Source organism: Streptomyces sp. NPDC001480, assembly GCF_042894725.1.
In the GTDB taxonomy this organism is placed as follows: Bacteria; Actinomycetota; Actinomycetes; order Streptomycetales; family Streptomycetaceae; genus Streptomyces.
On record NZ_JBIAVX010000023.1, the window covers coordinates 56,547 to 108,111 of the forward strand.

Here is a 51,565-nt window from a genome sequence, read left to right on the forward strand (position 1 = left end):
GGCTGTGCAGCCGAGGTGGTGAGTGTCGTGGGCGTCGCGCTGCCGGTGTCGAAGCTCCAGTTGCGCAGCAGGTTGCCCTGCGCGGCGGCGTCGAAGCCGGCCGGGACCGGGACCGGCGGCGTCAGCGGGTCGAGCAGCGTCAGTGTGGCGGGTGTCGGCGGGGGCGGCGTTGCGGCGGTCAGAGTGTCGGTCTGCACGACCCGGCCGAAGCCGCGGAACTCGCGGTCGGCCGGGTCCCAGTACCCGTCCGAGTAGTGGAACCCGCTGGTGAGGACCGTCTGCGCGAACCGGTCCTCGGTCCGGACGCCTGCGACCACGTGTACGGGGAAAGGGAGTGCGGTGCGCCATGGCCGGCCGTCGAGCCGGGCGGCGGTGGCGTAGGCGGTGGACGTGGACCAGGTGAGGGTCGTCACGGCTCCGCAGTGGTTGTCGACGTCGGTGAGCAGGTGCGGTTTGGCGCCGCCGGTGAGGTCGAGGAAGGCCCACTCTCCTGCCCCACCGAGACCGGTCCAGAGCACGCCGCCGACGCCAATGCCGTCGAGGTCGGCGATCCGAACCGAGGTGCGGGAGTCGACCCGGGGCGTACCCCGGACGACGACGGGGGGTGCGAAGCCGTTGCCGGACTGGTTGACCCAGATGGTCAGCGTTCCGTCACCGACGCACACGACGTCAGCGGCGCCGTCGCCGGTGACGTCACCGAGCAGGATCCGCCGAGGATCGAAGGCTGTGACCCCGCTGCCCGAGGCATCGGTGAACCGAGGCGCGTCCGTCATACGGACCGGCGGCCCGAACCTGCCACGCCCCAGGCTCGGCCAGTACCGGACCGCCCCGTCGTACACCTCGACGACGTCGGTGAGCCCGTCACCGGTGACGTCGGCCAGGTGGACGTGCGGGTCGGTCAGGTCGGCCAGCGGTGGTGCTCCCTCGATCCGCCGGAAGCGGGCGAACCCGCCGCGACCGTCCCCGCGCGCCATGAGTGGGCGTTCCCCGGCCAGCAGCAGGTCGGGGATGTGGTCGCCGTCCATGTCGACCAGTCGCACCTGCGGGCCGTGGGTGCCGGTGTCCGGCATGGCGGTGCTGGTCCGCGCGGTGGGCTCGAAACCCGCCTGGTCGGAACCCGGTGGCGGGGTGGCGAGCGGCCACACAACCGTCCGGCTGCCCACGGTCATGGTCAGCTCCGGTCGTCCGTCTGCGTCGATGTCGCTGAGGTGGACGCCGGGTGCGCCGAGTTCGGCGCCCGCGGGCGCGAACCGCAGCGGCCGCCCGGCATCGAACCGGCCGTCACCCCGGTTGCGCCAGTACCGGGCGGTGCCGTCGAGTTGCAGGACCGAGGGCAGGCCGTCGCCGAACAGGTCGGCGAGTTCGAGCCCAGGGCCCAACGCCGTGGGTGGCAGCGTGGCGGGCAGGCGACGGAACCGGCGTGCGGTCGGGTTCCACGGGCGGTAGCCGAGAGTCAGCGGGGGCAGGAGCTGCGTCCCGCCGGTGGTGGCGTCCTGGCCGGTGATCTGGATGGCGGTCAGCAGAGAGACGCCGACGGCGCGTCCGGGTGCCGGTGTCTCGTCGGCGTAGCGCAGGTCGACCACGGTCGGCGGAGTGCCGCCGTCACCGACGGTCGAGACGCTGATCCGCCGGGCACGCAGCGTGGTGCGCAGATCGAAGCCGGGTCGGCGGTCGCTGAACGGGTCCGGGCGTGGTTTCGTCTCGTCGTTGTAGTGGACGGTCACGGTGACCGCGTAGGACGGCGCGTTCGGATCCCCGAAGTCGGCATAACGGATGGTGTCGAGGTAGCGCTGGGCGCCGCCGTCGCCGCGGTAGCGATAGCAGATGGTGTTGCCGAGCGGGTCGATGCTGGTCGTGAGCAGCCAGCTGAACACTCCCCCGCGCGGGTCTCGGACAGCGGCCGGGTCCGTCCAGTCCGCGGCCGCCCCGGCGGGACGGGCCGTCCCGTACCGGTTGCGAAGCCCGCTGCGGGTCCAGACGTCCCAGTAGTCGTCAAACGGGCCGACGACGTGTACGACCCGGGCGAAGCCGGACTCGGTGCGGGGCCGGTAGCGGGTGGCGACCGCTTTTGCCGGGAGGTCGGCCGCAATCGCGTCGCCCGTGGGCACGGGGACCAGTTCCTCGGCGCCCGAGAGAACGAAGACGTCGGTGCGGTCGTCGTAGTCGGGTACGCCGCGTTCGGTGCGGCGGCTGATTCTCGGCACGGGCAGTGACCAGCCGAGGCCGTAGGGCCCGTTGCCGACGCCGGAGGAGTAGCTCAGGGCGAGCGCGGGCGCCCCTCGCACCGGTGGCAGCGGGATCGGCACGGTGAGATTGCCCGTCCCGGTGTGCAGGTCGGGGGTGAAGGTCTCACCGATGCCGGTGAGGGCGCCGCCCCCCTTGGGGACGCTGATCTCGGCCATGCCGGTCACCGTGGCCAGGCCGGGCCGGCACCGGACCAGCCGATCGAGAACAGCACGTCGGTCACGGCCCCTGTGTCCAGGAGCGTGCCAGCGGCACAGTCGAGCGTCAGCGTCCAGTCACCGACCGGGGAGCCGGTTATCGCCGTCCACGCACTGCCGTTCCCCCGCCGGGTACTCACGATGCCGTCGATGGTCTGCGCGTGGCCGCCCCGCGTTTCGTGCCGGAGGCCGAGCGTCACCGTCGGGATGGGGCGGTCGCCGTCGGGTAGCAGGCAGACGACTACCTGTTCGACTCGGAGGTCGTCGATCGCGGACGGGAAGGCCGACGCGTCCACTGAGAGAGTCACCTCGCGGTCCGCGGTCGGGTCGGCCGGGTTCGACAACTCGTAGAACTCGTTGGGGAACTCGCCGCTCAGGCTGAACACGCGGTCGCCGCCAGTGCGCCCGGCGTCGGCGAACCGGCGGAGCACCTGCTCGCGGTAGTCGTAGTCCTCGGTCGCCGTGTACTCGACGGTGATGACGACGTCGGCGAGTGACCGGAAATCGAACGGGTTCGCCGGGCGCGGCAGGTCGAGCGTCCAGTGCGTGTCGACGCCTGAACCCTCGAACGGCAGCAGCAGTTCCTGCTGGGCGTCGAGGTCGAAGACTCCCGTGGCTGACACCGGGGAGGTCAGGGCCACGCTCTCCGGCAGCCGTACCAGCGTTGTGGTCGGGAAGCCGGCCGAAGGCAGGACAACACGGGAGATACCGCTGCTGGTCAGGGTCGCGCGGACGCCGGTCGTCGGCGGGATGAGCCCGACGACGGAGACGCGGATCCGCCGCACGAGCCGCAGCAGGTGCCCGGGGAAGGATTCGTCGAACCATGACATGGGGGTGGCGAAGGACAGCCGACCGGTTTGCCGGAAGTCGGCGAAGTCGCGCGGCATCCGGTCGGCCAGCGAGAATGACTGTGCCAGATTCAGCCGCCGCTTGTCCGTCTCGAAGGCGTACTGGTCGAGCCTGGCGACGTCCTGCAACAACCGTTCGGCGCCGGTCAGCCCATGCCGGTCGGGGGTCGTCGTGGCCGACGCCGACGCCGCGGCGCTGGGGGCCGGCAGACCCTGCCAGTAGTCGCCCTGCACGATCGACGGGACGACGTCTTGCCGCTCGAAGGCCAGCTGCTGCTGGGCGAGAGCGGCGGTGGTGGTGGCCAGTTGCAGGAAGTACCGGTAGACCCCGCCGAGGATGCCTGCCATCCAGGCGTAGAGCTCGGCGTTGGTGAACTGCCGGTCCAGGAACGTCACTGTCGCGTTGGCCTGGGTCAGCTGGAGTTCGGCGACGGTCTTCTCCTGGGCGACGACACTCTGGTGATCCTTGGCGGACTGCCAGGCGTGCTCGGCCGCGCGGGAGTCCTTCTCCGCCAACCCCTTCTGCAGCTTCCACTCGTCGACCTGGCGCTCGTGGCTGGCCATGAAGGAGTTCGCCGACAACCGGGCCTCTGCGCCGTTCAGGAAACCGGTCGCAACGCCCTTGGCGATCTGCGCGACGGAGATCCCGGCCGCGATCCCGATCTTGGCTCCGCCGCTGAAGACGACGTCGAGGAGGCTACCGGTTGTCGATGCGGCCTGGGCCACCCCGATGGCGGCATCGATCCCCGTGACGACGTTCTTCAGGTCGCGGATCTCAGTGTAGTTCTGCAGGACTTCCCGCTCGTGGCCGTTGAGGCCGGCCGAGATCCGGGCCGTGTAGGTCTCGCCCAGGAAATCTGCACGGGCCTTCTGGTCCTCGGCCGCCCGGACGCCGTCGTCGGCCTCGGTCACCCGCAGGCCCTGCAGTTTCGCGTTCTGCTCGGCGACCTCGACTCCCTTCCGGGCGTCGAAGCGGCGGAACTCTGCCGCGTCGTACTTCTCCAGTGCGAAGAGGTACTCCTGCTCGACCTGTTGGGCCAGGCTCACCAGCTGTCGCGCCCGGTCCTGCAGCACCCGGTACCGATAGGGGGTGGGGCGCAGGGCGACCGCCGTCGACGCCACGGCCCCTGGGCCCGCAGCCAGGGTGGTCGCGCTGTCCGGTGCGGTGGACACTCGCGGGACACCTGCAAGGTCGCAGCCCTGCCGGAGCTTGGCCAGCCGGGTGGCGACGGTGGTGCGCTGTGCAGCCAGCGCCGGGTTCAGGAAGGCCACTTCGGCGGCGCCCGGTGGCGTGCCGAGGAAGTCCAGATCGCGGCTGTCCAGCACGGCGCCTGCGGTCTCGTACAGTGCCCGCGCGGTTGCCACTGTGGTGTCCAGGCCGCGGGCGAACTCACTGTCGCCGTAGTCCATCAGGCACTGGGCGATCGCGGCGAGAGTGAAGCGTGTGTAGGGGTTGGGCCGGCTACCAGCGACGGTGTGCGGGTTGAGCCGCGAGGCCCAGTCGCCAATGGGAGACAGGTCGACCGCCCGGTTGGTCTCGGCGGCAAGCACCGGGTACACCGCGCGGCTCCCCGCTGGGAGGTTCAGCGACCACACGGTCTGGTACCAGTCCAGCGCGGCGGCGTACTGCCCCGACCGGGCGAGCGCCTGCGCCATCAGCATGGGGGCTGACCAAAAGACCTCGCGCAACGCCGTCGCCGCTGGGTCGGTGCGTGGCGCGCTCACGGGCGCGAACAGCGCTGCGGCTAGCATCTGCACCCTCTCGATGTCGGAGCTCGAGCGTTGCTCCGTGAGCCAGAAGGAGACCTGCCCGATCTCGGTAGTGCTCAGTACGAACGGGAAGATCCGGACGTCGCACAGCAATCCCTGATAGGCACCGTAGGAGATCCGTTGCCCGCCGCCGAGGTCGCCGGAGCGGGTGTTGCCCAGCTGGTCGGGCACCGCGTAGACCGTGGCCTTGGAGCTCGGGTTCTCGGCAGAGGCGACGAGTACCCCATCGACGTACAGGCGTGGCCGGCGGCCCTCGTACACGACCGTCACGTGGGTCCAGCCCGTCATGGGGGCGGCGTACACGAGGACAGCGGGCAGATGACCGTCGCCGTGCTCGTAGACGGACACCCCGTTGGTGCCCACCGATACCCCGGCGCCGGCCGCAGTGGGGTCCGCGAAACGGCTGCCGGCCTGGGTGGGGCCGAGGGCGTAGCGCTGCCCGGCGGTGCCGCTGGCGCCGCTCGTGGCCTGGGAGTCAATCTTGTGAGGGGCGGTGGGCCATGCCCAGAACGACAACGTGAAGTCGTTGACGACCGGCGCGAGGACTCCGAACACGGGATCCGGTACGTTCACGACCGCGTCGCCGCCGTCGAAGGCGAGCGCCGACCCGAACAGGCCCGGCACGGAGACCGCGCCCATGACATCGAGGTCTTGGCCGCCGCCGGACGTATCACGAGCCTTGGCGCCGCCGTCCTCGTCGAGAGGCCAGCGCGTTCGCGGCGCGCGCAGACCGGCCTCGACGGACCCTCGCAGCGGCGCCAGGAAGAGGTTGGCACGCGAGCGCGCCTCGTCCACGCCGATCTGCTGGGCGCGCAGGTCGTTGACCAGGGCCGTGAACGCCGTGGTGGCCAGAGGTGCCAGGTCCGGGCTCAGGAGGTTCTCCGGATACAGCCACGTCAGCATCGCCGAAAGCCAGCCGTCCGGGTCGGAGTGCCATCTCCAGCTGGCGTCGAACCGGTTTTCGTCTTCGATCTGCCAGGAGCGCGCGGGGTGCCAGGCAGGCAGACGCGCGCCTCGGAGCGCCTCGAGCAGCCCGGTCACGACCTCACCGGCGGCGCGCAGTCTTGTCGTGGCGGGGCTGCCAGGGCCGACCAGGACATCGGTGCCCAGCCGAACGTCGAGCCATCGGGCCACCTCGGCGGTCGCCGTCCGGCCCTCGATGCTCACCAGAAGGCTGTCGCGCAGCAGCGGCAGCGCCGCCGCCTGGGCGGAGGAGATCGCCACGCCCAACTCCTCCCGACATGCCTTGAGTTCGGCAGCGCGGGACCGGAGCCGACGCAGCCAGGCGCCGCGTGCCGCGAGGTCGGTGTGCCAGGGGATCGGGGTGGGCGCGGGCCCGTCGTCGGTGAAGAACGCCGGGGTAAGGCTCACGCCTGTCTCCTCGGTGCGCCAGCGGTCCCGGAGGCCGAGTGTGGTCACGCGGGTGAGCAGCGCCTCGACGTCGAACCACTCGTCGGCTTGCACCGTGCCGAGGGCGGCCAGCCCCGCGACCGTGCGCAGCATCGTGAACGCGGGCTCGCTGAGATTGGCTGCCGCCAGCGCCGGGCCGATGTCCATGCCCTGGTCCCGGCGAGTAGCCAGGTCGTCGAGGTCGACGCCGGGCAGGGCGCGGCCGAGCAGGGCGGCCAGGGCGGCCGGCTGCGTCGGCTGCGCGGTGCGCACGGCGTGCAGGTCCGCGGCGATGACCCCGATCTCTGCGGTCCGGTCGGCAAGCAGGCTGCCGGCCAGGCCGGTGCGCCCGGCCGGGGTCAGGTCGTCGGGGGTGATGACGTCCGGGTCGACCAGTGTCTGGAAGCCGGCCGCCGCCGGGTCCAGCGCTGTGTCCTCCTCGCTCCAGCGCTGCGTCATGGTGGCCTCCCGCCAGCTGGAGAGCTGCGACGGAGGAAGCAGACGGGCTGGTGGGAGAGTGGGCTCGGTCGACGGCAGGCCGAAGAGCCGCTCCAGGTCGTTCTCGGTCCGCGCGCCCGCAGCCAGGGCCAGGTCGTCGAGTGCGGTGGGCGCGACCGCGAGGCGGACTCCCAGCCGGGCGGCGACCTCGTCGCGGCGGCCGGGCTCGGCGCCGCGGGCGAGGCGCAGCTCCGCCGAGGACAGGCCAAAGGCCCGCAGGAGGCTCTCGTAGACGGCGTCGCCGTAGGCAGCCAGCCCTTCGGCCACGGTGTCGGCGGCCGGCCAGGTGACCTCGGCGAGCGCCGGGACGAGCGAGTCCGGCACCGCTTCGGTGAGCACCTCCAGGGCAGCGATCGAGCCGGCAAATCCATCGAAGAACGGGTCTTTGCCGATCCGCAGCGGACCGGCGTTGCCCACGCTCGGCGCGCTCAATGCGGCCGTGCTGTCCAACTGCCCGTCGAGGTAGACGTCGAGTCGGTTCCCGGCCTTGGTGACGACGACGTGCGTCCACGCCCCGACCGTGAGCGGCGAGGTGCCGTCGATGCCCTCGTTCCCGTTCGCCGTCGTGCTGACCCGCACGTGCAGCCCGTTGTCGCCCGGGCGCAGCCAGATCGCGAAAGTGCGCTCGGCGTCCACCGCGCCCCGGTGCATGACGGCCCGCCAAGCGCCGCTGCCGTCGGCTGCGACGTTGATCCAGAATGCCACCGTGAAGTCGGTACCGTCATCACCGATGGATGGGCCGGCGTTGGCGGGGGCGACGGCACCGGAGTCCGCGCCCAGGACAAGGGCGCGGCGCCCGCCCGGCCCCGCCCCGAGGACAGCGCCGGCGGCGAGGGTCAGGTCCAGGCCGTGACCGGAGAGATCGAGAACGGTGCCAGCGCCCACCGGCGCGGCGAAGTCCCAGCGGCCCGCGACCAGATGGGGGGTGAGCGCGAGGTAGCGGCGCAGGGTCTCCACGGCCAACTGAAGTCGGCTCACCGGCAGGCTGCCTGCCGCGGCGACGCCGGACAGCGGCTGGGTGAGATCACCCAGTCCCAGGTAGGTCACCCGCTCCAGATCGGTGACCGTGACGCGCGGCGGAGCAGGCGCGTCGCTCCGCAGCAGCACTTGGGTGCGGGCGAGGTCCAGCAGTGCGCTGAGGTAGGCCCGGTCGTCGAGGCGTTCCTCCAGGGTGGCCGGCCTGTAGTCCGAGCGCAGCGTGATCGGGACGGCCACCACCGTGGTGCCCGAGGTGTCCCCGGCGGCCCGCGGAGCCGCGTCGACCGCGGTGAAGGTGAGCACATGCCCCCCGTAGCCGCTGACCCGCACGATGCCCGAGAAGGGACCATCGGCGGTGAGCAGGGTGGTCGGGGCGCCGCCGTCGACCGAGCAGGCCACCTTCTGGACGTGACTCTGGCTGTCGCTGGCGGACAGGGCCACGGGCACGTCGTAGGCAGGTGCGCCACCGGGTACTGCGGTGATCACGTATGACTGGTCGGGGGCAGGGAGTCGCACGTCGAGGCGTGGCGGGGCAGCATCGACGGTATCGAGGGAGAGGCTTGAAGCCTGTGCCAGTGCGGGGTCGACCTCGAGACCGGAGGGGCCGATCGCGGTCGCCGACAGCGTGAGCGTGAAGCGCCCCAGCGGGGTGGCCGGCAGCCGCACGCTCGAGGAGAACACCCGGCCATCGGGGGACGGCGTCGTTCCACCCGACGCCGACCAGCCGCCCGGTCCGCCGACCGTCCAGGTCACCCGGCGCTGGCCGAAGCCCGGGGTGGTGGTGGCCTGCAGCGCGATGTCCGTGCCGCCTTCGCCCACCCTGACCACACCCGCTGCGGGCTGGGTGACAGCGACGTCGACGGTCGGCGAGTCGAGCGTCACCGCGACGTTCTGGGTGATCGTGCTCCTGACCACCCCCGACGGGACGTCCTTGATGCTCGCGATGACAGGGACGGAGCCGCCCCGGTAGAAGCGGACCGTCACGGACCAACGGAGATCGCCGACCGTGGCCGGGAAGGCCAGCCCGCCAACCGTAACCTCGACCGTGAACGGCCCCTCGAAGTCGACGCTTCGCCAAGTGCCCCCAACCGTCACCGGGACGCCGGGTTGTGTGCCGTGAACGGCGCCGATCGCGCCCATCGTGATGGTGAGGACCGGGAACGGGTCCCGGCCCTTCCCGCCGCCGGTCAGCGGCCTGGCACCCCCGGCCAGGGCTTGCGGCCGTAATTCCGGGCTCACGCGTCACCTCCCTGGCAGGGCTGAAGGAGGGCGGGCGGAGCTGCCGCAGGGGCGACAGACAAACGGTGGTCGTGGTCAAGCACGGCGTCTGAGAGCCGGCGGGCCCCATGGACGGCGCCCTGTGTCGCAGATACGACGGTGCACACCAAATTCGCGGCCCGTTGGGCGGTGACGAGCTGCAGTGTGGCCCCAATCGGAGTCTCCCCGCAGTCCGGTCCCGGTAACGCCTCGTACCGACTGATCGAACGGTAGTTCACTGCGTTGCTCCCCCCTCCGGCATCGCGCGACGTCCGTGTGGGGAAGTCTCCCGCCCTGCCTGTTTCGGCCGCAACGCGTCGAATGACGTAGTCGGGAGCACTCACTCAAACGCACTCCCCTGCGGGCAGAGCGCACAAGTGCCGCTGCAGGACGCGGAATTGGGTGCGCGTTGCCGTTATGACGTCCGTGTCGACGCATGCCCGAGACGGTGGCTCGCCGCACTCTGTCGGCAAGCACCTGGCCGCGTCCGTGTCCGGGGCGATGTTCGCGACCACCACATCAACGCCCCCTCAAGGCCTACCGAACGCGCGCAAGCATCGGCACCGCGCATGCGCCGTTGCGTCGGGGAGGACTGGTTCTCTTTCCCGTCCCTGCTGGCGCTGAACTCTTCCGCAGACGCGTTGCTCCGCGCCGGAGTCAAGGCCAGTCTTGACGGCAGCGGAGCACCGAGCAACAGGGCTCACCATCTCCCGCAGGACAACGTAGGGAGCTCTTTCAGCGCTGCCGCTCCAGAGTGAGGACGGCCGCGGCGATTGACGACATTCGACTCGGGCTGCACCGGGACCTGCGGAAGATCCGCCACGACTTCAGTCGCGCGACGCCGCGTTCGACCGGCGCCCGTGCTGTCGACAGTGCTCGGTTGACGGTTTGCTGGGTCGGCGGGAGGTCACGGCCCGGTGGGCGTCTGAGGGGTGTCGTCATCCAGGGGCCGGCTCCCATGTAGGCGCGGTCGGCGAGGATGGGAATGCCCTGGCGTTCGCGGATCCGGATGATCCGGTGGGCGCGGGCCGCGGTGAGGTCGTGCGCACGGCCGGGCAGCGTCGGCGAGATCCACAGCAGCCGTCCGACGGGGTCGGTCACCACCTGCACGTTCACCCCGTGTCGGCGGTGCTTGTGGGAGAAGTCGGCTCGGCTGTCGCCGACGGGGTCGCACTCTGCCAGGGTGCCGTCGAGCAGGACGTAATCCGGGTCCGTCTCGCGCAGGGCACGCGGCATCATCGGCAGTACCGGCTGTGAGCGGTCCAGCGCCCGAGTCTGGCTCTTCTCATCAACGGACCTACGGTCGGCCAAAGTCTGAACTCGAGTGTCTGCTCCGCGCCCGGTCCCAACGGCATGCCGGACCGGCTCGTCGCGAACTCCTCTATGGGCTGTGGGCTCGCACGCAGGACAGCTCAAAGCCCGGCCCGGGTGCCTGCGTCCGCCATCAGTCCATGACCAGTCCGCCGGCACCCGCCCCTCACCTCCGCCGCGCCCGATCCGAAGGACGCCTTTTTGCCCATCAGGTTTTTTTGGGGGTGGATCGGATCCAGTGTCAGCGGTGGGCCAGGACCGCGATGTCCGAGCCGAAGCCGACCACCAGCCGCCCGTCCGGTGCCACTGCCAGGCCCCTGATGCGGGCGGGAAAGGGGTACGACCCGGTTGGCCGCCCCGTGGTCGCGTCCCACACCTGTACCGTTCCGTCGTCGTCTCCGACGGCGACAACGAGGCGGCCGTCGAGTATCCCCGCCGCCCCTGCCCGAACCCGGCTGATGTGCCCGGTCAAAGGCGGCCCCAGCCGTTCGCCCGTGGCCATGTCCCACAGGTGAACCGCTTCCGCTCCGAGCCCGGTAAGGATCACGTTGCGGCCTTCGAACATTTCCAGGGCCAGGGCACCGTCGTGCTGCGGCTGCACTCCGATCCATTCGCTCCCGGCCAGGTCCCATACACGTCCGCCCGAGGTCACGCCTACGAAACGGCCCTCCAGTGCCGCGAAAAACGAGATGTACGGGCTGGTGTACTGCGACGTCGACCGTCCGTGCAGCTGTTCCCGGGTGGTCAGGTCCCAGATCCGCACAGTTTTGTGCATGTCGCGCGTGATGAGGGTGGGCCGTCCCTCCACCATACCTACCGTCAGCAGGTCCACGGCGGCGGTGTGGTCGGTCAGGGGCTCACCGAGCTGTCCCCCACCCTCGAGGTCCCAGATCCGCACCGTCCCGTCCCAGCCCCCCGTGACGATGACGGGACGGCCGTCCACGACGGCCGTGGTGACCTCTCGCACGGGGCCCGCGTGACCAGTCAGCCAGCTGCCCGTCTCCCTTTCACCGTCGAGGTCCCAGATCCGAACCGACCTGTCGTCGCCACCGGTGACGGCGAGGTGACGCCCGTTCACCACGGCCGTCGCCGCTCCCCGCACGGTCCCTGCGTGCCCGACCAGCGGCAGGCGCAGATGCCTGAGGGTGGACAGATCCCACACCTCGACCGGCCCATGGCCGGCGTATGCGACAAGGGCCGCGGGGCGGCCGTGGAGCACCCTCAAGGCCGCCGTCTCCACGAATCCGACGGGAACCGGCTCACCGACCTGCTCACCGGTGGCCAGGTTCCAGAGGCGCATCTCGTAGGCGTTGGCGCTGATGGCCATCGGGCACTTGGACGTCGGGTCCGTTACCAGGAGATGCGGCATGGCCTGGAGGCGCAAGGTGGCGCAGAGCCTCACCTCCCCATCGCCGTCACTGCCGGCGGTCATCGGCCGGTCGGACAACGGGTGTGTGACCACGTGAGGTTCCTCGGCACGGTCGCTCAGGGTGTCGAACTCCCGTCCCGTGATCAGGTCCCACGCTCGGACAGTTCCGTCGGAGTGGCTGGTGACAGCGGCGGGGCGGCCGTCCAGCACCGCCGTCGCCAAAGCGCACACGGTGCCGGTGTGAATAGTCAGGGGATCACCACGCTGGGCGCGGGCGGTGAGATCCCACACCCGCACCACGCCGTCCGTGCTGCCACCGACCACGACGGGCCGGCCCTCGACCAGTCCGGTGGCGAGCGAGTTGACGCAGGCCTCGTCGCCGGCGGGGAACCCGTCGACCAGATCCCCCTTGGTGAGGTCCCACAGCCGTACGACCCCGTCGCAGCTGCCAGTCGCAGCAACCGGACGGCCGTCGAGTACCGCCGTCGCCAGTGCCCGCACGGCGCCGGGGTGACCCGTCACGGCCTTGCCGAACCGCCTGCCCGTGGCCAGATCCCACCCGTGCAGTGTGCCGTCCTCACAGCCGACGAAAGCCAGTCCACGGCCGTCCACGTCCACGGTCGCCACCACACGCACCTCGGCCGACGCCGGCAGCGCGTACAGCAGCCGGGCGTCCAGGTCGGTGCCGGTCGCCCACCGCACCACCCACGGGGTGTCGGCTTCCTGACCAACCCCCACTTCACGGATTTCTGCTGCCAGTTGCCGCTGCGCGTAGCGGAGGGCGTCCAGCGCCAGCAACTGCCGCCGCACTCCCGCCGCTGCCCGCCGGTGCACATGCGCCGACGTCTCGTACACCGCCACCAACAGACCGGAGCCGTCCAGCAACTCCCTGACCCGGTCCGGGTCGTCCTTCACCAGGACCTCGGGCCGTATCCCCCAGGCGTCGGCCCGGCCCGCACCGCTCTCACACGCATCATCAGCCACAAAGGGCACCGTAATGACCGTGGTCGCCCCCCGGGCCACCCCTACAGCCGAGGCGGGCCGGGCGCGGCGGGGGGCCGGAGAGAGCAAGACGGGTGTGGGTCCCGTCATCAGACGAAAGGCCTTGGCTGGTGATCCGGGGTTTCCCAAATGCCTGCTGACGCCAGCCCGACCCATGTCCGTAGAGCAGCACTACGGCGACGGCCTCGATTGATCGCAGCGGGCTGATCAGCGAGGGCCTGCCCAGAAGTGTCGGACGAAGTGGCGGCCGCTGCGCCACGGCAGGCCGGGGCCTCGGACGCCGTCTTCATGCCACCAATGGAGGACGGTGTAGACGACACACAGCAGACCGAGGACGAAACCGGCTGTACTGCCGATGAGCGCGCCGCCCCCATCGGGTCCGGCACTGACTATCCCGACGACGCAGGCGGCGGTGAGCGCGAGGCTCAGGAGGACTCCGAGCAGCCAGCCGAGGCGCCAGATCTTGGTGGAGCCGATGCTCATGACGGTGATTTCGACCGGGTCACCGCAGGTGGCGCAGGCCAGGGTGGTCTCGAGGGCGCCACTGCTGGGTCGTTCGATACCGATGGGATGTGGTTGAGAGACCCGGATTCGAGAGGATCCGTAAGGCGAATCCGACGTCAGATGTTCGTACGGTGTAGACGGCACTGGCCCCAGTTGGCGTGACATCAATCCCCCCTTTGATCAGGCCACTTGGATACCATTGATTCCACGGCACTTCCAGTGATCCAACGCATCCTCAGGCACTGAGAGGGCGGAATGGGAGTGCATAGGAGTTCTCACGTCACCTGAACGTGTGGCGGTGCGGCATCCCGGCCGGCCGGCGGCCATGGGCGTACTGGGCTGGTCGCTGTGAGCGAGCGCAAGCCCTACAAGACCGACGTGAGCGACGAGCAGTGGGCGCTGATGGAGCCTTTGATCGCCGCATGGAAGGCCGCGCATCCCTCGGTCAGCGGCCATCAGGGTCGGTACGAGACACGGGAGATCGTCAGCGCGCTGCTCCACCAGGGCCGCACCGGCTGCCAGCGGGACCTGCTCCCGCACGACTTCCCGCCGCCCGGCGCGGTGAAGGACTACTTCTACACCTGGCTTGACGACGGCATCGATCAGACAATTCACGACCTGCTGCGCTGGCAGGTGCGGGAAATGGCGCGGCGGAAGGCTGACCCAAGCCTGGTGGTGCTTGATACCCAGAGCGTGCACGCGGCGGCCGGAGTGCCCGCGCGGTCGACGGGGCGTGATGCGGCGAAAAGAGTACCGGGCCGCAAGCGCGGCCTGGCCGTTGACGTTCTGGGGCTGGTGATCGCGGTGGTCGTGGCGGTCGCGTCGGCGCACGAGAACGCCGTCGGGATCGCGCTGCTGGACAAGGTCGCCGCCGACACCGACACCGTTCAGAAGGCCCTGGTCGACCAGGGCTTCAAGAACGCCGTCGTCGCGCACGGGGAGAAGGTGGGCATCGAGGTGGAGGTAGTGGAGCGCAATCCCGCGCGGACCGGGTTCGTTCCCCAGGCCAAGCGGTGGGTCGTGGAACGCGCCTATGGGATCTTGATGTTGCACCGCAGGCTGGTGCGGGACTACGAGCATCCGCCCCGCAGTTCGGAGTCTCGGGTGTACAGGGCCATGACCGCAGTGATACTACGCCGGTTGGCCTCGGCGACCCTGCCCGCCTGGCGCACCGCATGACCGACGGGGAACGGACGCTCGGCGCGGTGCTGGCACGGCTGGAGGAGCGAGAACGCGAGATCACCGCGCAGGCCGAGACCACGCGGGAACAGATCACGCAGCTGACCGCCCAGCTCGACGAACTCCGCCGGGCCGCTGAAGAAGTCCGGATCACCCGCAAGACACTGCTGGAGCTGCCCGACCCGCAACCGCCCGCGCCGCCGGCTCCGAAACTACCGGACCATCCGGCCTACCAGCAGATCATGGCGGTGTTCACCGCCGCCGACCACCCGCTGCGGGCCCCGCAGCTGTGCGAGGCAATGGTCCTGGAGATCGCGCCCAACAACATCAACAACGTCCGACTCAAGCTCAAGCGGCTGGTGGTCAAGAATCGTTGACCATTGCTCGCATGCCTACCGATGATCTTCCTGAGACGCTTCACGTCACCACTGACGAACAGCTGCGCGCCGTTTCCAATCTCACGCGTCACCGGATCATGGCCGTGCTCCGCTTCGAGCCGGCGACGATTACGCAGATCGCCGAGCGGGTTGGCCTCGCGAAGGGGAGTTCCAGTTATCACGTGCGGCTGCTGGAGCGGGCCGGCCTGGTGAAGGTGGTACGAACGCGGAAGGTCCGGGGAGTTACCGAGCGGTACTACGCGATGGCCGCACGGGCGATCGTGCTGCCGGATCCGGGCGAGGGAGGGCCGGATGTGCTGATGCGGCACGCGGTGGCGGACCTGGAGGCAGCGCCCGCGGATGGCGAGCGGCACGTGCGGATGGCGCATCTGCGGCTCACCGATGAGCAGTTCGCGGAGCTGGGGGCGCGGCTGCAGGCACTTGCGGACGAGTACCAGGAGCTGTCCGATCCCTCGCTACCGGACGCGTCACTCGTCTTCGCACTGTTCCACCCGGCACCGCGTGAGCAGGCCGAAGGGGGCGCCAAGTGACCTCAGACATCCGGAGGTTGCCGACCGGGTTCGGACGGCTGTGGACCGCGCAGACGATCTCCTCACTCGGTGACGGGGTAACGCATGCCGCGCTGCCGCTGCTCGCGTTGACGTTGACGCGGGATCCGATGGCGCTCGCCGTCGTCACGGCCGCGGGGACGCTGCCGTGGCTGCTCTTCGGGGTGCTCGGCGGTGCGCTGGTGGACCGTTGGGACCGCCGGCGCACGATGTGGGTCGCGGACACAGCACGTGCGGTGCTGCTCGGGATACCCGCGGCGGCGGCCATGGTCGACGTGCTGAGCATTCCGCTGCTCGCGGCCGTCGCTTTCCTGCTCGGCCTCGGCGGACTCTTCTTCGATACGGCCGCCACGGCCTATCTGCCGGATCTGCTCCGCCGCGACCCCGCACTCCTGGAGCGCGCCAACTCCCGCCTGCGCGGAGCCCAGACCGCCATGTCCGGCTTCGCGGGGCCGCCTGCGGGCAGTGCGCTGCTCGCGCTCGGGCGGGCGGTTCCGCTGCTCACCGACGCGGTGTCTTTCATGCTCTCCGCACTGCTCGTACGTACGCTGCCCGCCATGCCCCGGCCCATGCCGGAGGTCCACGAGTCGCTGCTCCGGCAAGCGCGGGCCGGGGCCTCGTACGTCTTCCGGGACCGGGTGCTGCTCGGCCTCGCACTCCGCCCAGCGGTCGGGAACGTCGCCTTCCTCGCCGTGGAGACCGTCCTCGCCCTCTTCGCGCACGACCGCCTCGGTATCGACACCTACGGCTTCGGCCTGCTCCTCACAGCGGAGGCCACCGGTGGCCTGCTCGGTGCAGGCATCGCCTCCTACCTCGGCCGACGACTCGGCACCGGCACTGCACTGACCTGCACAGCCGCCGTCGAAGGGCTTGCCATCCTGGGCCTGGCCGCTGCCCCGAACCCGTACGTGGCCGGGCTGGCGCTCGCCGTCTGTGGGGCCGGCATGGGCGCCACGATGGTGCTCGGGCCTTCCCTCCGGCAGGCGATCGTCCCAGCCCGCCTCATGGGCCGGGTCGCCTCCACCTCCCGCATGCTGGCCATGTGCGCTGCCCCCACCGGGGCCTTCCTCGGCGGCTGGCTGGCCACCACCTACGACATCCGCACCCCGCTCTACGCCGCTGCCGGCCTCCTCCTGGCGATGACGGCCGTCACGGCATCCATGACCAGCAACCGCCGAGTCGAAGCGGCGCTGCGTGCCGCCGCCCCGGCTGGCGGTCCGGATCACCCGGCAGGCAAGGATCCCGCCCAGGTGAGCGCCCCCGATACGTTGTGACGCCTGCCCCGGGCAACGAAGCAGAACGACTGCAGCTCCTCGACGCCCATCAGCAGCGCGTCGGGGCACAGATCCAAGGGCCTGTCCGGGCCCGCCTCCCGCGCGGTGCCCGGCCGCACACTGAGTCCTGAGGAGCCGGCGCTGCACCGCCACATCGAGCAGCCGCTCGCCGCCAGCAGCCGGGAGGCCCCGTACGCGTCGGTCGGCGGACGGTCGGTGAGTAGAGGACGAGGCCCGGCCGGGGTGAGGCGGCTGGCCTCACCGACCCGGACGGAGTCGTGCTGCTCCTGGTCCTTGTGGGCCCGGTCCTCGTCGTGGGCCTGGGCCACGTGGTCCACCGCCGCCCTGCGCTCGCCGTTCGTTGACGGTTGTCCTGATGGGTGCCGACGCCATGGCCGCCGTCGTGCTCGGGGTCGTTCAGGCGCATCCAGCTTCGGGCTGGATCTGTGTGATCACGACGACTCGTTCGGCTCCATCGGGTCACTCGCCGCAGCCTCCGGCGTGTCCCGCTGCGCGCGATGACGGTGGGAGAGCGGCCCTAATCGGGGTCGAGCACGGCCTGGATGGCCGGGGCCAGCCCTCTTTCGATTTCGTCCGGTGTCAGGGTGGTCACTGCTGGGAGGCGCAGCAGATAGCGGGTGAGCCCGAGGCCGAGGAGTTGCGCGGAGACCAGGCCCGCGCGCTGTGCGGCGAATTCTGGGCCCAGGGCGGCGGCAAGCGTTGGGGCGACCTGCGCCGCGAAGATCTCGTGCATTCGCGCCGCGGCCTGTTCGTTGGTGACCGCCGAACGCATCAGAACGAGCAGCGCGTCGTCGGCAGGGTCGCCCTCCCAGCGTTCGAGGAAGTGCCGCACCAGGGCTTGGGCGAGCTTGTCCGCCGGGATGCCCGTGAGGTCCGGCAGGCGCAGGTCGATGGCGAGTGTCGCGTCGAAGAGCTGGGCCTTGTTTCCGAAGTAGCGCATGACCATCGACGGGTCGATGCCGGCGTCGGAGGCCACGGCTCGGATGGTGGTGCGCTCGTAGCCCTGGGCTGCGAATCGTTCTCGTGCGGCGCGCAGGATCGCGGCCTTGGTGCGATCCGAACGCTTATCGGTACTGGTGATCTTGGTGGTTTGCATCATGTCAACGACTATAGGCCAACGAGTGTTGACTTTCCAGTCCGAAGTCGCGCATCATGTCAACGAATGTTCGCCAACAAGCGTTGGCAAACAACCGTTGACTAGCGTCCTGGAGGAAATGCGACATGAACACCACCGCACTCCCTGACCGTACGGAGGTCGCCATCGTGGGCGCCGGCCCGAGCGGGCTCGCGCTCGCCGTCACGCTCGCTTCGGCCGGCATCGATTTCGTCGTCCTGGACCGGCTGGCCGAGGGTGCGAACACATCGCGTGCCGCCGTCGTCCATGCCCGCACCCTGGAGGTCCTGGACGAGCTGGGAGCCTCCGAGGAGCTGATCGCGCGAGGCGTTCAGGTCACCCGGTTCGCTGTGCGCGACGGCGCCCGTCGGCTGCTGACCGTGCCGTTCGACAGGCTGCCCACGCCCCACCCGTACACGCTGATGGTCCCTCAGTACGAGACCGAGAGCGTGCTGCTGGACCGGCTGCGCGCGCTCGGCGGCGATGTCCACCGCCCCTGCGAGGTCGCCTCCGTCGTCCAGGACGAGGACGGCGTGACGCTCACCATGACCACCGGCGAGACGCTGCGCGCCGCGTACGCCGTCGGCGCCGACGGCATGCACAGCACCGTGCGCGAGGCCGCGGGCATCGGCTTCACCGGCAACGCCTACGCCGAGTCCTTCGTGCTCGCCGACCTCCTGATGGACTGGTCCCCGGGCCCCGCCGAGGTCTCGCTCACCTTCGGCACCGCGGGCCTCACCGTGGTCGCCCCGCTCCCCGGCGGTCACTACCGGGTCGTCGCCACCGTGGACGACGCGCCCGCCACACCGGACCTCGCCTTCGTTCGGCAGCTGCTCGACGAGCGCGCCCCCGGCCAGGCCACGGTCACCGGCCTGGCCTGGTCGTCACGGTTCCGGGTGCACCACCGGGTCGCCGACCACTACCGGGCGGGGCGCCTGCTGCTGGCCGGCGACGCCGCCCATGTGCACAGCCCGGCCGGCGGCCAGGGGATGAACACCGGCATCCAGGACGGCCACGCCCTCGGCCGGGCGTTGGCGTCCGGACAGCTCGACGGCTACGAGGCGCAGCGCCGCCCCGTCGCCCAGCGGGTGGTCGCCTTCACCCACCGGATGACCCGCGTCGCCACCACGCGCAACCCGATGGCCCGCGGGGCACGCAACACCGTGCTTCCCCTGCTCGGCCACACGGCCCTGCCGAAGAAGCTCGCCACCGAGCTCGCCGAGCTCAACTACCGGTAGTGCAAGGAAAGCGAAGGAGAGGCCAGCAATGGCTACCGAGAACACAACTGACGGCGTACGTGACCGCAAGGACGGCGTGGGGGCCGGCGACGGCCTCGCGGCCAACCGGGCCCTTTGGGACGACCTCGCCGAATTCCACGGAACCGACCCCGAAGACCGCTCGTACGACGTGCGGGCATTCCTCGCCGGCGGGCAGACGCTGCGCGGGATAGAGCGGGAACTCGCGGGCGACGTGGCAGGCAAGGATCTCCTCCACCTGCAGTGCCACTTCGGTATGGACACCTTGAACTGGGCCCGCCTGGGCGCACGCGTCACCGGCGTGGACTTCTCCTCCAAGGCGATCACACGGGCACGGACCTTGGCGGAACAGGCCGGCCTGGCCGCGGAGTTCGTGGAAGCGGACACCCAGCGTCTCCCCGACGCTCTGGCGGGCAGGTTCGACCTGGTCGTCGCCACCTACGGGGTTCTGTCCTGGATCGGGGACCTCGGTGCCTGGATGGGCGGTGCGGTGACAGCGCTGCGGCCGGGCGGCCGACTGGTTCTGGTGGACCTTCACCCCGTCTTCCAGACGGTGCTCACGTTCGACCCCTTCGTGGCCGACTGGCCCTACGGTGGCGGCGCACCGCAGCACGACGCGATGACGAGCACGTACGCCCACGCCGATGCTCCCGTCGAGCCGAAGAAGTCCACCCAGTATCCGTATTCGGTCGGCGAGATTGTGACGGCGGCCGCTTCGGCGGGTCTGGTCGTGGAGCGCCTCGGCGAGCACACGGAAACCGAGACCGACGGGCGTCACATCCTGCCGCAAGGCCCGGACGGCCTGTACCGGTTCCCCTTCAGTGGCACCTACCTGCCCATCCTGTACTCGCTCAGCGCAGCTCTCCCGGCGCCAGTGGTCTGACGTCGCGCCCGTTCTGTGCAGACTTCCCGCTCTCGGCTCCTTCAGCGAGAGCCGCTGTCGCGGTCCGCAGTGGGACAGAGAAGGTTCGTGTCGTCGTTGTCGCCGCTGACAAAGGCAGGCGTGCTGCTTGCCCGGAGGTAGTTCGTCCTTGTGGTGGAGGGGTGCCGCAGTCGTGACGGTGCCCGAGGGTAAGCCGTCCAGGCATCACTTTTATCGTGCCTGGCCCTCGTGCGTTGTGTCAGATCAGGCTCTTCAGAGTTCCTCGACCGCGTCGACAAGGGGATCACCCTCGGTTCCCGAGCGTCGGACCATTTCGAGTTCCACGTCGGGCAGTTCGAGCAAACCGCGCGCCGGAGAAGAACCGCCCGGCGGACCTGATCAACATCGCTTTGGAGAAGGTGGTGGAGGCCGGGCCGGCCTCGGGCGTCCGGGAACAGGTGCGGGTACGTAGTCGTGGAGGCGGGCGTAGGAGGTGGGTTTCGCGGCCAGCCGCTCGGGCCCCATGGTGGCTCGGTCGACTTCCAGGAAGGCCCGCAGCATCGACCCGCCGTCCTCGCAGGTGCGGTAGTACAACACGGCGTCAGGAATGACGGCCTCACCGCTGCCGAGGGAATGGTGGACCTCCGCAATCCAGTCCAGCGGCCGGCACTCGTCATCACGACGGCGGGCATCCTGCAGGAAGGCCAGCCCGGTCTCGGTCACCGTCAGCGCATGCCCTGCCCGCAGCCGGGCCGTGGTGCGGTCCGCGACCAGCCTCGGCGGCCGCCGCCCCCGAAGCTCGGGCCACTCGGAGGCCAGGTACACGCCGTACTGCGTGGCGAACCACACCCGCGTGCGGCCGGCCTGCGGCAGCGTGACGCGGTCGACGAGCCCCTCGCCGCGCAGCTTGGCCAGGCGACGCCGCGTCTGCTCCATCCGCACCCCGGGCGCGATCACCAGCTGCATCTGCTCCGTCGTCGCCATCCGGTACTGCGCCAGCCGGTCTGCGCCGGTGGCATCCACGTTCAGCATCGCCACCGCTGTCCTTCGAGTCCGGTGCGGCGCCGGTCTTGTCCGGCGCCGCGCGTAAGGCAAGGCGTCCAAGTTGTCGTTCGCCACACAACGATCTTGGACACTCTCTTCTGGCTCCTGGACGTCAGCTGAGGTTGGGTTCCCGGGCGGGAAAGAAGTCGGCGCTTTGGACGTACTCCATGGCCTTGGTGAACTCCGGGTCGCCGAGGCGGCGTTCCATTTCCTGCGGGCCCAGGTCCTCCACACGGGTCTGGATCCAGTACAGGTTGCCCAGCGGATCGCGTACCCGGCCGACCCGGTCTCCGAAGAACAGGTGGGTGACCTCGGTGACCGAGATGCCGCCGGCCGCAACGGCGCGACGGTGCACGGCGTCGGCGTCCTCGACGTAAAGACGGAGGAAGCCGGGAGTCGGGGGCCACTCCGGCCGCGCGTCGAACATCATCACCACTGAATCGCCGATCCGTACCTCCGCATGCTCGATGGCACCGTCCTTGCCCGCAAGGCGTGCGAGCTCCTCCGCACCGAAGGCCCTCTTCATGTAGTCGATGAGCTGCACCGTGTCGCGCGAGATGATCCACGGCGTCACGGTGCTGTAGCCCTGGGGCACCGGCCTGACGGACATCTGACTGCCTCCTGGGGTGCGAGTGCCTCAACGCGGTGATGACGCTAGACGCCTTCTAGGTCACTCTCTGTCCTAGAAGCTCCCGATGGATCGGGATCGCGCGAGACGGGGCCAGGCAGACATAGGACTTGATCGTCTAGTCGGCGGAGGGTTCGAGTATCGGCTCGAAGGCGGAGTCTTCGTCGTCGGGAACGTGGGGGAGGAATCCGTCGCGTACGGTGCGGGCGGCGGTGGTGAGAAGGCGCTCCAGGACTACGCGGTCGGTGGCCGGGGGAAGCCGGAGTGCGGCGAGGAGGCGGTCGCGGACGGCGGGGTGGTCCGGGTGGTCGTCGAGGTAGTCGGAGTTAAGGGCTGGGGGGCGGAAGCCGGCCAGGGCGTCGTGCCAGGACGGCAGGACGACGGCCAGGGTCAGGGCCTCGGCGAGAGACTCGGCGATGAGGGAAGCCCGGCCCTCGGAGTCGGTGTAGAGGACGGGGCGCGGGCCGTCGGGGACGGCCGGGCCGCAGAGGTAGTGGGTGCCGCCCGCGTTGCAGCTGGCGATGGGCTGCACCGGGAGAGCGTTGGGCAGGGCGATCGATTCGATCGGGTCGGTATGGGCAAGGTCGAACTCGCCGTCGCAGGAGAGGTAGGCGGCGGCCTCGGGGTGCGCGGCGATCCTTTGGAGCAGTGCGTGGTCCGAGAGGGCGGCCGGGTTGAGGGCCGAGGCGACCGCAGGGGTGAGGGGGTGTCCGGTGAGGACGTGGCGGATGGCGTCGAGAGGGACGGGACGTTCGTAGTAGTCCTCGAACCATGCCTGGACGGCCTCGGGGGAGCGGTTCGTGAGGAGGTGGAAGAGGAAGCCGGAGCCGTCCGGGTCTTCGCTGCCTGCGGGGAAGGCGATGGCAGGGCCGGTGCGCCAGGCGGTGTCGCCGGTTGCTTGCCACAGACAGGCGGTGACCCGAGGGGCGTCGATGCCCTCGTCGTGGAAGGCGGGCTCGTCCAGGAGCGGGCGCAACGCCGCGGGCACGTCGTCGATGACACCGGCCCAGACTTGCTCGTCGTCCGTGCCGTACGGACTCATCTCCGACTCGTGGTCGAATCCGAGTATGAGCACGCCGGCCGGAGTGAAAAGGACGGCGAAGTCGTCTCCAGAGCCGTTCGCCATCAGGGCCGCCTCGACACCGGGGCTCCAGGTGGCGTCGAAGGTGTACTGGCAGAACCGCGGATCGTCGCTGATCGCCATGTCGAGGGCGGCCAGTGCACGCAGATGGGCCCGGAGTCGGGCGGGGTCGGGCAGGAGGACGGCGGTCTCGTACACAGTGCTCATGGCGCCATGGAAGCAGCCGCCACTGACAATCCGGGGCGGGCAGCGACCAGGCCACGGCCGGACACTCAGCGTGCTGATCCTCACCCCGCAGCAGCCGGCGGCCCCACACACGGTCCCCTGGTGCGTGGGGACGGCTGTCCCTGCGCATCTCCGACCCCGAGCAGTACGCCGTTGTACGCGGCCTGTCGCATTGGGGCGAGGTGGTCCTACTGGCGGAACCGTCACCCGAGCACCGTCTGCTGGCCAGCTACGCGGCCGTCTGCACCGCTCCCGCATCCGCGCACGGGACCTCATCGACTGCGGCACCAACCCCGACTGCCGGTGGTGCTCCCCACGACAGCAGTTCGCGCTCGGAGATCGACCGACTGACAACGTGACATCCTGCTGACGGAGCAGTTCTTTCAACAGGAAGCGACTCCTCCAACGCCGCCTCCCGAAGTTGCAGAGCAGCGGGGTTCGGAGGGGGAATCGGGAAGCATGAATCAGCGTTGTCCCAGCATGGGCCATGTATCCCAGCAGGGCCATGATGAGTCCGGCCCGTCCCCCTTCTCGACCGCCCGCGCCCGCCTCGCGGCCGACCGCGCGGACACCCTCGCTCGGGCGGCAGCACTGAGCCGCGACTTCGACGGGATTGTCGCGTCGAACGCCTTGGTCGCGGTAGACGACGAGCACGACCCCGAAGGGGGCACCACCGCCTTCGAGCGAGCTCACGTTGTCGCCCTGATGGCGCAGGCGCGCCAGCACCTGGAAGAACTGGACCGGGCACTGGAACGACTCGAACGGGGCGAGTACGGGCAGTGCGAAGTCTGCGGCGGAACGATTCCGCCCGAACGCCTGGAGGTCCGTCCGGCAGCGACCACCTGTGTCCACTGCGCGCGGCCCGACCCGCGCCGCGCTTGAGGCCAGCCAGTGAGCCCTTTCCAACCTGGCTGCGGCAGGGACCCGGCAAGGCTGTCTTGCTGCGCGGTTGACGGGCCTGCAGGTGACGGAATTTACGGCGTGCTGGGCGAGTCTGTGAGCTGCAGGCGTGGTGCTGGCGGCAGCGGCGTAGGCGCTCCCGTCTCTGGTGCGGCGCGGAACGCCTCGATCACGTAGGCGGCGAAGCGGCGGGAGGCCGTGGTCCGGACGGCACTCGGCGTGCCTTGGAGGCCCCGGTGGGCCATGAGCATGAGGATCAGGTCGTCGACGACGAAGCCGGGGCGCAGCTGGCCGGTCTCCTGGGCGCGGCGGGCCAGTTCTCCGACCGCGCGCAGAGTCTGCTCTTGGTCGGCGGCGAAGTCCATGGCCTCGGGGAAGGCCGTCATGAAGGCGTCGGCGAATCCCCGGCTGTGCGCGTGGAGTGCGCAGATCCGCTCGATCAGGCTCCGGAATCCGTGCCACGGGTCCGGGTCCGTAAGGGCGTCGCGGACGGCGGCGTGGCAGGCTCGCCGCTGCTCGGCGAAGGTCTCCGCGATCAGTGCCTGTTTGGTCGGGAAGTGCCGGTACAGCGTGGCGGGGCCGACGCCTGCGTGCCGGGCGACCTCGCGCATGGGCGCACTCAGGCCCTCTTCGCCGAACACCGCTCGGGCGGCGTCCAGGATGCGGGCCCGGTTGTCGCGGGCGTCGGAGCGCACGGTCTGAGGCAAACGGCTGGTCATGGTTTCTCACTTTAGCCAAACGGACGGGGGCGTCCGTTACGGTCCGATGGCGGTGCTGCCGCCCCGTCCCGGCACTTCGCCGGTCATGCCCCGGCCGTAGGGCCGGCTCGACGCCCGCGGCCGCAGCTGCGATCCGTCTTTCCACCGACCCGAGGAGCCGAGATGAAAGCCGTCGTGATCAGGACGTTCGGAGACCCCGATGGCCTGGAGATCGTCGATGTGCCCGTGCCCGTTCCTGCCCCGGGGCAGGTGCGGATCGCCACGGAGGCGATCGGGGTAGGCGGCGTGGACGCCGTGATCCGCCGGGGGACGCTTGCCGCCTACGGTTTCCGGGAGGGCCATATCCTCGGCAGCGAGGTCGCGGGAAAGGTCACCGCGGTGGGAGGGGGCGTGGACGCCTCGTGGATCGGGCGGCGGGTGTGGGCGTTCACCGGGCTGTCCGGTGGGTACGCCGAGCAGGCCGTCGCCTTGATCGAGGACGTCCTTCCGCTGCCCGACGGCCTGACCGGCGCTGACTCGGTGACCCTCGGCGGCTCCGGCGTGGTCGCCCACTTCGCCCTGGACCGGGCCCGTTTCACGTCCGGCGAGACGGTGCTCGTGCGCGGTGCTGCGGGCAGCATCGGGATTACGGCGGTCCAGCTCGCAGCCAGGGGCGGTGCGAGCGCGGTAGCGGTCACCACCTCGTCGGTGGAGCGTGGCGCCCGCCTGCGGGACCTGGGCGCGACCCATGTCCTTGACCGCTCCGGTGAGGGCGCCCCGGACGCACCGGCGGGCTTCGACGTGGTGATCGATGTCGTCGGGGGTCCCCAGCTTCCCCTTTTCCTGGACAAGTTGACCTCCAACGGGCGGTACGTGGCTGTCGGTGTGGTCGGTGGGCAGCCGCCGGCGGACTTCGGCATGCGGCTGATGGACGCCTTCCGCAGGTCGTTGTCGTTCGCCACTTTCAGCTCTGACACCGTGCCCGGCCCCGACCGGCAGGCCGTGCGGTCGTCCCACTTCGCCGATGCTGCGCACGGTGACCTGCGCACAGTCGTGCATGCAGTGTTGCCGCTGGACCAGGCGGTGCTGGCCCACCGTGAGATGGACGCGGGGAAGGTGTTCGGCAGGGTTGTGCTGGCGCCTTGAGCCGGACCGGGACGGTGTTCGCGGCCCCGGTCAACGAAATGGGACCCGTTCAGATCGTGGCTGACGCCGGCGGCGACGATGGTGATCGTCCCGCCGGGCACGTGCGTGGCGTGCCCGGTGACCGCTGTCTCGTCCGGCATCAGGGTGCGCCGCCGTGCGGGCGCCGGGTGATGATGCCCTGGATGGCCGTGAGCCACTTTTCGACTCAGCGTGATGTCACCCGAGGGAGGGCGAGGATGGCTTTGACCAGGTCGGTGATGCGCGTGGTGCTGCAGCGGAGCTTGCGCAGCAGCCGCCAGGTCTTCAGGGCTGTGATGGCCTGCTCGCCGAGGGCGCGGATCTTGGCGTGGGAGACGTTCACGGCCCGCTGGCCTGCGGAGAGCCTGTCCCAGCAGCCGTGGTAGGGGATGCAGACGGTACCGCCGGCTCCCTGGTAGCCCTTGTCGGCCCAGCAGCGCACACCGGCGTCGGTCAGGGCGGCGACGATGCCGTGCGTGCGGGCGGCTTTGACGTCGTGGACTGCGCCGGGCAACGCGCGCGAGGCCCACAGCAGCCGACCGAGGGGATCGGCGATGACCTGCACATTCATACCGTGCTTCTTGTGCTTGCCAGAGTGGAAGGGGCGGTCGGCAGCGATCCGATCGATCGGCAGCAGGGTGCCGTCTCCTGATCGGCAGGGGCGTTGGTGTTCAAGAGATAGCGGCCGGCACGCTGTTGTGTCGGCGTGCTGGGGCGGTGTCACCTGAACAGTGGCGGGAATTCACGGGAGAAACGAATCACCACCCCCGTAGGGCAGCCGGGCGTGACCTGCCATGGTCGGGGGGCCGGCGTCTTGGCCGCCGTCGTGTCGGGATCATCCAGGCCGCAGGGGCGGTGAGTGCCGGGCACAGAGGCGGCCCCTGGTGACGTGAGAGGCGCGGTGGTGACCTGCACGCGGAGACAGGCTCAAGACCGCCACGCTGCACCAGTGTCACCGCCCAACGAGCACAGCCCGGCAAACGACACGGCTGCGTCAGCGCACGCCGGTCGAGCGGGCCGTCCGCACTTGGCTACGTAGGTCAGAACCGAAAGCAGATGTTCATGGCTCTCGGGAACGATCCCAAGCGCAGAGACTCGGAAATGTTGATGAGAAGTAGCAATGCTTCGACAGCCTGTATGTCTGAAACGTCGGGAGGATCACTCTGCAAGGCGGCGCTTCCACCAGGGATTTGTGGGCGGTGAGAAGGGATCTGGCAGGGTCCGGGTCAAGAAGCGGTCGTCCAGGGGAACAACCGCTCCGAGAAGTTCACGGCGTGCCTTGCGAGTCATAGTCGAGGCCGCGTCCTGTAGCAGTGTTCGCGCGTGCATGTCCCGCCAGAGGGTGGTTCCCCGCCCGTGGTTGGGACCGTGGTCGGGCCATGGATGAAGCGCCAGAGCCCATGCCTGGAAGGCGTGGGCGACGTGACCGGGAGGCAATCGGTACTGAACTTCGAACTGTGCGATCTGCCGGTTCGCCGCACTGGATAGACCAGGGATGACCTGTCGACTTCTAGCGTTCCTGCGACGGGGTTGTGCGGTTCTGATCTCGCCCGGTGACCGGCGAGGCATGGGCACTTCCAGCTGGGAAGACGAGTGACCGTCCGACGGTAGGTGGCGTCGGTCCGAAGAGCAAGCGGTCATCTGGCTGCTTGCTGTTCGGCTCAGGCGCGGGTGGTAGCGAGGCGGTAGGAGTCTGTGCCGGTTTCGATGATGTTGCCGCCGAAGGTGAGGCGGTCGACGATGGCCGCGCAGAGGCGGGGGTCGGTGAAGGTCGTGGTCCAGCCGGAGAGGGATTCGTTGGAGGTGATGGCGACGCTGAGGACAGGCCGCCGCCTCGACGACAGTGAGGCATACGTCTTCACGGCCGGCCCCGCGGCGAGTGAGGCCATGCGGGATCGTTACAGGCACCGAGGGCGGCCAATGGGCGGCGGCCCCAGTCAGCAGGCATGATCTGCGCGGCATCGTCAGCCGGCGGCTGGTACGCAGGCGATGGCCTGTAGGTGTTCGAGGCAGCGGTGATGCGGCCCGCGATTGCTTCTGCCGACCCGCAGCGCCGACGTCGCGGTCTCCGGCCCCGGCCGCTCCGGGTCCGGAGACCGCGACGTCGGCGTTGGGGGTGAACAGGTCCTCCTGCCAGGTGGACGGCGGTTCACGGAGGTAACCGGCCAGGGCGGCCGCGATCGGCTGATAGTGCTCGAACAGTGACGCCCAGAGCCTGCGGGCCTCGGGGTCCGGTCGAAGTGCGGGGGCAGCTCATGGGCCTCACAGGCGTAGGCGCGTGCCTTCTCGCGGTGATCTCCAGTGGCTGGTGTCGATGCCGGCCTCCACAGCCGCCCCCAGGATCACGGTGTCGTGAGGAACCCCGCAGTGATTCACCCCTGCGCGGCCGCGGGCTGCTGCCGCTGGGCGGTCTGCCTGCCGCCTCGGCTGCGTGCACGAGGGCTCCCCGCCAGGCCGGTGGGGGGTACCGGCCTGGCGGGGAGGGCTTGCGGTCAGGCGAGGTTCTTGGTGAAGAACTCGTCCGGGGTGTCGAAGGGGATGAGGTCCTTGCGGTCGTACAGTTCGACATGGTCCGCGCCCCGGACGACCACGAGGTCGACGGTGTCAGGGGCCGCCCTGCGGACGTCCTCGGAGACATCAGCTCGCTGTCTGGGCCACTTCAAAATTGGCGCATGATCGGCAAGCAGCTCAACATCGCCGAGGCCCGACCACCGCCCGGCCCGGCGGATCCTCTTCGGCCAGCAGCGGCGAACTGCGCCAGCCTTACCGCAAGGGCATGGAGGACCAGCCCTTTTCCCGCCCCGCGCAGGCCGGCCGCCGACCGCTGTGCCAACCGTCGGCCGATGAGAACGCCAGCGAGGCGAAGCGGAGCGTTGCCCAGGGCAGAACAGTTCACGTTTCGTAGCGGCCATGGCGCGCGCGTGAGAGGGCGGCGGCGCCCTGGCAGGCGAGGGTGGCGGCATCGTCTGCGTACTGGGGGATGTCGTCGGGCCATTTCGAGGTCGGCTGGAGGATCAGCAGCGAGACGGCACCGTGCAGGCACGCGCAGATGGCCCGGGTCAGCGCCGTCACATCGCCGTGGAGCACACCGGCGTCGGCGCATCGCTGCACCGTTTCCCGCAGGAATCGGAAGCAGGCGTCGGCGACCTGCTCAGTGGCGGCTGTCGCGGGTCCGGTCGCGACCAGGCGGTAGCGCAGGGGATGGTCGAGCCCGAACCTGATGTAGGCGACACTGCGCTGGTGGAGTTCGGCGAACGGGTCGGTGGTCTGGGCGCTGATGCTCAGCATCCGTCGGCCGAGCTCGTCCCAGACCCCGAGGCACACGGTGTGCAGCAGTTCCAGTCGGTTGTCGAAGTGCAGATATACCGAGGGGGTGCTGACCCCGACAGCCTGTGCCACCGCACGGATGGTCACGCCGTCCTCGCCGGCGTCGTCGAGCAGCGTGCCGGCCGCTTCGACGAGCTCGTCCCTCAGCCGGCCGCCGTGGCCTCGCTTGGCGCGACTGCGTCGACGGCCTTCGGTTGTGCCGGCGCGGCCGTCGGCCGTGGTCTGGCCGGGTCCCTCAGTCATGGCGCCTGCGGAGGGCGACGAGTTGAGTGACGCGGACGCAGAGCCGGTCCTTGTCATCCCTGATGTCGATTTCCACGGCGACCGTCGACTTGCCGACGTGCAGCGGGCGGGAGGTCGCGAAGGCGCCTGTGCCTTGTACGGGCCGCAGGAAGTGGGTGGTGGATTCCATGGTCGCGGGGACGGTGTCGGCGGTCCCGTTCAGCGTGGCGCACACGGCGCCGGCTACATCGGCCAGCCCCATCAGTGCCCCGCCGTGCATCGCGGCGCCGACAGTGGACTGCTCGGGAGTGTAAGCGAGTTGCGCGGTGACAGCGTCGGCCTTGAGGGATCCGAAGCGTATCCCGAGCGTCCTGGCGAACGGCGCCAAGGTGTAGACGTCTTGCGCGGTGATGGTCATCGCGGCCCCTCAAGTTGTCGACGTTAAGTTAACGGTGACATGTTATGTGGACGTCACGGTGCGTGTCCACGCCTGTGGCGCGAGGCTGCAGGGCTGTGCGGTCTTCCGGTGCCGATCGGAGGCGTGCTGAGAGACGCAGAGCTGTCACTCGGATGAGACAACTTCAAGTGCCTGGAGAGCCGTCCCACTGCGGCTCAGCTGCCCACCCCGGCGGCAGGTCAGGGCTGTCCGCGGCCGCGGTCAGCCTCGGCTCGGGCAAGGACCATGTCATGCGGCGATTCCTTCCCACCGACACCCGGGAGCCCGGCGGCGAGTGTCCGGTCGCCCGGCAGCCGGCCCATAATTGGTCGAGGATGCCCAGGGCTGTGTCCGGTCGGCAGTGGACGCAGGCCGGCACCCGCTGGCGCAGTGCCTTCAGGGCTTGCTGCCGGGTTACCGGGCGGCACCTTCCGCTCTTGGCCGCGGCCCAGCACTCGCCGGTGTGCACGGCGTCGACGTTCGTGCGCTTCAGCCCGTAGGGGATCAGCCACTCAGGCGGAGGCGGCCGCCTCTCCTCGCTCCGGCGCCGCCGCTCGGCTTCGTGTCGTTCCTCCTCGGCTATCCACCGGTCGATGACCCGCAGAGTCGTCCACCTGCGCCACCGCGTGGTGCGCCGGCCGACTCGAGCCGAAGGCATGGAGCCGGGCCGCGGTGATGTTCGGGGCGGAGGTCGGCCCGGCGATCCTCGAATTGGTCCGCGCGACAGGGCATTTAATCCTCCCCTTCGGACCTTGCAGCCGCTCTCCTCATGGTTCTAGCGTCTGGCAAAGACTCACGGCAGGGCGAACGAGTGCCGAGTGGATCGAACCGGTAACCGCAATTCCGGATCGAGCGGCGGGACGCCGGCCGTGTCACACCATCCGCACGTAGCGCTTGGCCCGGACGAACCCAGCAAAGGAAGCTCCCATTCCCGCTAAGACAAGATCGGCATCCTGGGTGAGGACCAGGCCGTTGCGGAGCAACACCCGGTGGGCCGTGGACCGCGTCGGCGCTGTCTCCGGTCCGCGGCCCCGCGAGTTCGGGGAGATACAGCGGGCGCCCGCCCCACCGGGCAGACCGGCGTCGCAACCGGCAGATCCCAGCATCGACCTCGGCGGACAAGCGCGCGGATTGCTCCGCGGGCGGCTGGAGCGCTCCGGCGGACACCGCTCCCAAAGGAAACGTGAGAGCGCGTGATATCCGGAGATGGTGACCAGGTGACCACGCGTTCGGAACGGGTGATCGCCGGACGGTATTTGCTTCACGACGTCCTCGGCAGAGGCGGCATGGGCACGGTCTGGCGCGCCCACGACCAACTGCTGGACCGGCCGGTCGCCGCCAAGGAACTGCACGTCCTCACCGACGGCGACGAGGACCACCGCGTACGGGTACGGCGTGCCATCCGCGAGGCCCGCGCGGTCGCCCGGGTGCCGCATCCCCATGTGGTGGGAGTCCACGACCTGGTCGAGTCCGACGACCGGCTGTGGATCGTCATGGAACTCGTCGAAGGGTCCTCACTGGCGAATCGGACGGCCGAGACTGGACCGTTCACACCGCAGCAGACCGCCGCCGTCGGCCTGCAACTGATCGACGCGCTGGACGCCGTCCACGCGGTCGGGACTCTGCACCGGGACATCAAGCCCGCCAACGTGCTGCTGCGCCGTGACGGCAGCGCCGTCCTCACCGACTTCGGCATCGCGGCCCTGGACGACGGCGAGTTCCTGACGAGCACCGGTCACGTGGTCGGATCCGTAGAGTTCATGGCGCCGGAGCGCGTGATGGAAGCAGAGGTCGGACCGGCCTCCGACCTGTGGTCACTGGGCGCCACGCTCGCCACGGTGTGCTGCGGCGAGTCCCCCTTCCGCAGGCCGGGAGCACCCGCGACGATGCACGCCGTGGCGTACGAGGAGCCCAGCCTGTCGGAGCGGCTCGGTCCGCTGCGCCCGGTCGTCGCAGCGCTGCTGCGCAAGTCACCGGCCGAGCGTCCTTCGACGGCAGCCGTGCGTTCCGCGCTGCGAGGCGTCGTGGCCGGCGAGCCGGACGTCGAGTTCCTGCCGCCGGCGACCGTACTCGCGCTGCGGCCTGCGGCCCCGATGGCCGACGCGAACACGATGGCCGCCAACCCGAAATGGCGCGTCCCGGCTGCGGAGACCGTGCCGCCGGGGCGCCACACCACGCCGCTCGAACTCCCGCAGGCGCGGGCGCAGGCGCGGGCGCAGGCGCGGGCATCCCGCTCGGCGTGGCCGAAGCGGCTGTGGTGGGTGCTGGCCGGAACGGCCATACTGTCGGCGGGCGTTGCGGGCGGCCTCTTCCTCACCGGAACGCTGCCGCTCAAGGATGATCCGAAAACTCCGAACGCTTCGAGCACTCCGAACACTCCGAACACTCCGAAAACGGGGACGGCCCGTCAGGTCGTCGAGTCGACGGCCGGTTGGCAGCCGGTCACCGGCGTGTCCGTCCATCAGGGCGACCGGATCACCGTCCAGTTCGTGTCCGGAGAATGGACGGCCAACTCCCGAAAGCTGCCCATGACCGGGCCGGCCGGTTACGACCCGAAAACCGACCAGCTGCCGGAGGGAACGAAGGCCTGCAAGGTCAAAGTCGGGGCTCCGTTCGGCTCCTTGCTGGCCCGACTCGTGGGTGAGCAGGACTTCCCGATGCACACCGTCGGGCGGAAACTGACTTTCCGGGCGACCGGCGACGCCCGCCTGCAACTGGGCATGAACGACGCCTCCGGTGCCTGCTCCCAGGACAACAGCGGCACGCTGACCGTGCAGGTGCACGTCACGCCTCAACCCTGACCCGGGCGGCGTCAGCCCCCTCCGGCGCGCGGCAACACCGCATACGCCCAGGTGTCCTCCCTCTGACAACGGCTAACACAATGAGGTGGATCGGTCCTGGTTGCCGTGTTCAGGGCGGGAGTTGAGCGTTCGGTCCGGTGTGGGGACGTCGCTGTGGATCGTGTCGGATGAGTTGTGGGACCGTCTGGAGCCGCTGCTGCCGCAGCGGGAACGGCGCTTTCGCTATCCGGGCCGTAAGCCGTTGCCGGACCGTGAGGTGCTGCGCGGGATCTTGTACGTGCTGCACACCGGGATCCAGTGGGAGTAACTGCCGCAGGACCTGGGCTTCGGCTCGGGCATGACCCGCTGGCGACGGCTGGGGGACTGGAACGAGGCGGGAGTGTGGCAGCGGCTGCACGAGGTGCTGCTGGCCGAGCTGAACGCGGCGGCGAAGCTGGACAGGTTGCGTTGCGTGATCGACTCCTCGCACGTCAGGGCGCTAAAAAGGGGAGCCACGCGGGCCCGTCGCCGGTCGTCCGGGGCCGGGCAGGCTCGAAACACCACTTGATCACCGGCGGACACGGCACCCCGCTCGCGGTTCTGCTGACCGGCGGCAACCGCAACGATGTCACGCAGCTCTTGCCGCTGCTCGCCGCGGTCCCGCCGGTCCGTGGCCGTATCGGCCGCCCTCGCCGTAAGCCCGACTCGCTCTTCGCCGACCGTGGCTACGATCACGACATTTACCGCGACCAGGTCCGCGCTCGCGGCATCGTGCCGGCCATCGCCAGACGCGGAACCCGACACGGCACTGGGCTGGGAACTTACCGGTGGGTGGTCGAGCGGACCTTTGCCTGGCTGCACGGCTTCCGACGACTGCGGATCCGCTGGGAACGGCGGGCCGACATCCACGAGGCGTTCCTGAAACTCGCCTGCTGCCTCATCACCCACCGGCAACTCGGCTCGCCATGTCAGCCGTTGGGAGTGGCTCCACAGAATTCCCACAAAGACGCCCTCTAGCTTCTCGCGCCACGGGGGACGGACGACTGATCTCCGTCCCCCCACGCAACAGTTGTACTCAAAGAGGGAGGCGCCTTCCGCCATGCTGACTGAGACGACGAGACGGGCCTCCAGCGCGCACGAGGTCCTGGTACTGAGCCTGCTGCGCGAGCATGGTCCGCTCACCCGGGGAGACTTAAGGATCCTGAGCGGCCTGTCCCGCACCACGCTCTACGACGCCGTCGGGGCGCTGATGGACAACGGCAGCGTCCTCGCCTCGGTTCCGGAGGCGGCCCGGCGCAAGCGGGGCCGCCCGGCGGAGGTACTGACCGTGAACCCCGGGGCCGGCCAGATGCTCGGCATTGAGTTCGCGCGACGGGCGGTGCGGGTGGCCGCGATGAACGCGGCGCACGAGATCGTCGGCACCACCGGCGAACCGCACGACCCCGACACCCCGTGGCAGACCCGCATCGACCTCGCGTGGCGACTGGCGGACAAGCTGACGCACGGGACGCTGCGACCGGGCGCCCTGAACGGCATCGGCGTCGGGGTGGTCGGACCGGTCGGCACGCCGGGGCAGGGCCCGAAGTGGGCGCCTCGGCACGACATCGTGGCGGCACGCGTGCGCGAACGCTTCGGCGCACCAGCACTGATCGACAACAACACCTGGCTGGCCACCCTGGCCGAGACGATCTGGGGTGCCGCCGCGGGTGAACAGAACGTGCTGTACCTGCGGTTGTCGCACGGCGTCGGCGGCGGACTCGTGATGGCCGGCACACTGCACCGCGGCGCCCACGGCCGCTCCGGGATGTTCGGCCACATCACCGTGGACCCGGGCGGCGGGCCCTGCGAGTGCGGTGCGATCGGATGCCTGGAGACAGTGGCGTCGATCGGGGCCGTACTCGACGCCTGCCGCATCGCGGGAACCGCGGCAGCGGACCTGCCGGAACTGGTGAGCGCGCTGGAGTCCGGCGACGCGGCCGCGCACGCGGTTCTGGCACGGGTGGGCACGCATGTCGGCAGGGTGCTGGCCGATGTGAGCCATGCCGTCGGGCCCGACGTGATCGTCATCGGCGGCGAGCTGGTCGACGCCGGTCGAGCCCTGATGGCACCGATCGAGCACATGCTCGACACGCATGTCGCGCGCTGCTCGTACGGGGTGCCCCGAGTGATTCCGGCCGGACTCGGCGATACCGGCACCGCCCTCGGCGCCCTCGCTCTGCTCCGGCGGCACCCGGATCACGAAGCGCCCGGGCTGCGGGAGGCAACCCGGGCGCTCACACCGTGACACGGAGACGTCAGCCGCTCCGGCCGCCGGTCACCCCGTCTCTCTCAGAGGGTCACTTCAGCACCTTCTGCCGGACGACGATGTGACCGGCGTCGGGGTTGAGGCTCCCGCCGAGCCGCCTGAAGGCGCCGTCGGTCAGGTCCAGGCACTTGGGTTCCGCCTTCGTGTGCTTGAACGTGCCGCGGTCGTTGATGCGCACGACCAGGGACTTGCCGTTCGCCACGTTGGTGACCCGCACCCTCGTGCCGAAGGGCAGCTGGGGATTGCGGGTGAGCGAAGTCGCCGCGGTGTTCTTGCTGTTGTCGAAGATGTCGCCGTTGGCGGTGGTGCTGCCGGCGGGTATCGGGCCGTAGTGCGTCGCCCAGCACTTCGGCCGCTGAGCCTGCGCGGAGGCGGTCGCGGCGGAACTCGCCGGAGCCAGGGCGACCATCGCGGTCAGTACGGCCGCACCGGCCGCACCGGCCGCGATGGAGGCGTGCAGGGTCCGCTTGCTCATGTTCTTTCCCTCGTTTCTCATGATTTCGACTGATTGATCTTGTGTTCAGCCCGCGGAGCGATAGGCGACGCCCACCCGGTTGGCCGTCGCACCGTGGTAAAGGCCGGTCCCGTCGCCGTGGTCGGTGGAGAGGGTGAACCACGCGTAGCGCCGGACGTAGTCCAGGTGCTGGAGCATGGCCGTCGACTTCTTCACGAATGCGGCCTGTTGCGCCTTGGACGGATAGCGCGGGGTGCCGGGCGAGAAGTCGATCAGGGCGTATTCGGTGAGCCAGATCGGCTTCTTGTAGCGCTTGTGCACGGCCTCGAGATAGCTGCGCAACTGCCCCGTCGCGCGCTGGGCGTCGAAGTCCGCGCCGTACCAGTGCAGGGGGATGAAGTCGACCTGGTAGTGGCGGGCGGCGGCGCCCTTCATGAACCGGTCCAGCCAGCCGCCGGCGACATCGCCGCCGGTGGCCACGGCGGGGGCGCCGAGCCGCAGACCGGTCGACTGGATTCGGGGCCACAGGTCGAGTGCCTGCTTCACGGTCATGTGGGCCTGATCCGACCTGTCGGGCTCGTTGAAGCCGAGCAGGTTCTTGCCCTGCTTCTTGGCCAGGCCGAGCTCCTTGTTCGTCACCGAGCCTGCGTCATGGATCATGGGCACGAACTCGACACCGCGCGGCGGCTTGATTCCTCCCTTGCCCGACGACCAGGTGTAGAACCAGCCGGAGTTCGAGTCGGCGAGCGCCTTGGTGACGCCGTCGAACTTCCAGGCGCTGATGCCCTTCTTCTCCGCCGCGGAGGTGGCGGCAACGGAATGGCCGCCGGCCGCGAACGCAGTGGGCGCGGCGCTCTGGCTGCCGGCCACGAGCACGGCCGAGAGCAGGAACGGCAGGGCGAGGACGCGTACCTTCCGCATGATGCCTCCCTCAGCAGCTGAGGTGCGCGCCGGCGCCGACGTGGAGCATCTTGGTGAACTTCTTGTACTTGGCGACCCGGTCCTTCATCTCGGCCGGGTTGCCGCCGTTGCACTCGATGGCGCCGTTGATGCTGCGGATGGTCTCGCCGAAGCCGCCGCTCTTGACCATCGCGTGGTGGGGCGTCATGGTGCCGGGGCCGTACTGGGTCATCCAGTACCAGAGGGCGAGCTTCCAGGTCACGACGGGGTTCGTCGCCGCGAGGTTCGGGTGGTTCAGCAGGTCGATGTGGACCGCGTCGCCGGCCGCCTTGTAGTTGTAGTTCCAGCTGATCTGGAGCGGGCCGCGGCCGTGGTAAGCGGACTGGCCGGCCGGGCAACCGTAGGGCTCTTGCTGGCAGTAGGTCGGCCAGTTGGCCTTGTTCTGCTCGTTGATGTAGATCAGCCCGCTGGTCTCGTGGCTGACGTTCGCGAGGAAGGCCGCGGCCTCACGCTTCTTGGTCTTGGCGTCGCCGGTGTGCGCGAAGGCCGGGAATGCCTTCATCGCCTTGACCAGGCCCTCGTAGGTGTAGAGCTTCTTGTGGTGCGGGAACATCTTGTTGTACTGAGCCTTGCTGACGACGAATCCACCGCTTTGCTCTGCGGCGGACGCCGTGTTGGTGCTCAGATCGACCGCGCAGATCGCTATCAATGCGGCGGTGAGCACGGCGTAGACGGCACGTAGCCTTCGCATAAGGGAAACTCCTTGGAGTAAGAGCGGGTTGCCCATCGGAACCCGGATACGAAGCTACCGGCCGCCGCCCGGAGAAAGGGCTCAGAAATTGCTTCGGGAACGGCAGTTGTTGCTCGCAGTTGTTGCTCAGGGAGTTCGAGCGCGACAACCGCGTGCGGAACAGACGAGCATATAATCCGGAGTGTCTGTCGCCATCCTCGCGATCGGGCGCCGACGTTCTCCTGGAGGGGATTCATGCGACCGGTCATCAACCGTGCAGGACACGACTTCGAGACCGAAGCCCTGGTCATACGCACGGACTACTCGGACGACGAGGCGTGGCGAGCGGTCGTGGCGATCCTCGATCAGTCCGACGGCGAGTTCGAAGTCCGCCACCATCTGGTGGACGACCGTGCCTATGCGGGAGCGAGCACGGACGAAATGGCCTTCTCCGCTGTGGCCGCCGACCCGGACTCGAAGTGGTGTTCCTGGCCGACGCCGCCACGATGACCGGCGACCACAGCCTCCTCGCAGTCTCCACCAGACCCGAGGAGCTGGAAGAACGGCGAGGACAAGTTCCTGCGCTGGTGACGGAGAGCAATAGCGCCCAGTTTTGAAGCAATCTAGGTGCGCTGTACCAGAACGTCGCCGGATAGCTTGAGTTACCACTTTCGATTCCTGTCTTGATTAGGGAGAACTCTTGCCTCCGCGGCGCCAGTCTCCACGCCCGCGGCCCCCAGTGCCGCCGCGATGCAGAAGGCAGTCGTCAAGCTGACCAACGCCGAACGCAGGAGGGCCGGTTGCTCGGCACTCCAAATCAGGCCCGCCCTGCACGTGGCCGCGCAGCGCCACACGGCGGACATGGCGGAAAACCACTACGTCGGGCACACCGGCTCCAGCGGCTGCACCATGGTGGACCGGGTCGAGGCAGCCGGCTACACCGGCTGGAGCTCACTAGCGGAGAACGTCGCGGCCGGTCAGGTCACCGACGCCGGCGTGGTCAAGACGTGGATGAAGTCGCCGGGCCACCGGGCGAACATCCTCGACTGCTCGCTCAAGCACATAGGCGTCGGCTACGTGAAGGCGTCCGGCTCGGTGGGTGGCCCGTACGGGACGCAGGACTTCGGCGCGAAATTCTGAACCCATGCCTCTGAACCGACGTGCCTGAGCCGTCGCGTCTGAACCGAATATGAGCCGGCCGCCCCGCGGGAGTATTCGCGGGGCGGCCGACTCGTGGAGCAGGGGGTCATGGGGTCATGGGATCACCAGAACGTCACGACGAAGCCCTTGCACTTGGCGCACTGCCGCATCGTCTTGTTGCCGGTCTCCTGGTCCTGCTTGGACCAGGCGTAGGCCTTGGGGCAGTGCTTCTTGATGGCATCGCTGTAGGCGGAGGTGGCATCCCGGTTCGGGTTCACGCACAGCACTGTCTTCCCGGCGGAGTTGTGCTGCCGGTCGGCCTTCGGGCAGTAACGCAGCAGGTTCTTCCGGCAGCCCTGCTGCGAGCACGAGCCGTTCTTGGTGACCTTCTCGGCTCCCTTGGGCGCGATGGTGACGGGGAGTGAGAAGGCGTTGACGTGGCTGACGTCGTACCAGGGCGCCTTCGTGTCCTTCTTGTCGAAGTTGAACTCGGCGAGGCTGACCGGCTGTTCGCCCGTCTCGCAGCGCTGGGCGAATACTCCGCAGTCGCCGATGGCGCAGTGGAACGTGCTTCCCGACTTGCCCGAACATCCCTGGCGGGCGAAGAACTTGCCGCGCCAGTGGTGGGGAGCCTTGTCCTCCGGGATGGTCACGGTCGCCGACTGCCCGGGTTTGAGCACGGGCAGCGACTTCAGGTTCTTCGAATCTCCGTCGGGCTCGTCCTTGTTGACGGTGCTGCCGATCCACAGCTTCTTGCCGGACCGGTTGACGAACGTCACCGTGTGGGCGCCGGCGGCCGCACTCGCCTCGGGTGCGGCGACGGTGGTAGCGGCGGGCACGGTGCGGGAATCGTCGGCCAGGGCGGCATGCGCGGCTCCGGCGGACGCGACGGCCGGCATGAGACACAGCACGGCCGCGAGAAGCAACTCACGTAATCTCTTCACCTGGTACTCCCTCGGTGGTCGCTTGCTGCACGCAAGAGCGGGTGTCTCAGAACGGGGTCAGCGTCAGGTGCAGGTGCTGGGGGCTGGGATCCTCGATGTAGGAGGCCCAGTCGGCGACGTCGTCGAAGGCGAAGCCGTAGGCCTTGCCGTTGCTGGTCGCGGCGTGGATGGCCTTGGCATAGTGGTTGGTGACGGCGGTGTCGTAGAAGGTGGCCGCGCGGGTGGTGGGCTGCTTGCTGTGGCTCAGCAGCGTCGAGCGGTTGAACGCGGCGCCCAGGGCGGCGGCGACGGGGCCGGTGATCCCGTCGTTGGGGGCGGCGAGCGCCCCGTCGCAGAAGAGCACGTCACGGGTGGAGGGCTTGGCGAAGGAGACCTGCGCGGGGCCGCTGAAGGTGAGCTGCTGGTTCCTGACCCGGCCGGTGAATGTGCCCGCGTTCGTCCTGACGACGAGGTTCTTGTTCTGGTAGGTGTGCCAGACCTTGTCGATGTAGTCGTCGAAGTAGTGCTGGGGGAACCGGCCGGCGTCGAGGCCGTGGCTCGGGGCGATGACGCGCCGGTCGGCTATGACGAGGTGCTTGAAGTCCGGGTGGTTCCTCAGAGCGTTGAAGACCTTCACGCGGCTGCCGGCGGGCAGCCGGCCGGTGCTGTGGTTCTTCGCTCCGTTCAGCCCGATCATCATCGGAACGCTGAACATGTCCACCATGGTGGTGTTGCAGTGCATGCCGGACGCGTCGTGGGTGAACTCCACGAAGTCGTGCAGCACGGAGAAGTTGGGGTCGGACTCCACCCAGCCGGCCGGTTGCTGAAGACCGATCTTGCCGTCGGCGCCCCTGACGGCCTTGAACTTCAGCTTGTGGCCGAGGGCCACGTAGATGCGTCCGGACATCTGCGGCAGTCGCAGCTTGGTCGCGCCGTGGGCGGTCAGCGGGATGGAGTAGTCGGCGAAGCCGCCCGCGTGGTTGTCGGAGAGCTTGACGGGGGCCAGGGTGCCCCGCCGGGTGAGCCGTACCTGCCGGTCTCCCTTGCTGCCCACGACGTACAGGTGGACCTTGCCGTTGGCGAACTTGCCGCTGCTGTTGACGACCGTGAGCGGCAGCCCCCCTCGCGCGGCCCCGGCGGCCGGGTCGGCGCCGTCGGAGTCGGCGAAGGCGCGCGGGGCGGCGGAGACGATCGCGGATCCGGCCAGGGCACCCGCCATCGAGGCGAGCGCTCTGCGGCGGGTGGGCGGGTGGGCGTCGGACGAGAACATGCGGAAATTCCTCTCTCCAGTGCTGTGTGTGACGGAACACGGGTGGGGAACGGGCGCGCTCGGACGCCCGCCCACGCGGTGCCCTGGCCGCGGCGGGCGGCCAGGGCACCGCGGGGGAGCCCTGCTACGGGTGTCCGGCGCTCCAGCAGCCGTCGCCGTGGCAGTTCTTCAGCCCGGTCAGCGCGTCGTGCAGCTTCGCGAGGCGGGCCTGGCTCAGCTGTCCGGCGATGTTGTGCAGCTCGTCGGGGTCGGTGCTCAGGTCGTAGTACTCCTTCGCGCCGCTGTCGTACTCGACGTAGGTGTAGGAGTTGGTGCGCATGGCGTGGTAGTTCGGTGGGCTGACGCTCTCGGTGCCGTGGTTGTCCGGGTCGTCATGAGCCGGCTCGGCGTGGCGGTGCTCGATCAGGTTGGCCGTGCGCCAGCCCGCGTCCGAGCCGCCGTCCAGGAGGGGGAGCATGCTGTGCCCGTCCACCTTGGACGACACCGCGGCGCCGCCGATCCTCTCGAAGGTGGGCGCGAAGTCGATGTTCGACACCTGGGCGTGGCTCGTCCGTCCGGCCGCGACACCGGGTCCTGCGATCACCAGCGGCACGCGGACGTCGGTGTCGAAGGCCGTCTGCTTGCCCGCCTTGAGCCGGTACTCACCGAGGTGGAAGCCGTTGTCGGAGCTGAAGACGACGTAGGTGTTGTCGGCGACGTGGGCGCTGGTCAGGCTCTGGCGCAGCTTGCCGAGCATCTTGTCGACCGCCTGGAGCGACTGTGCGCGCTTGCGGAACTTCTTGTCGATCGCGGTCTTCTCGCTCTGGGTCAACGGGTTCTGCCGGGCCAGCCACGGCGGCGCGTTGGTCGGGAGCTTGTCGAAGGCGGGGCCCTGCGGCGCCTTCAGGCCGGGGAAGTCCTCCTTGTCCCGGGGGGCCGGCGTGGACGGACCGTGCGGTGCGAAGAGGGCGAGCTCCAGCATGAACGGCTTGTTCGCCGCCGCGGACTTCTTGATGAAGGACTGGCCTTTCTTGCTGAGGACGTCGGTCAGATAGTCCTTGTTCTTGTCGCCGTGCGGTTCCATCTTGTGGTTGTGGGCGAGCTTGTAGTTGTACTCCCGGTAGCCGTTGCCGACGACGTCCCACTGGCTCCAGCCCTGCGGTACGTACGGCTGCTGGCCGTCGACCGTGGACTTGGGGTCGTAACCGTTGAGGTACTTGCCCATCATCGCGGTGCGGTAGCCCTTGGCCTTCAGGGCGGCGGCGAAGGTGTCCTTCTCCAGGCCGTTGTCGTGGAAGGCCTTGAAGCCGCCGTTGGACCCTGCCGTGTTGCTGAGGACGCCGGTGTTGTGCGGGTACTCACCGGTGAAGATGGACGAACGGGACGGGCAGCAGAGCGAGTTGCTGACCACGAAGTCGCTGAACGACGTGCCCTGTGACTGGAGCTTCTGCACCTCGGGCATGTACTGGAGCAGGTTTGTGGACATGTCGTCGGTGAGTACGAAGACGATGTTCGGTTTGGCCGCCGCCGTGGCCGCGGCCTGCTTCACGGTGGGGGCGGTGGCGTGGGCTGTCGCCGCGCTCATTCCGCTCTGAGCGGCGAACACCATCGCCGCCAAGCCGGCTGTAAGTGTCAGCAATTGACGAGTGCGAATCATGCTGGGAGCGTGGCAGCAGGAAACCGCCCCGGTCAATATCAGATTGTCTCCCGCTGAATTATTCCGTGCTCAGGCCAATTAATCCGGACCAGTCGCCTTGCGGCAGCCTCTGATTCCCCTGCACTCTGTACACGGCACCTGCATCGAGAGCCGTGGAACCGGACGAGAGGAAACCGGGCGTTGGAGGTAACCAGCGGGGTGGGGAGCAAAGCATGGAACTCCCTGCAAGTGTGGAAGCAAACGTTCAAGAAGGGCGTCCACACGTTCCATCTGCCGTCGTCTTCAGGAATCAAACTGAATGCCCATCTGAGCGGGCTTCTGGAAATACGCGAAGGTCACGGCACACGGACAGGGAAAGAGGCGTTCCCACTTCCTGACGACGTGTGCATCATTCCCCCGGGGCTGAGCCGGACGCTGGTCGTGGCACCGACCGGTGAGGAGCCCGTGACGATCGCCACCCTCACCCTCCCGGTCGACACGCTGCGCCGGTTCATCACCGAGGAGGACCTGCGGTCACGCGTCCCATATCTGTGGGATCCGCACCCGGTGACGCGGTTCGACCCGTTCCTCGCGGCCATGGTGAAGGCGGTGGCGGCCGCGAGCGAGGTCGGCGCTGACGACCTGTACGCGCAATCGGCGGCGCAGTTCATCGCCGCCCACCTGCTCGCGCCGCACTCGTCCGGTTCGGGCAGGACACCCGGTCTGCTGAGCTCAGGGCAGCTCGAGACAATTCTGTCCTATATGCGGGCCAACCTCGAACGACCGGTCTCGGTCGCCGACCTGGCGTCCCTGGTCTCCTTCAGCCGTTTCCACTTCGTACGCTGTTTCAAGGCCACCACCGGATTCACCCCGTACCGCTATCTCACCGAACTCCGGATCGACCTGGCCCGCAAGTATCTCGAGACCGGCGACGACACCATCGCCCGCATAGGACGGCGCTGCGGATTCTCTGGTTCCGAGCACTTCTCGCGGAGCTTCCGCCGCATCATGGGATGCACGCCGTCGCAGTACCGGACGAGGCGCACCTGCGGTCTCGGGCAGAGCCTGCCCGTGCTTTGATCGGTCTCCTCCGGGCAAGTTCGTTCGACGCGGTGAAACCGAGGTGTGCATGGCAGACAAGGCCGGGCGGGTGCTGGTGGTCGACGACGACGCGGCGATACGGCGGTCACTGGCACGGGGGCTGAGGCTGAGCGGATTCACGGTGACGGTCGCGGAGGGCGGTCACACCGGTCTGGCGGAGGCCCGCGTCGGCCGCCCCGACATCGTCGTCCTGGACGTCAGCATGCCCGATCTCAGCGGCATCGACGTGTGCCGGGCCCTGCGCGACGACGGCGACGACGTACCCGTGCTGATGCTCTCCGCACTGGACGAGACGGCCGACCGGGTGGCGGGCCTACAGGCGGGCGGGGACGACTACCTGGTCAAGCCGTTCGCACTCCAGGAGTTGGTCCTGCGGCTGCACGCCCTGCTGCGCCGCCGCCCGCCAGCCGCCACCGCCCCCCTCCGCGTCGGCGGCCTCGTCCTCGACCCGCCCGCCCACCAGGCCGTTCTGGACGACCGGCCACTACAACTGACCCGGCGCGAGTTCGCGCTGCTGGAGATCCTGGCCCGCAACGCGGGCATCGTGCTCACCCGCGAGCAACTGCTGGACTGGGTCTGGGGATACGACTTCCAGGTCCGCAGTGACGCCGTCGACACCTTCGTCAGCTATCTGCGGCGCAAGCTGGAGGCAGGCGGCCGGCCCCGGATGGTGCACACCGTGCGCGGGGTCGGTTTCGTCCTGCGCGCGGACCGCCAGACCCCGCACATCGAGGGCACGCCGTGAAACTGTCCACTCGTATCGCGCTCGCGGTCGGCGTGAGCGTGCCCGTGCTGGTCCTCGCTTCCGGCTGGCTGCTGCTGCACCTGGTCAGCAGCGACCTGCGCACGCACCAGAACGACCAACTACGCGCCCGGGCGACGGTCGTCGCCCAGAACGCCAAGGCGTATCTGGACGTGGCCGGGACCGACCACCCGCTCCTGAAGCAGGTCCGCCGACGCCGGCTGATCAACTCCGCCCGGGATGTGGGCGTCCGGCTGAAGGGGCCGCAGGACACGATCTCGGCCGGCCCGCAGCCCGAGCCGAACCCCACGCTGCCCCGCAACGCCCCGACGCCCGTCACCGTGACCTCCGGCGGCCAGGACTGGCTCGTCCTGTCACTGCCCGTCGGTGCCGCGGCGCAAGAGAGCAACACCCCGAATCTGTGGCTGCTGTCACCGGACACGGCCGAGGACGAACTGGCGCTGGTGCGCCAACGGGTACTGACCGGTGCGCTGGTGGCCGCCGCACTGGCCGGTGCCACCGCCTGGGCCATCGCCGCCCGGGCGGTTCTTCCGCTACGGCGGCTTCAGCGGCGTACCAGTGGACTGGACCCCAGGACCAGCACCGTACGCCTGGAGCACACACCGACCCGGGTCACCGAGGTGGACGACCTGGCGTACACGGTGCAGACCGTGCTCGCCCGCTATGACGAGCAGGTCGCGCGCACCGGGGAGGCGCTGGCCACCGCCCGCGCGTTCGCCGCGACCGCCTCCCACGAGCTGCGCACCCCGCTGATGAGCATGCGCACCAACCTCGACATCCTCACCGACCACCCCGGTCTCGACCCCGAGGACCGGGCGGAGGTGCTCGGGGACCTCGGGCGCGAACACACCCGGCTGCTCGGGCTGCTGGTGATGCTGAAGGCGCTCGCACAGGGCGACCTGATCGAGGCGGACGCGTTCTCGCCACTGGACCTCGGGGAGCTCGTGGAGGCGTCGGTCTCCGACCTGCGGCGCACCCGCCCCGACGCCGAAGTGTCCGTACGCACCACTGCGGGGGTGCGTGTCGACGGCTGGGAGCAGGGTCTGCGCTCGGCGGTGGACAACCTGCTGACCAACGCCTGGACCCACGGCCGCGCCGAAGACGGCGTCGCCCGCATCGAGGTGACCCTGCGCCCGCCGCTCGGTGGGCGTGAGGCGACCGCGGTGCTCGTGGTGGACGACCACGGCCGCGGCATCCCTCCCGAAAGCCGCGAGGAGATCTTCCAGCGTTTCCACCGCGGCCCCGACAGCCCCGGCTCCGGCCTGGGCCTCACCCTGGTCGCCCAGCAAGCCGCCCTCCACGGCGGCCACATCACCGTGTCGGACCGCCCTGACGGCCGGCCCGGCACACGCTTCGAGCTCCACCTGCCGGCGACGGGCGTCCAGGACATGGAGTACACCCTGCCGCTGCTGCACCGCGACTGGCTGACCCGAACCCCCGAACAGGCCCCGCCAAGCCTGTTCACCAAGCGCACCTAGGTTCACGTTCCGCTAGGGTCGATATCCGCTTTCCTCCCTGTCGAATTATTCCCCGCCAGTGCCAATTAATCCGGCGGCGGTCGCCTTGCGGCTGTCGCCGGTACGCCCGCGTTCTGACCTGGCGTCCCTGTCTCCTTCCGAACTTCGCAGCGGCCTCGCATGCAATTGACTCTCTGTGATGCGGATGCAAAGGAGCTGGCATGAGTACTGAATTGCGAGAAACTCCCGCGGCCGCCTGCGACGAGGAGTTGGTGGAGCGGGCCCGCACTGCGGCACCGGCGTTGGCGGCGAACGCCGCACGGACGGAGCATGATCTGCGTCCGGCCGCGCATTCCCTGGCGGCGGTACGGCGGGCCGGACTGTTCGCGATGGGCGTCCCGCGCGATGCCGGTAGGCCGGGGCCGGGCCGTGTTCGCGGAGATGGAGGAGTCGGAGGTCGACCTGGAGCGGTTCCGGTCTTGGGTGGCAAAGATCGAGGCCTGGGACTATTTCGGTGCCTCGCTGGGCAAGCAGGTGCGGGCCGAACTGGGCCGGGCGGCCTCGGCTTTGGCCGCGTTCGAAGCTGCCGCTCTGGCGCGTGAGGATGCGGGCGGGCCGACCCGGTGAGCGTTTGCGGACCTCACCTCACCCCTGGGGGATCTCGGTGGGCTGTCCTGCCAGTCGGCATACGACGGCGAGTCCGTCGGGGGTGCCGGGCCAGTGCCGGTCGAGGGCGTCGGTGCCGACTTGCCGGATGACGGTCCGCAGCATGAGCGCGACGGCGCTGGCGTCGTCCGCGTAGCCGAGGACCGGGATGAAGTCGGGGACCAGGTCGATGGGCAGGGCCAGGTAGCCGACCAGGATCCACAGCAGCCAGCGGGTGCGGCGCGGGAGGGCGCGGTCGCGGGCGAGCCGGGAGACCAGACGCAGCAGGTCGGGCAGGAGCCGGACCGACTCGGTGAGCAGGTTGCCCTTGGGGCGGGCGATCAGGAGGGTGGCCAGCAGCACCAGCCGGCACAGCAGCAGGCCGAGGGCGATCCTGATCAGGTTCTGCCATATCCCGCTCATCCTCCGCCTTGTGGAAGCGTTCGGGGATGAGCAGAACGTAGCGGCCCCAGCCGTGCACGAGGGTCCGTCTACGTTGTCCCCTGCGACGGCCGCGGCGAAGGCGAGGCCCGGCGTAGATCCCGGCGGCGATGAGGATCATCTCGCCCGGGGCCGGGACGCCGAAGTCCTCCACGAAGTCCACGGAGCCGACAGCCCAGTAGCCGTAATGGCCGAGCAACGGGGCGAGGAGGGCCAGCGGGCCCGGCAGGGGCGGCGCCATACCTGCACCGTACGCCGCGCCCCGGCGCCCGCGTGCTGCTCAGCAGGGCAGGTCGAGGATGACGGCGCTCCCGTGCCCGGTGTTCTCGGCGCGTGCGGTGCCGCCGTGGGCGCTGGCCACCGCGTGCACGAAGGCGAGTCCCAGGCCTGAGCCCTCGCTGGTGCGGCTGGCCTCGGCGCGGGCGAACCGGTCGAAGGCACGGGGCAGGACACCGAGGTCCAACGCCTGATCGAGCGCGCACGTCCAGGGCCGGCGACGGCGCTGGAAGGTCCGCACCCGCCTGTACGCGGAGGACGGCCTGTGCCGGGTGGAGGTGAAGAGGAAGGACGGCCGCGGCGCCACGGTCAAGCACGCACTGCAGGGCCCTGCCGCCGCATACGGCGCACTGGATGCACAGGCCGCGGCCTTCGTGAACGAGGTCCTCGAGCGATCCGGCGCCCCCGTCACGACTGCGGAGCTGGCCAGGTGCCGCCCGGTAACCCGGCAGCAAGTCCTGGAGGCACTGCGCCGGCGGGTCCCAGCCTGCATCCACTGCCGACCAGACACAGCACTCGGCATCCTCAACCAACTCAGGGCCGGCCGCCGGGCGACCGGGCGCTCGGCGCCAGGGCCCCGGGTGCCGGTGGGGAAGGGATCGCCGCATGACATGGTCCTTGCCCGAGCCGATGCTGACCGCGGCCGCGGTCAGCCCCGACCTGCCGCTTCAGCCCGTACGGGATCAGCCACTCAGGCGGAGGCGGCCCGCTTCTCCTCTCCCCGGCGCCGCTCGGCTTCGCGTCGTTCCTCATCGGCGATCACCGGTCGATGACCCGCAGCTGCCGGACGGCCTGCTGCTCCACGACGCGCCGGGCGAAGCGCAGCGCCTCCAGACGCGAGAGCGGCTGCTCACCACTCATCTGCTGCTCCCGGCTGCCGTGTCTCCATTTGGCACAAATTCGAACAAGCGCTCCAATTGAAATATGCACCGAGTCGACTACCTCACCGACACCAAGGAGCGCATCCTGCGCTGCATCCGCCAGCACATCGCGGATCACGGCCAAGCGCCGACGATGCAGCAGATCGGGGCCGCCGTCTGCATGCGGAGCAGGGCCTCGGTGCACTACCAGCTCATCGAGCTCGACGCGAAGGCCGCGATCGTCCGCGAGCCGGGACGGCCCAGAGGGATCCGCCTCGCATGAGCAGTCCCGGCCGCTATCACCTTCTGCTCGTTTCGGGTGGCCGGCCGGTGCAGCACGGCTGGTGGACTCTCTCGGAGGTGGCGTGGGACAAGTTCCGACGTTGGGTCGGCGAGTACGGCAGCATGCCCGGCGCCCGCATCACTCTCACCGACCAGGACACCGGTGAGGTGCTGGCTTCCTGGCCGGATCAGGGGTAGGCCGGGGCGGCTACTCGCCGGCTGGGTCTTCCTGGGTGTGCCGGACGGTTTTCTTCACGGCCTGCTCAAGCTGCTTTCGGTGGCTTCGGCGTACGTGGTGATGGCCGCCTGTACCGTCGCGGAGGCCTCGCGCCAGCGGCGCCACTGGGCGTCGGACTCGTCACCGGTGAGGCCCGCGAGCTTCGCGCGTTCTTCCTCGGTTCAGTTGCCTGCTTGTCGGATGTGGGTGGTCAGTCCGGGGGTGACGAGGGTGAGCCAGCGGGCGCGGGCTGCGGCTGGCTGGTCGGTGGGGGCAGTGGAGAACAGCAGGTAGATGTCACTGACGGTGACGTCGGGGTGGATGTCGCCGTCGGCCTGGCCGGCTCGGATGACGGCGGCGACAGCGGCACCGGCGCGGTCCTCGTCAACGCGGTCGCCCGGCTCCGCGCCGAGGGTCTGGGCGGCGGCCTTCACGGCACGGTCGGTCACGGACGCCTCGACGACGCGGCCGAGGAAGGCGGTCAGTTCGTCCGCGGCACGGGCCCCGGCTTCGATGCGGCCGAGCACGCTCTCGGCGTCGTCGGCGACACGGGCGACGTAGGCGGCGACGACCGCCGCGACCAGGTCCGTCTTGGTGGGGAAATGCCGGTAGAGGGTTCCCACGGCCACACCCGCCGCGGCGGCGATCTCGTCCATCCCGACCTCGGGGCCGTGCGCGGTGATCTGCTCACTGGCGGCGGCAAGGATCTTCTTCCGGTTGCGGACCGCGTCGGCACGCGGCGCCCTGGCTGGGGTCACGAGAGCTTCTGCCCTTCCACTTGCATCAAGATGAACCTTGGTTCAGCATAGATGATGAACCTTCGTTCATCTTATTTCGTGAGGACTTCGCCATGCCCGCCAAAACCGCCCTCGTCACCGGTGCCTCCTCCGGTATCGGTGAGGCCACCGCCCTCAAGCTCCACGACCTCGGCTACACCGTCTACGGGGCCGCCCGCCGCACTGACCGCCTCCAGGACCTCGCCGAACGCGGCATCCACCCGCTGGCGATGGACGTCACCGACGACGACTCCATGCGCGCCGGCATCGGCCGCATCGTCGCCGAGACCGGCCGCATCGACGTGCTGGTCAACAACGCCGGCTACGGCTCCTATGGCGCCATCGAGGACGTCTCCATGGACGAGGCCCGCCGCCAGTTCGAGGTCAACGTGTTCGGTGCCATGCGCCTGGCCCAGCTCGCCCTGCCGCACATGCGCGCCCAGCACTCCGGCAAGATCGTCAACATCACCTCCATGGGCGGCAAGATCTACACCCCGCTCGGCGGCTGGTACCACGGCACCAAGTTCGCCCTCGAAGCCCTCAGCGACTGCCTGCGCCTGGAGGCCAAGCCCTTCAACATCGACGTCGTCGTCATCGAGCCCGGCGGCATCGCCACCGAGTGGGGTGCCATCGCCGCCGACCAGCTGGAGAAGTCCTCCACCGCCGGCGCCTACGCCAAGCAGGCCGACGCCGTGGCCTCCTCCCTGCGCTCCGAGGCCAACACCAAGCGCAACTCCCCGCCCCAGGTCATCGCCGACATGATCGGCAAGGCCGTCAACGCCCGCCGCCCCAAGACCCGCTACGCCACCGGCTTCGGCGCCCGCCCCCTCATCGCCCTGCGCCGCATCGTGTCCGACCGCACCTTCGACACCGTCATCTCCCGCGCCGTCGCAATGCCCCGCTGAACCGTCCGCGAGGCGCCGGTCGGGGAGCGCATCACGGCCCGCAATGCCCTGGCTAATACTCCAGTGCGGTTTCGTGATCATCCGTGGATTCACTGGCGGTCCGTCGTCGGTAGTGGCTGCGTCGGGCTGTGGCTTGATGGCGTCCGCGCCAGTCGGACCAGCGCAGCAGTCTGTTCGTGGTCACGGCGGGGTTGAAGACGGCGGTGAGTAGGTGGCGGATTTCTGGGACGGTCAGTGTGATCGGCTCGAAGCTGTGGGCTGGGTCGTGCGCGTCGCTGGGTCGTTCGGGCGCCGCGTCGGCGGCGAGGGCGGTCAGGAAGGCCAGGGCGAGCATGGCGAGCGTGATGTGCCGGTGCCATGAGGTCCAGTGCCTGACCTGGTAGTGGTCGAGTCCGACCTGGCCCTTTGCGGCCTGGAAGCACTCCTCGACGCTCCAGCGGATGCCGGCGACGCGGACCAGTTCGGACAGGGGCACTTCGGTGGGTGACCAGCACAGGTAGAAGGCGAGTTCGTCGGTGGACCGGTTGCGTCGGACGAGCAGGTGCCGGTGGTTGCCGGTGCCGATGTGGATCCAGGCCCAGTCGTAATACCGGGGGCCTTTCGCGCCGTTTCCGGCGCTGTGCCGCTGCCAGGCTGTGGCGGGCAGGCGGCTGGCAACGGTATCCGCGCGGACGGGAGTGCGGCCGTGGTTGATCCTCACCCGCGCCGAGCAGGCGACGGCCAGGACATAACCGACGCCGCGCGCCTCAAAAGTGGCGCGGAGCTGGGGATCCTGGCCGTAAGCCTCGTCGCCGGTCACCCAGGACGCGGCGGTCCCGGCGTCCAGCGCGGCCTCGATCATCTCTCCGGCCGGACGGGGCTTGGTGGCGAACTGCACCGTCTCGGGTATTCCGGCAGCCTTGCGGCGTTCCAGATCATGGGACCAGGAGTGTTCGGGGAGGTAGAGCCGTCGGTCGATCAGGGCCCGTCCCCGGTTGGTGGTCAGGGCGAGGAACACGCCGACCTGGGCGTTTTCGATGCGTCCTGCGGTACCGGTGTACTGCCGCTGTACCCCAGCTGAGGACCGGCCCTTCTTCAGGAAGCCAGTTTCGTCGACGACGAGAACGCCGCCGGCGCCGAGGTGTTCGGCGGCCTAGTCACGCAGGTCGTCGCGGACGGCATCGGCGTCCCAGCGGGCGCAGCGCAGCAGACGCTGCATTGGCCCGGGCCGCATAAGACCTGTCTGCTCGGCCAACTGCCAGCAATTTTTCCACTCGACGCCCGACAGCAGTCCGAGCAGGTACGCGCGGGCCGCGGCCCGGGGCTCAACCCGTCTGAACCGGCCCGCGATCCGGGCCGTGACCTCGTCGAACATCGTCCGCCACCGGGCAGGGTCTACGCTGTGGCCCGCGGCCACCGCACGGCCTTCAGGAGTCCACACAACCCCTGATGATCACGCGGTGACCGTTCCTGCTGCGGGTGGGCAGCGTTTACTCGTCGTAGTACTCGCAGTCGTCGCCCTGGACCCGCGCCCCCAGCACCCCAGCGATCTCCCGCATCTTCTTGAGAAGGAGTTCATCCGGGTGCTTCACCACGATCTGCCCCTCTCCCCAGTCCAACCAGGCACCGTGAGTGTCCCGTTCGGGGTGGGTGACCATCTGGGCCAGCCACTCGTGCCGATATTCCAACACCGTGTCCTGGCCTCGCGGAGAAACCCGGGCCACCTGAACCATCTCCAGCTCCGGGTCGGCAGCGACCACCGCCGCCCACTCTTGCGTGGTGATCTGCTCGCCCTCATCCTCCCACCACGGCGTACGCCGGGTGATGTGCACGTCATAGCCCATGCCCGGCACAGTAAGGGGCGCCACTGACACCACCGACGTGATCACGAAGCCACACTGGAGTACTACTGATCTTTTCGTAAGTTCGGTTGGTGTGGTGGGTGGATGGTCAGGCCGATATGGGCGAGGAATGACCATGGAAGTCGGGGGTTGGCGTTGAT

General features: G+C 69.4%; 44 protein-coding genes and 5 pseudogenes (1 of these 49 running past the window's edge). 21 read left to right on the plus strand and 28 right to left on the minus strand.

The genetic code is table 11. From position 1 onward, the window contains the following. The 5 genes and pseudogenes from ACFY01_RS39910 to ACFY01_RS39930 all read right to left on the minus strand — a co-directional run. Positions 1–2,402: the 5' portion of a SpvB/TcaC N-terminal domain-containing protein gene (locus ACFY01_RS39910; RefSeq protein ID WP_390740683.1), read on the minus strand. 5,503 nt of this gene lie to the left of the window's left edge; the window shows 2,402 of its 7,905 coding nt (coding positions 1–2,402); its start codon is at positions 2,400–2,402; its stop codon lies beyond the left edge, outside the window. A 5-nt stretch (positions 2,403–2,407) separates the two neighbouring features. After that, entirely contained in the window at positions 2,408–9,163 is a 6,756-nt protein-coding gene (locus ACFY01_RS39915) for a LamG-like jellyroll fold domain-containing protein (RefSeq protein WP_390740684.1), read from the minus strand. Positions 9,164–9,916: 753 nt separating this feature from the next. After that, a pseudogene (locus ACFY01_RS39920) lies at positions 9,917–10,408 on the minus strand (transposase family protein); the annotation flags it as partial. Positions 10,409–10,733: 325 nt separating this feature from the next. Next, positions 10,734–12,845 (minus strand): WD40 repeat domain-containing protein, encoded by a 2,112-nt coding sequence (locus tag ACFY01_RS39925; RefSeq protein WP_390740685.1) that lies wholly within the window; start codon positions 12,843–12,845, stop codon positions 10,734–10,736. A 225-nt stretch (positions 12,846–13,070) separates the two neighbouring features. After that, complete coding sequence (locus tag ACFY01_RS39930; RefSeq protein WP_390740686.1) at positions 13,071–13,346, minus strand: hypothetical protein; 276 nt, start codon at positions 13,344–13,346, stop codon at positions 13,071–13,073. Between the two features lie 369 nt (positions 13,347–13,715). Here ACFY01_RS39930 and ACFY01_RS39935 point away from each other — a divergent pair, with 369 nt between their 5' ends. From ACFY01_RS39935 to ACFY01_RS39950, 4 genes are read left to right on the plus strand one after another with little or no spacing between them, the layout of a single operon-like run. Further along, positions 13,716–14,546: an IS5 family transposase gene (locus ACFY01_RS39935; RefSeq protein WP_390740687.1), complete on the plus strand. Its 831-nt coding sequence runs from the start codon at positions 13,716–13,718 to the stop codon at positions 14,544–14,546. Continuing rightward, positions 14,543–14,923 (plus strand): hypothetical protein, encoded by a 381-nt coding sequence (locus ACFY01_RS39940; protein ID WP_390740688.1) that lies wholly within the window; start codon positions 14,543–14,545, stop codon positions 14,921–14,923. The genes ACFY01_RS39935 and ACFY01_RS39940 overlap by 4 nt, the downstream gene beginning before the upstream one ends. 11 nt (positions 14,924–14,934) lie before the next feature. Then, entirely contained in the window at positions 14,935–15,474 is a 540-nt protein-coding gene (locus tag ACFY01_RS39945; protein ID WP_390740689.1) for an ArsR/SmtB family transcription factor, read from the plus strand. Beyond that, entirely contained in the window at positions 15,471–16,766 is a 1,296-nt protein-coding gene (locus tag ACFY01_RS39950; protein ID WP_390740690.1) for an MFS transporter, read from the plus strand. Before ACFY01_RS39945 ends, ACFY01_RS39950 begins: the two co-directional genes overlap by 4 nt. Here the strand turns inward: ACFY01_RS39950 and ACFY01_RS39955 are convergent. Both ACFY01_RS39955 and ACFY01_RS39960 read right to left on the minus strand, forming a co-directional pair. Continuing rightward, positions 16,715–17,095, minus strand: coding sequence for a hypothetical protein (locus ACFY01_RS39955; protein WP_390740691.1), 381 nt, complete (start codon positions 17,093–17,095; stop codon positions 16,715–16,717). The two genes, ACFY01_RS39950 and ACFY01_RS39955, sit on opposite strands and share 52 nt — an antisense overlap. 209 nt (positions 17,096–17,304) lie before the next feature. Then, complete coding sequence (locus tag ACFY01_RS39960) at positions 17,305–17,886, minus strand: TetR family transcriptional regulator (protein WP_390740692.1); 582 nt, start codon at positions 17,884–17,886, stop codon at positions 17,305–17,307. A 122-nt stretch (positions 17,887–18,008) separates the two neighbouring features. Here ACFY01_RS39960 and ACFY01_RS39965 point away from each other — a divergent pair, with 122 nt between their 5' ends. Together ACFY01_RS39965 and ACFY01_RS39970 are read left to right on the plus strand one after the other, a co-directional pair. Beyond that, positions 18,009–19,139, plus strand: a complete 1,131-nt coding sequence (locus ACFY01_RS39965; protein WP_390740693.1) for an FAD-dependent oxidoreductase — start codon at positions 18,009–18,011, stop codon at positions 19,137–19,139. Positions 19,140–19,167: 28 nt separating this feature from the next. Continuing rightward, complete coding sequence (locus ACFY01_RS39970) at positions 19,168–20,040, plus strand: class I SAM-dependent methyltransferase (RefSeq protein WP_390740694.1); 873 nt, start codon at positions 19,168–19,170, stop codon at positions 20,038–20,040. Between the two features lie 378 nt (positions 20,041–20,418). On the opposite strand, the gene ACFY01_RS39975 is transcribed toward ACFY01_RS39970, so the two are convergent. From ACFY01_RS39975 to ACFY01_RS39985, 3 genes are all read right to left on the minus strand, one after another. Further along, the gene (locus ACFY01_RS39975) at positions 20,419–21,051 is read right to left on the minus strand and encodes a replication-relaxation family protein (RefSeq protein ID WP_390740695.1); all 633 of its coding nucleotides are present in this window, start codon (positions 21,049–21,051) and stop codon (positions 20,419–20,421) included. A 124-nt stretch (positions 21,052–21,175) separates the two neighbouring features. Then, positions 21,176–21,673: a VOC family protein gene (locus ACFY01_RS39980; RefSeq protein ID WP_390740696.1), complete on the minus strand. Its 498-nt coding sequence runs from the start codon at positions 21,671–21,673 to the stop codon at positions 21,176–21,178. 136 nt (positions 21,674–21,809) lie between these two features. Continuing rightward, positions 21,810–22,979: a hypothetical protein gene (locus ACFY01_RS39985; RefSeq protein ID WP_390740697.1), complete on the minus strand. Its 1,170-nt coding sequence runs from the start codon at positions 22,977–22,979 to the stop codon at positions 21,810–21,812. Positions 22,980–23,477: 498 nt separating this feature from the next. Between ACFY01_RS39985 and ACFY01_RS39990 the strand changes: the two genes are divergently transcribed. After that, the gene (locus ACFY01_RS39990) at positions 23,478–23,879 is read left to right on the plus strand and encodes a TraR/DksA family transcriptional regulator (RefSeq protein ID WP_390740698.1); all 402 of its coding nucleotides are present in this window, start codon (positions 23,478–23,480) and stop codon (positions 23,877–23,879) included. A 92-nt stretch (positions 23,880–23,971) separates the two neighbouring features. Here ACFY01_RS39990 and ACFY01_RS39995 read toward each other — a convergent pair whose 3' ends face one another. After that, positions 23,972–24,616 (minus strand): TetR/AcrR family transcriptional regulator, encoded by a 645-nt coding sequence (locus ACFY01_RS39995; RefSeq protein WP_390740699.1) that lies wholly within the window; start codon positions 24,614–24,616, stop codon positions 23,972–23,974. A gap of 162 nt (positions 24,617–24,778) precedes the next feature. Between ACFY01_RS39995 and ACFY01_RS40000 the strand changes: the two genes are divergently transcribed. Beyond that, positions 24,779–25,741 carry a zinc-binding dehydrogenase gene (locus ACFY01_RS40000; RefSeq protein ID WP_390740700.1) on the plus strand — a complete coding sequence of 321 codons (963 nt, stop codon included), beginning with the start codon at positions 24,779–24,781 and terminating at the stop codon, positions 25,739–25,741. Positions 25,742–25,946: 205 nt separating this feature from the next. Here ACFY01_RS40000 and ACFY01_RS40005 read toward each other — a convergent pair. From ACFY01_RS40005 to ACFY01_RS40030, 6 genes and pseudogenes are all read right to left on the minus strand, one after another. Next, positions 25,947–26,405: pseudogene (locus ACFY01_RS40005) on the minus strand (transposase family protein); the annotation flags it as partial. 1,015 nt (positions 26,406–27,420) lie between these two features. Next, positions 27,421–27,576, minus strand: a pseudogene (locus ACFY01_RS40010) (ATP-binding protein); the annotation flags it as partial. 675 nt (positions 27,577–28,251) lie between these two features. Continuing rightward, the gene (locus ACFY01_RS40015) at positions 28,252–28,422 is read right to left on the minus strand and encodes a hypothetical protein (protein WP_390740701.1); all 171 of its coding nucleotides are present in this window, start codon (positions 28,420–28,422) and stop codon (positions 28,252–28,254) included. A gap of 229 nt (positions 28,423–28,651) precedes the next feature. Beyond that, complete coding sequence (locus tag ACFY01_RS40020) at positions 28,652–29,329, minus strand: TetR/AcrR family transcriptional regulator (RefSeq protein ID WP_390740702.1); 678 nt, start codon at positions 29,327–29,329, stop codon at positions 28,652–28,654. Beyond that, entirely contained in the window at positions 29,322–29,726 is a 405-nt protein-coding gene (locus ACFY01_RS40025; protein ID WP_390740703.1) for a PaaI family thioesterase, read from the minus strand. The genes ACFY01_RS40020 and ACFY01_RS40025 overlap by 8 nt, the downstream gene beginning before the upstream one ends. A 163-nt stretch (positions 29,727–29,889) precedes the next feature. Then, a complete protein-coding gene (locus ACFY01_RS40030) occupies positions 29,890–30,402 on the minus strand; it encodes a DUF6233 domain-containing protein (protein ID WP_390740704.1) in 513 nt (170 codons plus the stop codon). A gap of 559 nt (positions 30,403–30,961) precedes the next feature. On the opposite strand from ACFY01_RS40030, the gene ACFY01_RS40035 reads away from it, so the two are divergent. From ACFY01_RS40035 to ACFY01_RS40045, 3 genes and pseudogenes are all read left to right on the plus strand, one after another. Then, the gene (locus ACFY01_RS40035) at positions 30,962–32,545 is read left to right on the plus strand and encodes a protein kinase (RefSeq protein ID WP_390740705.1); all 1,584 of its coding nucleotides are present in this window, start codon (positions 30,962–30,964) and stop codon (positions 32,543–32,545) included. Positions 32,546–32,645: 100 nt separating this feature from the next. Further along, positions 32,646–33,541, plus strand: a pseudogene (locus tag ACFY01_RS40040) (IS5 family transposase). An 82-nt stretch (positions 33,542–33,623) separates the two neighbouring features. Continuing rightward, a complete protein-coding gene (locus tag ACFY01_RS40045; RefSeq protein WP_390740706.1) occupies positions 33,624–34,808 on the plus strand; it encodes an ROK family protein in 1,185 nt (394 codons plus the stop codon). 52 nt (positions 34,809–34,860) lie between these two features. Here the strand turns inward: ACFY01_RS40045 and ACFY01_RS40050 are convergent, their stop codons facing one another. The 3 genes from ACFY01_RS40050 to ACFY01_RS40060 are packed head-to-tail and all read right to left on the minus strand — an operon-like array spanning position 34,861 to position 36,934. Then, positions 34,861–35,304, minus strand: a complete 444-nt coding sequence (locus ACFY01_RS40050) for a septal ring lytic transglycosylase RlpA family protein (protein WP_390740707.1) — start codon at positions 35,302–35,304, stop codon at positions 34,861–34,863. Between the two features lie 45 nt (positions 35,305–35,349). Continuing rightward, a complete protein-coding gene (locus ACFY01_RS40055) occupies positions 35,350–36,204 on the minus strand; it encodes a glycoside hydrolase family protein (RefSeq protein ID WP_390740708.1) in 855 nt (284 codons plus the stop codon). 10 nt (positions 36,205–36,214) lie between these two features. Then, positions 36,215–36,934: a chitinase gene (locus ACFY01_RS40060; protein WP_390740709.1), complete on the minus strand. Its 720-nt coding sequence runs from the start codon at positions 36,932–36,934 to the stop codon at positions 36,215–36,217. Between the two features lie 234 nt (positions 36,935–37,168). On the opposite strand from ACFY01_RS40060, the gene ACFY01_RS40065 reads away from it, so the two are divergent. Together ACFY01_RS40065 and ACFY01_RS40070 are read left to right on the plus strand one after the other, a co-directional pair. Next, positions 37,169–37,423 (plus strand): DUF6924 domain-containing protein, encoded by a 255-nt coding sequence (locus tag ACFY01_RS40065; protein WP_390740710.1) that lies wholly within the window; start codon positions 37,169–37,171, stop codon positions 37,421–37,423. A 240-nt stretch (positions 37,424–37,663) separates the two neighbouring features. Further along, complete coding sequence (locus tag ACFY01_RS40070) at positions 37,664–38,053, plus strand: CAP domain-containing protein (RefSeq protein WP_390740711.1); 390 nt, start codon at positions 37,664–37,666, stop codon at positions 38,051–38,053. A gap of 122 nt (positions 38,054–38,175) precedes the next feature. Here the strand turns inward: ACFY01_RS40070 and ACFY01_RS40075 are convergent, their stop codons facing one another. The 3 genes from ACFY01_RS40075 to ACFY01_RS40085 all read right to left on the minus strand — a co-directional run bounded on the left by ACFY01_RS40075 (position 38,176) and on the right by ACFY01_RS40085 (position 41,810). Beyond that, positions 38,176–38,997 carry a thaumatin family protein gene (locus tag ACFY01_RS40075; protein WP_390740712.1) on the minus strand — a complete coding sequence of 274 codons (822 nt, stop codon included), beginning with the start codon at positions 38,995–38,997 and terminating at the stop codon, positions 38,176–38,178. 46 nt (positions 38,998–39,043) lie between these two features. Further along, the gene (locus ACFY01_RS40080; protein ID WP_390740713.1) at positions 39,044–40,246 is read right to left on the minus strand and encodes a beta-1,3-glucanase family protein; all 1,203 of its coding nucleotides are present in this window, start codon (positions 40,244–40,246) and stop codon (positions 39,044–39,046) included. Positions 40,247–40,370: 124 nt separating this feature from the next. Then, positions 40,371–41,810 carry a sulfatase gene (locus tag ACFY01_RS40085; protein WP_390740714.1) on the minus strand — a complete coding sequence of 480 codons (1,440 nt, stop codon included), beginning with the start codon at positions 41,808–41,810 and terminating at the stop codon, positions 40,371–40,373. Positions 41,811–42,110: 300 nt separating this feature from the next. Here ACFY01_RS40085 and ACFY01_RS40090 point away from each other — a divergent pair, with 300 nt between their 5' ends. From ACFY01_RS40090 to ACFY01_RS40105, 4 genes are all read left to right on the plus strand, one after another. Further along, entirely contained in the window at positions 42,111–42,941 is an 831-nt protein-coding gene (locus tag ACFY01_RS40090; protein WP_390740715.1) for a helix-turn-helix domain-containing protein, read from the plus strand. Positions 42,942–42,990: 49 nt separating this feature from the next. Next, positions 42,991–43,707, plus strand: a complete 717-nt coding sequence (locus tag ACFY01_RS40095; RefSeq protein ID WP_390740716.1) for a response regulator transcription factor — start codon at positions 42,991–42,993, stop codon at positions 43,705–43,707. Continuing rightward, positions 43,704–45,203 carry a sensor histidine kinase gene (locus ACFY01_RS40100; protein ID WP_390740717.1) on the plus strand — a complete coding sequence of 500 codons (1,500 nt, stop codon included), beginning with the start codon at positions 43,704–43,706 and terminating at the stop codon, positions 45,201–45,203. The genes ACFY01_RS40095 and ACFY01_RS40100 overlap by 4 nt, the downstream gene beginning before the upstream one ends. Positions 45,204–45,611: 408 nt before the next feature. Next, the gene (locus tag ACFY01_RS40105; protein ID WP_390740718.1) at positions 45,612–45,809 is read left to right on the plus strand and encodes a Chromate resistance protein ChrB; all 198 of its coding nucleotides are present in this window, start codon (positions 45,612–45,614) and stop codon (positions 45,807–45,809) included. Positions 45,810–45,827: 18 nt separating this feature from the next. On the opposite strand, the gene ACFY01_RS40110 is transcribed toward ACFY01_RS40105, so the two are convergent. Further along, entirely contained in the window at positions 45,828–46,250 is a 423-nt protein-coding gene (locus tag ACFY01_RS40110; RefSeq protein WP_390740719.1) for a YkvA family protein, read from the minus strand. A gap of 298 nt (positions 46,251–46,548) precedes the next feature. Beyond that, complete coding sequence (locus tag ACFY01_RS40115; protein ID WP_390740727.1) at positions 46,549–46,851, minus strand: sensor histidine kinase; 303 nt, start codon at positions 46,849–46,851, stop codon at positions 46,549–46,551. A 67-nt stretch (positions 46,852–46,918) separates the two neighbouring features. On the opposite strand from ACFY01_RS40115, the gene ACFY01_RS40120 reads away from it, so the two are divergent. The 3 genes from ACFY01_RS40120 (at position 46,919) to ACFY01_RS40130 (ending at position 47,884) form a co-directional block, all read left to right on the plus strand. Beyond that, positions 46,919–47,317 (plus strand): DUF6233 domain-containing protein, encoded by a 399-nt coding sequence (locus tag ACFY01_RS40120; RefSeq protein ID WP_390740720.1) that lies wholly within the window; start codon positions 46,919–46,921, stop codon positions 47,315–47,317. Between the two features lie 151 nt (positions 47,318–47,468). Beyond that, positions 47,469–47,687, plus strand: a complete 219-nt coding sequence (locus tag ACFY01_RS40125; RefSeq protein ID WP_390740721.1) for a hypothetical protein — start codon at positions 47,469–47,471, stop codon at positions 47,685–47,687. Beyond that, positions 47,684–47,884: a hypothetical protein gene (locus tag ACFY01_RS40130; protein ID WP_390740722.1), complete on the plus strand. Its 201-nt coding sequence runs from the start codon at positions 47,684–47,686 to the stop codon at positions 47,882–47,884. The genes ACFY01_RS40125 and ACFY01_RS40130 overlap by 4 nt, the downstream gene beginning before the upstream one ends. Positions 47,885–48,085: 201 nt before the next feature. Here the strand turns inward: ACFY01_RS40130 and ACFY01_RS40135 are convergent, their stop codons facing one another. Continuing rightward, on the minus strand, positions 48,086–48,661 hold the full coding sequence (locus ACFY01_RS40135) for a TetR/AcrR family transcriptional regulator (protein WP_390740723.1): 576 nt from the start codon (positions 48,659–48,661) through the stop codon (positions 48,086–48,088). 92 nt (positions 48,662–48,753) lie between these two features. Here ACFY01_RS40135 and ACFY01_RS40140 point away from each other — a divergent pair, with 92 nt between their 5' ends. Continuing rightward, positions 48,754–49,584, plus strand: coding sequence for an oxidoreductase (locus tag ACFY01_RS40140; protein WP_390740724.1), 831 nt, complete (start codon positions 48,754–48,756; stop codon positions 49,582–49,584). Positions 49,585–49,673: 89 nt separating this feature from the next. Here ACFY01_RS40140 and ACFY01_RS40145 read toward each other — a convergent pair. Then, positions 49,674–50,938, minus strand: a pseudogene (locus ACFY01_RS40145) (IS701 family transposase). 115 nt (positions 50,939–51,053) lie between these two features. Further along, positions 51,054–51,407 (minus strand): hypothetical protein, encoded by a 354-nt coding sequence (locus ACFY01_RS40150; RefSeq protein WP_390740725.1) that lies wholly within the window; start codon positions 51,405–51,407, stop codon positions 51,054–51,056. Positions 51,408–51,565 lie beyond the last annotated feature (158 nt).

Coding starts and splice junctions, on each gene's coding strand:
- ACFY01_RS39930 (WP_390740686.1), bottom strand. CDS start 13,346: ATGAGCATCGGCTCCACCAAGATCTGGCGCCTCGGCTGGCTGCTCGGA.
- ACFY01_RS39940 (WP_390740688.1), top strand. CDS start 14,543: ATGACCGACGGGGAACGGACGCTCGGCGCGGTGCTGGCACGGCTGGAG.
- ACFY01_RS39945 (WP_390740689.1), top strand. CDS start 14,935: ATGCCTACCGATGATCTTCCTGAGACGCTTCACGTCACCACTGACGAA.
- ACFY01_RS39960 (WP_390740692.1), bottom strand. CDS start 17,886: ATGATGCAAACCACCAAGATCACCAGTACCGATAAGCGTTCGGATCGC.
- ACFY01_RS39965 (WP_390740693.1), top strand. CDS start 18,009: ATGAACACCACCGCACTCCCTGACCGTACGGAGGTCGCCATCGTGGGC.
- ACFY01_RS39970 (WP_390740694.1), top strand. CDS start 19,168: ATGGCTACCGAGAACACAACTGACGGCGTACGTGACCGCAAGGACGGC.
- ACFY01_RS39975 (WP_390740695.1), bottom strand. CDS start 21,051: ATGCTGAACGTGGATGCCACCGGCGCAGACCGGCTGGCGCAGTACCGG.
- ACFY01_RS39980 (WP_390740696.1), bottom strand. CDS start 21,673: ATGTCCGTCAGGCCGGTGCCCCAGGGCTACAGCACCGTGACGCCGTGG.
- ACFY01_RS39985 (WP_390740697.1), bottom strand. CDS start 22,979: ATGAGCACTGTGTACGAGACCGCCGTCCTCCTGCCCGACCCCGCCCGA.
- ACFY01_RS39990 (WP_390740698.1), top strand. CDS start 23,478: ATGGGCCATGTATCCCAGCAGGGCCATGATGAGTCCGGCCCGTCCCCC.
- ACFY01_RS39995 (WP_390740699.1), bottom strand. CDS start 24,616: ATGACCAGCCGTTTGCCTCAGACCGTGCGCTCCGACGCCCGCGACAAC.
- ACFY01_RS40000 (WP_390740700.1), top strand. CDS start 24,779: ATGAAAGCCGTCGTGATCAGGACGTTCGGAGACCCCGATGGCCTGGAG.
- ACFY01_RS40020 (WP_390740702.1), bottom strand. CDS start 29,329: ATGACTGAGGGACCCGGCCAGACCACGGCCGACGGCCGCGCCGGCACA.
- ACFY01_RS40025 (WP_390740703.1), bottom strand. CDS start 29,726: ATGACCATCACCGCGCAAGACGTCTACACCTTGGCGCCGTTCGCCAGG.
- ACFY01_RS40030 (WP_390740704.1), bottom strand. CDS start 30,402: ATGCCTTCGGCTCGAGTCGGCCGGCGCACCACGCGGTGGCGCAGGTGG.
- ACFY01_RS40045 (WP_390740706.1), top strand. CDS start 33,624: ATGCTGACTGAGACGACGAGACGGGCCTCCAGCGCGCACGAGGTCCTG.
- ACFY01_RS40050 (WP_390740707.1), bottom strand. CDS start 35,304: ATGAGCAAGCGGACCCTGCACGCCTCCATCGCGGCCGGTGCGGCCGGT.
- ACFY01_RS40055 (WP_390740708.1), bottom strand. CDS start 36,204: ATGCGGAAGGTACGCGTCCTCGCCCTGCCGTTCCTGCTCTCGGCCGTG.
- ACFY01_RS40060 (WP_390740709.1), bottom strand. CDS start 36,934: ATGCGAAGGCTACGTGCCGTCTACGCCGTGCTCACCGCCGCATTGATA.
- ACFY01_RS40065 (WP_390740710.1), top strand. CDS start 37,169: ATGCGACCGGTCATCAACCGTGCAGGACACGACTTCGAGACCGAAGCC.
- ACFY01_RS40070 (WP_390740711.1), top strand. CDS start 37,664: ATGCAGAAGGCAGTCGTCAAGCTGACCAACGCCGAACGCAGGAGGGCC.
- ACFY01_RS40080 (WP_390740713.1), bottom strand. CDS start 40,246: ATGTTCTCGTCCGACGCCCACCCGCCCACCCGCCGCAGAGCGCTCGCC.
- ACFY01_RS40085 (WP_390740714.1), bottom strand. CDS start 41,810: ATGAGCGCGGCGACAGCCCACGCCACCGCCCCCACCGTGAAGCAGGCC.
- ACFY01_RS40095 (WP_390740716.1), top strand. CDS start 42,991: ATGGCAGACAAGGCCGGGCGGGTGCTGGTGGTCGACGACGACGCGGCG.
- ACFY01_RS40110 (WP_390740719.1), bottom strand. CDS start 46,250: ATGAGCGGGATATGGCAGAACCTGATCAGGATCGCCCTCGGCCTGCTG.
- ACFY01_RS40125 (WP_390740721.1), top strand. CDS start 47,469: ATGCACCGAGTCGACTACCTCACCGACACCAAGGAGCGCATCCTGCGC.
- ACFY01_RS40130 (WP_390740722.1), top strand. CDS start 47,684: ATGAGCAGTCCCGGCCGCTATCACCTTCTGCTCGTTTCGGGTGGCCGG.
- ACFY01_RS40140 (WP_390740724.1), top strand. CDS start 48,754: ATGCCCGCCAAAACCGCCCTCGTCACCGGTGCCTCCTCCGGTATCGGT.
- ACFY01_RS40150 (WP_390740725.1), bottom strand. CDS start 51,407: ATGGGCTATGACGTGCACATCACCCGGCGTACGCCGTGGTGGGAGGAT.